At 70.0% G+C, this 55,946-nt stretch carries 57 protein-coding genes and 1 riboswitch (1 of these 58 running past the window's edge); of the genes, 27 read left to right on the top strand and 30 right to left on the bottom strand.

The features are described 5' to 3' along the window. Positions 1 to 4,308, top strand: the 3' end of a protein-coding gene (locus tag ACQR3U_RS17970) for a non-ribosomal peptide synthetase (protein WP_230811099.1). 17,766 nt of this gene lie to the left of the window's left edge; only the last 4,308 of its 22,074 coding nucleotides appear in the window; the start codon falls outside the window, past its left edge; its stop codon occupies positions 4,306 to 4,308. A gap of 33 nt (positions 4,309 to 4,341) precedes the next feature. Here ACQR3U_RS17970 and ACQR3U_RS17965 read toward each other — a convergent pair whose 3' ends face one another. Next, positions 4,342 to 4,911 (bottom strand): zeta toxin family protein, encoded by a 570-nt coding sequence (locus ACQR3U_RS17965; RefSeq protein WP_006552790.1) that lies wholly within the window; start codon positions 4,909 to 4,911, stop codon positions 4,342 to 4,344. Continuing rightward, the gene (locus tag ACQR3U_RS17960) at positions 4,908 to 5,294 is read right to left on the bottom strand and encodes a TA system antitoxin ParD family protein (protein WP_006552789.1); all 387 of its coding nucleotides are present in this window, start codon (positions 5,292 to 5,294) and stop codon (positions 4,908 to 4,910) included. The genes ACQR3U_RS17965 and ACQR3U_RS17960 overlap by 4 nt, the downstream gene beginning before the upstream one ends. A 206-nt stretch (positions 5,295 to 5,500) precedes the next feature. Here ACQR3U_RS17960 and ACQR3U_RS17955 point away from each other — a divergent pair, with 206 nt between their 5' ends. Together ACQR3U_RS17955 and ACQR3U_RS17950 are read left to right on the top strand one after the other, a co-directional pair. After that, on the top strand, positions 5,501 to 6,571 hold the full coding sequence (locus tag ACQR3U_RS17955) for a class I SAM-dependent methyltransferase (RefSeq protein ID WP_230811098.1): 1,071 nt from the start codon (positions 5,501 to 5,503) through the stop codon (positions 6,569 to 6,571). 69 nt (positions 6,572 to 6,640) lie between these two features. Continuing rightward, positions 6,641 to 7,006, top strand: a complete 366-nt coding sequence (locus ACQR3U_RS17950) for an HNH endonuclease (protein ID WP_230811097.1) — start codon at positions 6,641 to 6,643, stop codon at positions 7,004 to 7,006. Between the two features lie 16 nt (positions 7,007 to 7,022). Here the strand turns inward: ACQR3U_RS17950 and ACQR3U_RS17945 are convergent, their stop codons facing one another. The 5 genes from ACQR3U_RS17945 to ACQR3U_RS17925 all read right to left on the bottom strand — a co-directional run bounded on the left by ACQR3U_RS17945 (position 7,023) and on the right by ACQR3U_RS17925 (position 13,054). Continuing rightward, complete coding sequence (locus ACQR3U_RS17945; RefSeq protein ID WP_230811096.1) at positions 7,023 to 7,499, bottom strand: hypothetical protein; 477 nt, start codon at positions 7,497 to 7,499, stop codon at positions 7,023 to 7,025. Between the two features lie 1,142 nt (positions 7,500 to 8,641). Beyond that, positions 8,642 to 9,574 carry a TAXI family TRAP transporter solute-binding subunit gene (locus tag ACQR3U_RS17940; RefSeq protein ID WP_230811095.1) on the bottom strand — a complete coding sequence of 311 codons (933 nt, stop codon included), beginning with the start codon at positions 9,572 to 9,574 and terminating at the stop codon, positions 8,642 to 8,644. Further along, positions 9,571 to 10,998, bottom strand: coding sequence for a sensor histidine kinase (locus ACQR3U_RS17935; RefSeq protein ID WP_230811094.1), 1,428 nt, complete (start codon positions 10,996 to 10,998; stop codon positions 9,571 to 9,573). Before ACQR3U_RS17935 ends, ACQR3U_RS17940 begins: the two co-directional genes overlap by 4 nt. 1 nt (position 10,999) lies before the next feature. Further along, complete coding sequence (locus ACQR3U_RS17930) at positions 11,000 to 11,656, bottom strand: response regulator transcription factor (RefSeq protein ID WP_006552782.1); 657 nt, start codon at positions 11,654 to 11,656, stop codon at positions 11,000 to 11,002. 15 nt (positions 11,657 to 11,671) lie between these two features. Beyond that, positions 11,672 to 13,054, bottom strand: coding sequence for an MFS transporter (locus ACQR3U_RS17925; protein ID WP_230811093.1), 1,383 nt, complete (start codon positions 13,052 to 13,054; stop codon positions 11,672 to 11,674). A gap of 185 nt (positions 13,055 to 13,239) precedes the next feature. Here ACQR3U_RS17925 and ACQR3U_RS17920 point away from each other — a divergent pair, with 185 nt between their 5' ends. Together ACQR3U_RS17920 and soxR are read left to right on the top strand one after the other, a co-directional pair. Beyond that, positions 13,240 to 13,458, top strand: coding sequence for a hypothetical protein (locus ACQR3U_RS17920; RefSeq protein ID WP_230811092.1), 219 nt, complete (start codon positions 13,240 to 13,242; stop codon positions 13,456 to 13,458). Positions 13,459 to 13,554: 96 nt separating this feature from the next. Then, complete coding sequence (gene soxR, locus ACQR3U_RS17915; RefSeq protein WP_230811091.1) at positions 13,555 to 14,046, top strand: redox-sensitive transcriptional activator SoxR; 492 nt, start codon at positions 13,555 to 13,557, stop codon at positions 14,044 to 14,046. Positions 14,047 to 14,056: 10 nt separating this feature from the next. Here soxR and ACQR3U_RS17910 read toward each other — a convergent pair whose 3' ends face one another. Next, positions 14,057 to 14,941, bottom strand: coding sequence for an alpha/beta fold hydrolase (locus tag ACQR3U_RS17910; protein ID WP_230811090.1), 885 nt, complete (start codon positions 14,939 to 14,941; stop codon positions 14,057 to 14,059). A gap of 13 nt (positions 14,942 to 14,954) precedes the next feature. Then, positions 14,955 to 15,188 (bottom strand): hypothetical protein, encoded by a 234-nt coding sequence (locus ACQR3U_RS17905; protein WP_019289588.1) that lies wholly within the window; start codon positions 15,186 to 15,188, stop codon positions 14,955 to 14,957. A 138-nt stretch (positions 15,189 to 15,326) separates the two neighbouring features. Between ACQR3U_RS17905 and ACQR3U_RS17900 the strand changes: the two genes are divergently transcribed. Then, positions 15,327 to 16,232 (top strand): NAD(P)H-binding protein, encoded by a 906-nt coding sequence (locus ACQR3U_RS17900; RefSeq protein ID WP_230811089.1) that lies wholly within the window; start codon positions 15,327 to 15,329, stop codon positions 16,230 to 16,232. A gap of 137 nt (positions 16,233 to 16,369) precedes the next feature. Next, positions 16,370 to 17,113, top strand: coding sequence for a VIT1/CCC1 transporter family protein (locus ACQR3U_RS17895; protein ID WP_230811088.1), 744 nt, complete (start codon positions 16,370 to 16,372; stop codon positions 17,111 to 17,113). Positions 17,114 to 17,185: 72 nt separating this feature from the next. Here ACQR3U_RS17895 and ACQR3U_RS17890 read toward each other — a convergent pair whose 3' ends face one another. Beyond that, the gene (locus ACQR3U_RS17890; RefSeq protein WP_006552774.1) at positions 17,186 to 17,392 is read right to left on the bottom strand and encodes a hypothetical protein; all 207 of its coding nucleotides are present in this window, start codon (positions 17,390 to 17,392) and stop codon (positions 17,186 to 17,188) included. A 130-nt stretch (positions 17,393 to 17,522) separates the two neighbouring features. Between ACQR3U_RS17890 and ACQR3U_RS17885 the strand changes: the two genes are divergently transcribed. Further along, positions 17,523 to 18,719: a Fic family protein gene (locus ACQR3U_RS17885; protein ID WP_039585960.1), complete on the top strand. Its 1,197-nt coding sequence runs from the start codon at positions 17,523 to 17,525 to the stop codon at positions 18,717 to 18,719. 45 nt (positions 18,720 to 18,764) lie between these two features. Here the strand turns inward: ACQR3U_RS17885 and ACQR3U_RS17880 are convergent, their stop codons facing one another. Next, complete coding sequence (locus tag ACQR3U_RS17880) at positions 18,765 to 19,001, bottom strand: DUF2188 domain-containing protein (RefSeq protein ID WP_230811087.1); 237 nt, start codon at positions 18,999 to 19,001, stop codon at positions 18,765 to 18,767. 34 nt (positions 19,002 to 19,035) lie between these two features. On the opposite strand from ACQR3U_RS17880, the gene ACQR3U_RS17875 reads away from it, so the two are divergent. Then, positions 19,036 to 20,079 carry a tyrosine-type recombinase/integrase gene (locus ACQR3U_RS17875; RefSeq protein WP_230811086.1) on the top strand — a complete coding sequence of 348 codons (1,044 nt, stop codon included), beginning with the start codon at positions 19,036 to 19,038 and terminating at the stop codon, positions 20,077 to 20,079. A 79-nt stretch (positions 20,080 to 20,158) separates the two neighbouring features. Further along, the gene (locus ACQR3U_RS17870; RefSeq protein WP_230811085.1) at positions 20,159 to 21,598 is read left to right on the top strand and encodes an NAD(P)/FAD-dependent oxidoreductase; all 1,440 of its coding nucleotides are present in this window, start codon (positions 20,159 to 20,161) and stop codon (positions 21,596 to 21,598) included. Positions 21,599 to 21,653: 55 nt separating this feature from the next. On the opposite strand, the gene ACQR3U_RS17865 is transcribed toward ACQR3U_RS17870, so the two are convergent. From ACQR3U_RS17865 to ACQR3U_RS17850, 4 genes are all read right to left on the bottom strand, one after another. Then, positions 21,654 to 22,103: a PaaI family thioesterase gene (locus tag ACQR3U_RS17865; protein WP_006552769.1), complete on the bottom strand. Its 450-nt coding sequence runs from the start codon at positions 22,101 to 22,103 to the stop codon at positions 21,654 to 21,656. 118 nt (positions 22,104 to 22,221) lie between these two features. Continuing rightward, complete coding sequence (locus ACQR3U_RS17860; protein WP_230811084.1) at positions 22,222 to 22,707, bottom strand: hypothetical protein; 486 nt, start codon at positions 22,705 to 22,707, stop codon at positions 22,222 to 22,224. Continuing rightward, complete coding sequence (locus tag ACQR3U_RS17855) at positions 22,704 to 23,102, bottom strand: hypothetical protein (protein WP_230811083.1); 399 nt, start codon at positions 23,100 to 23,102, stop codon at positions 22,704 to 22,706. Before ACQR3U_RS17855 ends, ACQR3U_RS17860 begins: the two co-directional genes overlap by 4 nt. A gap of 161 nt (positions 23,103 to 23,263) precedes the next feature. Beyond that, complete coding sequence (locus ACQR3U_RS17850) at positions 23,264 to 23,980, bottom strand: hypothetical protein (RefSeq protein WP_006552766.1); 717 nt, start codon at positions 23,978 to 23,980, stop codon at positions 23,264 to 23,266. Positions 23,981 to 24,176: 196 nt separating this feature from the next. Here ACQR3U_RS17850 and ACQR3U_RS17845 point away from each other — a divergent pair, with 196 nt between their 5' ends. The 7 genes from ACQR3U_RS17845 (at position 24,177) to ACQR3U_RS17815 (ending at position 31,477) form a co-directional block, all read left to right on the top strand. Then, positions 24,177 to 25,595, top strand: a complete 1,419-nt coding sequence (locus tag ACQR3U_RS17845; protein WP_230811082.1) for a FecCD family ABC transporter permease — start codon at positions 24,177 to 24,179, stop codon at positions 25,593 to 25,595. Further along, a complete protein-coding gene (locus ACQR3U_RS17840; protein WP_230811081.1) occupies positions 25,592 to 26,728 on the top strand; it encodes a FecCD family ABC transporter permease in 1,137 nt (378 codons plus the stop codon). The genes ACQR3U_RS17845 and ACQR3U_RS17840 overlap by 4 nt, the downstream gene beginning before the upstream one ends. Then, a complete protein-coding gene (locus tag ACQR3U_RS17835; RefSeq protein ID WP_006552763.1) occupies positions 26,725 to 27,597 on the top strand; it encodes an ABC transporter ATP-binding protein in 873 nt (290 codons plus the stop codon). Before ACQR3U_RS17840 ends, ACQR3U_RS17835 begins: the two co-directional genes overlap by 4 nt. Positions 27,598 to 27,675: 78 nt before the next feature. Next, positions 27,676 to 28,086 (top strand): BlaI/MecI/CopY family transcriptional regulator, encoded by a 411-nt coding sequence (locus tag ACQR3U_RS17830; RefSeq protein WP_230811080.1) that lies wholly within the window; start codon positions 27,676 to 27,678, stop codon positions 28,084 to 28,086. 13 nt (positions 28,087 to 28,099) lie between these two features. Further along, a complete protein-coding gene (locus ACQR3U_RS17825; RefSeq protein WP_006552761.1) occupies positions 28,100 to 29,050 on the top strand; it encodes a M56 family metallopeptidase in 951 nt (316 codons plus the stop codon). A gap of 71 nt (positions 29,051 to 29,121) precedes the next feature. Then, positions 29,122 to 30,573, top strand: coding sequence for an NADP-dependent phosphogluconate dehydrogenase (gene gndA, locus ACQR3U_RS17820; protein ID WP_006552760.1), 1,452 nt, complete (start codon positions 29,122 to 29,124; stop codon positions 30,571 to 30,573). Between the two features lie 4 nt (positions 30,574 to 30,577). Then, positions 30,578 to 31,477 (top strand): DMT family transporter, encoded by a 900-nt coding sequence (locus tag ACQR3U_RS17815; protein WP_230811079.1) that lies wholly within the window; start codon positions 30,578 to 30,580, stop codon positions 31,475 to 31,477. On the opposite strand, the gene ACQR3U_RS17810 is transcribed toward ACQR3U_RS17815, so the two are convergent. After that, positions 31,431 to 32,072, bottom strand: a complete 642-nt coding sequence (locus ACQR3U_RS17810) for a class I SAM-dependent methyltransferase (protein ID WP_051121633.1) — start codon at positions 32,070 to 32,072, stop codon at positions 31,431 to 31,433. The genes ACQR3U_RS17815 and ACQR3U_RS17810 overlap by 47 nt on opposite strands. 304 nt (positions 32,073 to 32,376) lie before the next feature. On the opposite strand from ACQR3U_RS17810, the gene ACQR3U_RS17805 reads away from it, so the two are divergent. From ACQR3U_RS17805 to ACQR3U_RS17780, 6 genes are all read left to right on the top strand, one after another. Further along, positions 32,377 to 33,780, top strand: a complete 1,404-nt coding sequence (locus tag ACQR3U_RS17805; protein WP_230811078.1) for a hemolysin family protein — start codon at positions 32,377 to 32,379, stop codon at positions 33,778 to 33,780. Continuing rightward, positions 33,777 to 34,895: a hemolysin family protein gene (locus ACQR3U_RS17800; RefSeq protein ID WP_006552756.1), complete on the top strand. Its 1,119-nt coding sequence runs from the start codon at positions 33,777 to 33,779 to the stop codon at positions 34,893 to 34,895. The genes ACQR3U_RS17805 and ACQR3U_RS17800 overlap by 4 nt, the downstream gene beginning before the upstream one ends. Next, entirely contained in the window at positions 34,892 to 35,830 is a 939-nt protein-coding gene (locus tag ACQR3U_RS17795) for a hypothetical protein (RefSeq protein WP_006552755.1), read from the top strand. The genes ACQR3U_RS17800 and ACQR3U_RS17795 overlap by 4 nt, the downstream gene beginning before the upstream one ends. A 66-nt stretch (positions 35,831 to 35,896) precedes the next feature. Next, entirely contained in the window at positions 35,897 to 38,080 is a 2,184-nt protein-coding gene (locus ACQR3U_RS17790; RefSeq protein ID WP_006552754.1) for a malate synthase G, read from the top strand. Positions 38,081 to 38,276: 196 nt separating this feature from the next. Then, a complete protein-coding gene (locus tag ACQR3U_RS17785; RefSeq protein ID WP_230811077.1) occupies positions 38,277 to 39,956 on the top strand; it encodes a substrate-binding domain-containing protein in 1,680 nt (559 codons plus the stop codon). A 1-nt stretch (position 39,957) separates the two neighbouring features. Beyond that, a complete protein-coding gene (locus tag ACQR3U_RS17780) occupies positions 39,958 to 41,115 on the top strand; it encodes a metallophosphoesterase (RefSeq protein ID WP_230811076.1) in 1,158 nt (385 codons plus the stop codon). A gap of 136 nt (positions 41,116 to 41,251) precedes the next feature. On the opposite strand, the gene gcvP is transcribed toward ACQR3U_RS17780, so the two are convergent. The 11 genes from gcvP to ACQR3U_RS17725 form a co-directional block, all read right to left on the bottom strand. Beyond that, on the bottom strand, positions 41,252 to 44,104 hold the full coding sequence (gene gcvP, locus ACQR3U_RS17775; protein WP_033098311.1) for an aminomethyl-transferring glycine dehydrogenase: 2,853 nt from the start codon (positions 44,102 to 44,104) through the stop codon (positions 41,252 to 41,254). Between the two features lie 162 nt (positions 44,105 to 44,266). Beyond that, a riboswitch (glycine riboswitch) is annotated at positions 44,267 to 44,362 on the bottom strand. A 116-nt stretch (positions 44,363 to 44,478) separates the two neighbouring features. Beyond that, on the bottom strand, positions 44,479 to 45,105 hold the full coding sequence (locus tag ACQR3U_RS17770; protein WP_006552749.1) for a MerR family transcriptional regulator: 627 nt from the start codon (positions 45,103 to 45,105) through the stop codon (positions 44,479 to 44,481). Between the two features lie 239 nt (positions 45,106 to 45,344). Beyond that, positions 45,345 to 45,818, bottom strand: a complete 474-nt coding sequence (locus ACQR3U_RS17765) for a bifunctional nuclease family protein (protein WP_006552748.1) — start codon at positions 45,816 to 45,818, stop codon at positions 45,345 to 45,347. 148 nt (positions 45,819 to 45,966) lie between these two features. Continuing rightward, positions 45,967 to 46,704 (bottom strand): MerR family transcriptional regulator, encoded by a 738-nt coding sequence (locus ACQR3U_RS17760; protein WP_006552747.1) that lies wholly within the window; start codon positions 46,702 to 46,704, stop codon positions 45,967 to 45,969. Next, positions 46,704 to 47,165, bottom strand: coding sequence for a glycogen accumulation regulator GarA (gene garA / locus ACQR3U_RS17755; RefSeq protein WP_006552746.1), 462 nt, complete (start codon positions 47,163 to 47,165; stop codon positions 46,704 to 46,706). Before garA ends, ACQR3U_RS17760 begins: the two co-directional genes overlap by 1 nt. Positions 47,166 to 47,320: 155 nt before the next feature. Further along, on the bottom strand, positions 47,321 to 47,725 hold the full coding sequence (gcvH, locus tag ACQR3U_RS17750) for a glycine cleavage system protein GcvH (RefSeq protein ID WP_006552745.1): 405 nt from the start codon (positions 47,723 to 47,725) through the stop codon (positions 47,321 to 47,323). A gap of 42 nt (positions 47,726 to 47,767) precedes the next feature. After that, positions 47,768 to 48,529 carry a DUF881 domain-containing protein gene (locus ACQR3U_RS17745; RefSeq protein WP_006552744.1) on the bottom strand — a complete coding sequence of 254 codons (762 nt, stop codon included), beginning with the start codon at positions 48,527 to 48,529 and terminating at the stop codon, positions 47,768 to 47,770. Positions 48,530 to 48,531: 2 nt separating this feature from the next. After that, the gene (locus tag ACQR3U_RS17740) at positions 48,532 to 48,891 is read right to left on the bottom strand and encodes a small basic family protein (RefSeq protein WP_006552743.1); all 360 of its coding nucleotides are present in this window, start codon (positions 48,889 to 48,891) and stop codon (positions 48,532 to 48,534) included. Then, positions 48,888 to 49,751 (bottom strand): DUF881 domain-containing protein, encoded by an 864-nt coding sequence (locus ACQR3U_RS17735; RefSeq protein ID WP_024101102.1) that lies wholly within the window; start codon positions 49,749 to 49,751, stop codon positions 48,888 to 48,890. Before ACQR3U_RS17735 ends, ACQR3U_RS17740 begins: the two co-directional genes overlap by 4 nt. Before the next feature lie 4 nt (positions 49,752 to 49,755). Continuing rightward, a complete protein-coding gene (locus ACQR3U_RS17730) occupies positions 49,756 to 50,358 on the bottom strand; it encodes a CDP-alcohol phosphatidyltransferase family protein (protein ID WP_230811075.1) in 603 nt (200 codons plus the stop codon). Between the two features lie 110 nt (positions 50,359 to 50,468). Continuing rightward, positions 50,469 to 51,086, bottom strand: coding sequence for an NUDIX hydrolase (locus tag ACQR3U_RS17725; RefSeq protein WP_019289607.1), 618 nt, complete (start codon positions 51,084 to 51,086; stop codon positions 50,469 to 50,471). A gap of 197 nt (positions 51,087 to 51,283) precedes the next feature. Here ACQR3U_RS17725 and ACQR3U_RS17720 point away from each other — a divergent pair, with 197 nt between their 5' ends. Further along, positions 51,284 to 52,312: a phosphotransferase family protein gene (locus ACQR3U_RS17720; RefSeq protein ID WP_230811074.1), complete on the top strand. Its 1,029-nt coding sequence runs from the start codon at positions 51,284 to 51,286 to the stop codon at positions 52,310 to 52,312. A 40-nt stretch (positions 52,313 to 52,352) separates the two neighbouring features. Continuing rightward, positions 52,353 to 52,748: an MmcQ/YjbR family DNA-binding protein gene (locus tag ACQR3U_RS17715; RefSeq protein WP_024101105.1), complete on the top strand. Its 396-nt coding sequence runs from the start codon at positions 52,353 to 52,355 to the stop codon at positions 52,746 to 52,748. A gap of 21 nt (positions 52,749 to 52,769) precedes the next feature. Here the strand turns inward: ACQR3U_RS17715 and ACQR3U_RS17710 are convergent, their stop codons facing one another. Together ACQR3U_RS17710 and ACQR3U_RS17705 are read right to left on the bottom strand one after the other, a co-directional pair. Continuing rightward, the gene (locus tag ACQR3U_RS17710) at positions 52,770 to 53,186 is read right to left on the bottom strand and encodes a VOC family protein (RefSeq protein WP_006552737.1); all 417 of its coding nucleotides are present in this window, start codon (positions 53,184 to 53,186) and stop codon (positions 52,770 to 52,772) included. A 123-nt stretch (positions 53,187 to 53,309) separates the two neighbouring features. After that, positions 53,310 to 53,531: a hypothetical protein gene (locus ACQR3U_RS17705; RefSeq protein ID WP_019289610.1), complete on the bottom strand. Its 222-nt coding sequence runs from the start codon at positions 53,529 to 53,531 to the stop codon at positions 53,310 to 53,312. On the opposite strand from ACQR3U_RS17705, the gene ACQR3U_RS17700 reads away from it, so the two are divergent. Next, positions 53,476 to 53,682, top strand: a complete 207-nt coding sequence (locus ACQR3U_RS17700) for a hypothetical protein (protein ID WP_071935090.1) — start codon at positions 53,476 to 53,478, stop codon at positions 53,680 to 53,682. The two genes, ACQR3U_RS17705 and ACQR3U_RS17700, sit on opposite strands and share 56 nt — an antisense overlap. On the opposite strand, the gene ACQR3U_RS17695 is transcribed toward ACQR3U_RS17700, so the two are convergent. Then, positions 53,609 to 54,625: a helix-turn-helix transcriptional regulator gene (locus tag ACQR3U_RS17695; RefSeq protein ID WP_230811073.1), complete on the bottom strand. Its 1,017-nt coding sequence runs from the start codon at positions 54,623 to 54,625 to the stop codon at positions 53,609 to 53,611. The two genes, ACQR3U_RS17700 and ACQR3U_RS17695, sit on opposite strands and share 74 nt — an antisense overlap. Positions 54,626 to 54,751: 126 nt before the next feature. Between ACQR3U_RS17695 and ACQR3U_RS17690 the strand changes: the two genes are divergently transcribed. Continuing rightward, positions 54,752 to 55,147 carry a RidA family protein gene (locus ACQR3U_RS17690; protein ID WP_006552734.1) on the top strand — a complete coding sequence of 132 codons (396 nt, stop codon included), beginning with the start codon at positions 54,752 to 54,754 and terminating at the stop codon, positions 55,145 to 55,147. Positions 55,148 to 55,946 lie beyond the last annotated feature (799 nt).

The following is a 55,946-nucleotide window of genomic DNA, read 5'->3' as shown; positions in this document are numbered from 1 at the left end:
ACCCCCGTCGGTAAACTCGACCGCGCCGCCCTGCCCGCACCGAACCTGACCGCCGGCACCGGCGACCGTCCGGCACCCACCGACCCGCTCGAGTCGCTCGTCGCCGACGAACTCGCCGACGTGCTCGGCCTCGACCGACTCGGCGTCGACGACAACTTCTTCGACCTCGGCGGTAACTCACTGCTCGCCACCCGCGCCGTCGCCCGCCTCGGCGACCGGCTCGGCCGACCCGTGCCGGTGCGCGCCCTGTTCGAAGCCCCCACCGTCACCGCGCTCGCCGCACACCTCGACCACCGGCCCACCACCGAGGTCGAGGAACCCACCGCCGACACCACCTCCGGCCCGATCGCCGGACCGCGCCCCGAGCACATCCCGCTCTCCCCGGCGCAGCAACGACTGTGGTTCATCAACCAGTTCGATCCGACCTCCGCCGCCTACAACATCCCCCTGGCGATCCGGTTGTCCGGGCATCTGTCCCCGGCCGCGCTCGGCGCCGCCCTGCACGACGTGCTGGCCCGGCACGAGAGCCTGCGCACCATCTACCCGGCGTCGGCGGCCGGACCGCACCAGCGGATCCTCGCCGCCGCCGACGCCCCGCTGCCGCTGGACGTGGTGCCCGCCGGAGAGGACACCGTGCACACCGCCATCGCCGACTTCCTCGGCGCCGGATTCGACGTCACCGTCGACATCCCGGTGCGGGCACGGGTGTTCTCCTTCGGCCGCGACGACCATCTCGCCGTGCTGGTCGTACACCACATCGCCGCCGACGGCGGCTCCACCGGCCCGCTGGCCCGCGACCTGATGATCGCCTACGCCGCCCGCAGCCGCGGCGAGACCCCGGCGTTCGAACCGCTGCCGGTGCAGTACGCCGACTACACCCTGTGGCAACTCGACCGGCTCGGCGACCCGGACGACCCCGGCACCCTCGCCGCCGACCAGACCACCTACTGGCAGCAGCGCCTCGCGGGGCTGCCGGAGGTGCTGCCGCTGCCCACCGACCGGCCCCGGCCGCCGCAGCAGTCCTTCCGCGGCGACATCACCCGCTTCACCGTCGACGCCGATCTGCTCGCCCGGCTGCAGCAGCTCGCCGCCGTCCGGCACAGCACCGTGTTCATGACCGTGCACGCGGCGTTCGCGGTGCTGCTCGCCCGCCTGTCGGGCAGCGACGACATCGCCGTCGGCTCGCCGGTCGCCGGTCGCGGACACCGCGCCCTCGACGATCTGGTGGGCATGTTCGTCAACACCGTCGTGCTGCGCACCGCGGTGCCCGCGCAAGCGTCGTTCACCGAGCTGCTCACCGCCGTCACCGACAGCGACCTCGATGCCTTCGCGCACGCCGACCTGCCCTTCGACCGGGTCGTCGACGCGCTCGCCCCGACCCGCTCGACCGCACACTCACCGCTGTTCCAGGTCTCCATCGAATTCCACACCGCCGAACTGCCCGCGGTGGAACTGCCGCACCTGAGCGTGCAGGGCGTCGCCCTCGACCCGACGGTGTGCAACTTCGACCTCGAACTGCTCATCGGGGAGAACGCCGAAGGTGGCCTCGACGCCGCCTTCGTCTACGCCACCGACCTGTTCGACGCCGAGACGGTGCGTGGCTTCGCCGACCGGCTCACCCGGCTGCTGCACGCGATCGCCGCCGACCCGCACCGTCCCGTCGGCGATCTCGACCTGCTCACCACCGCAGAACACACCGCGCTGGTGCCCGCCATCGGACCGCAGGCCGAACCGGCGGTGCTGTGGCCGCACCTGCTCGACACCGCCGTTGCCACCGCCCCGGACGCGGTCGCGGTCGTCGACGACGACCGGCAGGTCACCTACCGCGAACTCGACGCCCGCGCGCACCGGCTCGCGCGGCGCCTGCTCGACCGCGGCGCCGGACCCGAACAGGTGATCGCCCTGGCGATCCCGCGCTCGCTCGAATCGGTCACCGCGGTGTGGGCGACGGTGCGCAGCGGCGCGGCATTCGTGCCGGTCGACCCCACCTATCCGGCCGACCGCATCGCCTTCATGCTCGACGACAGTGCCGCGCGCATCGGCATCACCGTCGCCGCGCACCGCGACGCGCTGCCCGACGAGGTGGACTGGCTCGTCCTCGACGACCTCGACCTCACCGCCGGGCCGCTCGCACCGATCGACGACGCGGACCGGCCGACGGTGCTGCGCCCGGATCATCCGGCCTACCTGATCTACACCTCCGGCTCCACCGGCCGCCCCAAGGGCGTGGCGGTCACCCACCGCGGCCTGGCCTCCCTCGCCCGGGAGGAACGCGACCGTCTGCAGGTCACCGCCGCGGCCCGGGTGTCGCATCTGGCGTCGCCGAGCTTCGACGCGTCGATCTTCGAGCAGATGATGGCGCTGTGCGCCGCGGCGACGCTGGTGATCGTGCCGCCGCACGTCTACGGCGGCGACGAGCTCGCCGCGGTGCTGCGCGCACAGCGGGTCAGCCACGCCTTCATCACCCCCACCGCGCTGGCCTCGCTCGACCCGCACACCGTCCCCGAACTGCACACCCTGCTCGTCGCCGGCGAAGCACTCCCACCGGAGCTGGTGGCACGCTGGGCGCCGTCGCGGCGGGTGATCGACGCCTACGGTCCCACCGAGGCGACGATCATGACCTCCCTCGGCGAGCCGCTCACCGTCGGCGAACCCGTCACCATCGGCACCCCCAGCCGCGGTTTCCACGCCCTGGTCCTCGACGGGCGGCTGCAACCCGTCCCGGTCGGGGTGGCCGGGGAACTATATGTCGCCGGGCCGGGTCTGGCCCGCGGCTACCACGACCGGCCCGCGCTGACCGCCGCCCGGTTCGTGCCCGATCCCACCGGCACGGGGGAGCGGATGTACCGCACGGGGGATCTGGTGCGGTGGACCACCGATCATCGCCTCGACTACGTCGGCCGCACCGACTTCCAGGTCAAGATCCGCGGCTTCCGCGTCGAACTCGGCGAGATCGATGCCACGCTGACCGCGCACCCGCAGGTGGTCTTCGCCCACACCCTCGGCCACACCGCCCCGTCCGGGCAGACCGTGCCGGTGTCCTACCTCCGCCTCGCCCCTGATACCGACATCACCGCCGCCGAGGTGAAAACGTTCGTCGCGCAGCATCTTCCGCCGCACATGATGCCGGCGGTGATCACCGTGCTCGACGACATCCCGCTCACCCCGGCCGGCAAACTCGACCGCGCCGCGCTGCCCGCCCCGGATTTCACCGCCCCGGTCGGGGACTACCGGGCGCCGCGCACCGACCTCGAAAAGCTCGTCACCGACCTGTTCGCCGAGCATCTCGGCCTCGACCGGGTCGGTGTCGACGACGACTTCTTCGACCTCGGCGGCACCTCGCTGCTGGCGACCCGGTTGCTACCGGCGCTCGGGGAACGACTCGGGCGGCGGGTGCCGATCGCGTCGATCTTCACCCATCCGACCCCGGCAGAACTCGCCGCACACCTGAGCAGCGGCGAGTCCGAGGAGAGCAACGGCATCGACGAGGCGTTCCGGGTGCTCGTGCCGCTGCGCCCCGGCACCGGCACCGCGCTGTTCTGCATCCATCCCGCCGCGGGGCTGGCCTGGCCGTACAGCGCCCTCGCGCACCGCCTCGACGACGACCGGCCGGTCTACGGTCTGCAGTTGCCGGCCCTGTCCGGTGGTCCGCGGCACGACACCATCACCGCGCTGGCCCGCCACTACGTGCGGGAGATCCGCCGGGTGCAGCCGCACGGCCCATATCACCTGCTGGGCTGGTCGCTCGGCGGGGTGGTCGCGCACGCCGTCGCCGTCGAACTGCGCCGCGACGGGGAGATCGTCGACACCCTCGCCCTGCTCGACAGCCACCTGATGGTCGGGGCGTCCCCGGCCGTCGGCACCCGCGACATGCTGCGCGATCTCGGGCTTCCCGTCGACGACGGTGAGCCGAGCTTCGAACACGCCGCCGCGGTGCTCGACGAGGCGTTCGGGGGCGGCACCGGCCTGACCGCCGCCCACCTCGAACGGCTGCACGCCGGGTCGACCGACACCGCCCGCGCCGCGCGGCGGCACGAACCGGACACCTTCGACGGGGACGCGTTGTTCTTCACCGCGGCCCGCTCGGAGACCCCGGTCCCGGCGGTGGCGGCCTGGCACAACGTGATCGCCGGCGAGATCCACCAGTACCGGCTCGACTGCGATCACCACGAGATGGTGAGTGCCCGGGCGGTGGAGACGATCGTCGCGGTGCTCTCGGCCCGGCTGACCGAGAGCGACGCGGCGCTGCGCCGGTGGGGACGAGTCGCGGTGCAGGTCGCCGGACGCAACGGGGACCGCCGGAACTGACCTCGACGCATCCGCTCACCGGGCCCGGATCTCTCAGCCGAGCCCGGTGAGCGCCGCCGGCGCCCATCCCGGCCAGCGCACCGCACCCACCGGCACCCCGCCGGCGAACCGCGCCACCACCACCGGGGTCCCGGACGCCGTGTCGTACACCGACGCCTGATCGGCGCGGCCGATCGCTTCGGTCACCAGCGGCCACAACCGCCGATAACGCGCCCGGATCTTGTCCTCGGGCACCGCATGCCCACCGGAGGCCACCCGGTGCTGTACACGCAGCACCGACATCGCCTCGGGCACCAGCATCACGTGCAGCACCACCGTGAACCCCACCTCGTGCGCGCGGTCGATCAACTCCAGCTTCGACGGATGCGAGAACACCGTCTCCGCAATGAACGACCGGCCCTGCCGCAGCAACCGGTCCCGCGCCGCCGCGGCGAGCTGCGCCGCCTCGTACGACATCTCCTCCGCCCGGTCGGGCCAGCGCTGCCGCGCGATCACATCCGCATTGACGAACACGCTGCGCGGCAGCAGGGGAGCGAGGGACAACTCGACGAACGTCGACTTGCCGGAACCGTTGGGACCGACGATCAGATCCAGACGCCTCATGCGTCGTCGAGCACCTGGCGACTACCGTCGGGACGCTGCTCGACCAGCCGGCCTTCGTCGTCGAGCACCACCGTGGTGACCCCACGCGCGGCGAGAATCTCGGCGTAGTCGGTGCGGGCCAGCCCGTCCGCCAGGCGCGCATCGATCTCCGCGTCGAACAGCCGTCCCTCGGCGGCGGTGAGCTCGCTCAGCTCCCGTGTCCCGGCCAGCGCCTCGTGCACCCGGTGCAGGGAGGCGGTCTCGTGGGCGGTCATCGCGCGGCCGATGCGGGCCCAGTACTCGAGTTGCTGGCGTCCGGTGCGGTTCTGGCGGCCGCCCTCGGCGATGGCGCTGTCGACGAGTTCGGCGTCGAAGCGGGTGACCTTGTCGGTGGATGACGTCATGACGGCCTCCTGATGTTGCAGTCTGCTACAAGCGTAGCTGTCTGCAACACGCCACGCACCCCCGAATCCTCCCGCCACCACCCGGTTCGTGACCTCCCGCTACGCACCGCCACCCGGATCGACACCCGATCGAACCCGAGCCGTCGCCGCGGAACCGGCCACGCGACCTACCGTGAGCGAGTACTCCCATCGCCAGGAGGTGCGTGATGACCACGGAGATGCACGAACCCGACCAAGCACGACTCGAGCAGACCCTCGGACGACTCGTCGTCGACATGGGTGCGGCCATGAACGGCGCACTGGTGCTCATCGGCGCCGAACTCGGACTGTGGCGCGCGCTCGACGAAGCCGGCCCGGTCAGCAGCGAACAACTCGCCGACCGCACCGGCATCCGCGAACGCTATCTGCGCGAATGGCTCTCCGCCGAGACCGCCAGCGGCTATCTCACCTACGATCCCGACGCCGGAACGTTCAGTCTGGCACCGGAACACGCCATGGCCCTCGCCCGCGAGGACAGCCCCGTCTACCTGGCCGGCGGCTTCCACCTGATCGGCTCCGTGTACAAGGACCGCGGCCGCATCGCCGAACGCGTCCGCAACGGCGAAGGTTTCGGCTGGCACGAACACGATCCCGAACTGTTCGTCGGCACCGAACAGTTCTTCCGCCCCGGCTACCGCGCCAACCTCGTCGACGTGTGGCTGCCCGCCCTCGACGGGATCGTCGACACACTGCGCGCCGGCGCCACCGTCGCGGACATCGGCTGCGGCCACGGTGTCTCCACGACCCTGCTCGCGCAGGCGTTCCCGCAGTCCACCATCCGCGGCTTCGACTACCACGACGCGTCCATCGCGCGGGCGACGGAACTGGCCGCGGAGGAGGGCGTCGACAACGCCACCTTCACCGTCGCCTCGGCGACCGACTTCCCCGGATCCGACTACGACCTGATCTGCTACTTCGACTGCCTGCACGACATGGGCGATCCCGTCGGCGCACTGCGGTACGCGCGCGGCGCGCTCGCCGACGACGGCGCGGTGATGCTCGTCGAACCGTTCGCCCGCGACAGCCTGCCCGAGAACCTCAACCCGGTCGGCCGGATGTACTACGCCGCATCGACGGTGCTGTGCACCCCGTCGTCCCTCGACCAGCCGGTCGCGCTCGGGCTCGGCGCGCAGGCCGGGGAGCGACGGCTCGCCGATGTCGCGGCCGAAGCCGGATTCGGCACCTTCCGCCGCGCCACCGAAACACCCTTCAACCTCGTCCTCGAAGCACGCCCCTGAAACAGTCTCCGGGAAACCGGATCGGACTCATCGGCGACTACGGCGGCGCCGATAGGCGACGATCGGAGGATGGACCGCGTCACCCGACTCTCGCTCGCCCTGGACCGTCAGGACGGGCGGTGCCTGTGGTGTGGACGGGAGTTCGGGCAGCTGATCACCCCGACCACCGATCATCTGGTGCCGCGCCTGAAGGGCGGGCCGAGCATCACCGCCAACGAGGTCGCCGCGTGCCGACGCTGCAACGCCGACCGCAGACACATCGCGCCGGTCGAATGGCTCGACCGGTGCCGGCAGCGCGAGGGCTGGTCACCCGACGAGGAGCTGCTGTCACGACTGCTCGAGGAGCTCGCCGACGAACTCGTCCGGGTCGGTGGTCATCGCCGTGCCCGGGATTATCTGTCCGCGCAGTTGCGGCGGTTGCGGCGAGCGTCATAATGCACGGGAGGCGAGATTAATACGTCACTGTGACGTTTCTGGGTTTATCGTCCGAGGCAGAGGAGGGGAGTCCGCACCCTCGACCCCGACGGCCACCGCGGACGCGACAGGCGAGCAGATCCCGCTCGCCGCCAGGAGCGTCCGCCGTCCACCCGAGTTCCTCGCACACCGCCGCAACGAGGGAGACCGAGATGCCGGACGGACCGGTACCGGCGACCACGATGGATGCGACCAGCACCAGCGCAGCTGATACAAACAGTGCGACGATCAGCCACAGCGCGCGCGGCAGCGTGCACATGCGCCGCCGGGCCGACTCGCGCCCGCCGCCGGCGGCGAGGGCCGCAAGTGCCGGGCAGACGAACATCAACGCACTGACCGGCAGACGCGCACCGGTGATGTCGAATTCACCGTCGGTGAGTGCACCCCAGAGATAGAACGGGACGGTGTTGATCGCGAAGACCACCCAGGAACGCAGGAGCCGTGGTTGCGTCACGGTCGACCTTCCCGGATCGCGTTGTCACTGCCGCGCCGATGATATCGACGCAGATAGGTGTCCACCGCGGGACCCGCTAGACCACGTGAAAACGTCACCGTGACGTTTTCACGACGGCCGGGCGGACAGGCAGGGGGCGAGGGTGGCGGGCCCGGAAGGTCGTATCGGGCGTCCGAGGCAGCGAACCGACACCAGGCGGCGGACCGGGCCGGGCACGGACCAGTCCGGGCACGGCGAATGCGCGGCAAGCTCGAGTGCCGGGAGCGCGTCGTGCGGCGCGGTTCGCACGTCGCACGTCGCACGAGACGGAGGGAACAACGCGCGCCGGACGGCACGGCACGGCGCACGACGCGATGCAGTGCGTGCGACGACGGCGCGAATCTGCGGATCAGGGACGTCACTCGGCAGCATCGGGATTATCAGCGCCGAACCCCAGGTCACCGCCCATATCCAAATTGCCGATAATTTACATTATGTTAACTATAGTGGAACCGGACCTCCTCCGGACAGGTGCGGCAGGGCGTCCGAGGCGTTCGGAGATCCCTGGTTCGCCCCGGATCGATGCGATGGGCCCCACCTGTCACTCGGCCTCTGGCTCGAGTCCGGCCCACCTCCGGACTGCGACCGGCCTGCCGGCGCCCGTGCTGGATCGAGCCGCCGATCCGCTCGACGCGCGTTCGGCTGCTCATGCATCGGGTGCCATGCCGCAGCGACGCGCACACTGCACCGACCCACGGTTCACCGATGCGGCGTTGCGGCAGCACCGTGTGGTCGTCGCGTGCGCGTTGCGCGCCGCAGATCGCGCGGACGATGCGCATGTTGGTGGCGCGGGATCATCCCGTCCCCCGGGGTGCCGCGACCACCGATCGCCCCTTCTCGCCTCTTCCACATCTGATGGATAATCACCGTTATCCATGAATCGTGTTGGCTGCCAACGAATTTCACGCACACAGAGGTGAACGGTTCCATTGTGCCCCGCGCATGTCCCCTGCACAGCCGATCCGGTCCCGATCTCCTCGAACTTCGAGGGCGAGCCCGATCTCCGCACCGCATCCCGCCGACACCAGCGCATGCCTTCCACCCCAATATGTGCCTGGGTCGGCACGATTCAGGGGCCCCTTCTCCCCTGTCCGCCCGTCTCGTCAGCCGTGATGGCGCCGGTACGCGGCCACCGCTCCCGGATGCAGCGGGACATCGGCGGTGACGATCAGCGATTGCCGGTCGAGGAACTGGCTGCCGGTGGCCTGAGCCGGCACGAGTTCGGAGGCGTGGTCGACGAGCAGATCGACCAGTGCGGCGGCGGCCTCGTCCGACACCGAGGCTCCGGCGAGCAGGAGGTTGCCCAAGCCGATGGTGGCGACGGCGTCCGGCTGCCCGTACGTGCCGGGCTGGATGAGCACCGGTTCGTAACGCGAACCGAATCGCGCCCGCAGCGGTTCGAGGAGCACGGACAGATCGATCAGCCGCAACGGCACGCCCAGGTTCGCAAACGACGGGGTAGGAACACCACCCGCCCACAACACCGCGTCGATCTCGCCGTCCACCAGCGCGCGACCGGCGTCGGCCATCGACAGGTGCACCCGGGTGACGGCTCCCGGCTCGGCGAGCCCGGCGACGGCGAGGATGCGTTCGCCAGTGAATTCAGCACCCGATCCGGGAGCGCCGAGGCTGATCCGTGCGCCCCGCAACTGGGCGATCTCACGGATCGGCGAGTCCGCACGCACGGCCAACTGCATGTAGTTCTCGTAGACCCGTCCGATCGCCGTGAACCGCGCGCCCTCGTCGTAAGCGCGCACCGCGACATCGGTGAGGGTCAACGCCAGCTCCGCATTCCCCGCCGTCAGCGCGGCGAGATTGGTGACCGACCCCGGCGTGCGTTCCGGCACGATCACGACGGGAAGACCCGCCCGGTCCGCGGCAGCCGCAGTGAGTTCCGCGAACTCCCAGAAGAACCCACCCTCCTCCCCTGCCGCCAGGATCAGTTCCTCACGCTCTCCGGTGCGCGTGCAGCCGGCGACGACTCCGCCCACCGCCAGCAGCGCGACGGACCGCAGGAGATCACGGCGGGTGATCATGATGCCTCCGCGCGGGAGTCGGCGGGCAGGGTCAGGGTGACGGCCAGTCCGTGCGGGTCGGCGGCGGCGAGGTCGAGGGTGCCGCCGCCGGTCTCGACGAGCGCGACCGCGATGGACAGCCCGAGGCCGGTGCCGGGCCCGTCGGCTCCGGACCCGCGGAAGAACCGGGAGGTGAGGGCGCCGAGCTCATCGGGTGCGACTCCGGCGCCGTCGTCCTCGACGCGGATCCGGATGGTCCCGTCGTGGTGTCGGGTGGTGATGCGGACCCCGGTGGCCGCGCGGGCGTACTTGCTCGCGTTGCTGAGCAGCACATCGAGCACCTGGGCGAGATGGTCGGCGGAGAAACAGGCGTGCAGGCGCGGCCCGGTCGGTTCGTCCACGGTGACGGTCATGCCGGCCTCGGCGAGGGCCTCGGACCAGGCGTCGACGCGGTCGGCGACGACGGCGCCGACATCGCACCCGTCGTGTCCTTCGGTGCCCGCTGTGTCGGTGGGTGATTCGGCGGTGGCGAGGGCGAGCAGGCCGTCGAGGATGCCGCCGAGCCGGTCGACTTCGACGGCCGTGCGCCGGTAGGTCTCCGCGCCGGCGGCGGCGACGTGCGGTTCGAGGGAGTCGAGTCGGATGTGCAGGGCGGCGAGCGGGTTCCGGAGTTGGTGCGCGGTGTCGGCGATGAGTTGTTTCTGGGCGCGGGTGGACGTGCGGACGGCTTCGGACATGGTGTCGAAGGCCTGCGTGAGTTCCCGGACCTCCGGGGGGCCGTGGTACCGGACCGAGACGGTGGTGTCGCCGGTGCGGGAGCGTGGATGCAGTGCCGGGACGCTGTCGGTGAGCGCCGCGACCCGCGCGGTGAGCGCGGTGAGCGGGCGGACCGTCCACCGTGACAGGACGGTCGCGAGGATGGTGACGAGCACGAGGGCCGCCGCTGCGCCGGTGACGATGAGCAGCCACGAGGTGCGGATGTCGTGGCGGGCGGCGTCGGTGGACACGTCGACGACGACGGCTCCTTCGACCTGGGCGCCGGTACCCACCGGCACGGCGAGCAGTACCCGGTGCGGGGACCACGGGGTCAGCGGACCGCCGATGCCCTGTTTCTGGTTGCGCAGACCGGCGGTGATCGCCTCCGGCACACCGGGGTCGGTCGGGGTCAGGCCCGCGCTCGCGCGGGGTGCGCCGCGCGCGTCGACGATGAGCACGCCCTCGTCGTAGAGCCGGTGGTAGCGGGTCACCTCCTCGTCGAGCAGGGCGGTGCTGTCGGGGGCGCGCGTCTGGACGGCGAGGGTGGCGAAGTGGTGGGCGTCGGCTTCCCGGTTCGCTCCCAGGACGGCGGTACGGCCGGCGCTGGTGGCGAGGGCGAGCGGGACGGCGAAGGCGACGACGGCGACGGTCGCGAAGACGAGCAGCACCGCCAGGACCCGCCGGTGCATGTCAGCCGCCCCACCGGTAGCCGTAGCCGCGGATGGTGGAGATGAGTCCGGGGCGGGCGAGTTTCGCGCGCAGCCCGGTCATGTGCACGTCGAGCGACCGGGAGATCGCCACATACGCGTCGCCCCACACGGCGTCCATGAGTTGTTGGCGGCTGACCGCGGCGCCGGGGCGGGCGACGAGGACGGCGAGCAGGTCGAATTCCTTCGGGGTGAGGGTGACCGGTTCGCCGCCCACCTCGACTTCGCGGGCATCGAGGTCGACGACGACGTCGCCGGCGCGGACGATGCGGGAGGACTCGGACAGCGCGCGGCGCCGTTGGGTGACGACGTCCACGCGGGCGAGCAGTTCGGCCAGGCGGGCCGGTTTGACGAGGTAGTCGTCGGCGCCGCCGCGCAGGCCGCGTACCACCGAGCGTTCGTCGCCGCGCGCGGTGAGGATCACGACGGGGACGTCGTTGACGGCCCGCAGTTGCCGGAGCACCTGCAGGCCGTCGGCGTCGGGCAGGCCGAGGTCGAGGATGACGACGTCGAGGTCGCGGTGTCCGAGGAGCAGGTCGGCGCCGCGCCGCATGCGGATCGGCCGGTGGCCGTGGGAGGTGAGGGCTTCGACGAGGGCGTCGCCGACGCCGTCGTCGTCCTCGACCACCGCGATCTGCACGTGGGTCCCTTTCGGTCAGTGTCGCGAGGTGGCCAGGTCGGCGTGCTCGTCGGGGGTGTCGGTGTGGGTGCTCGTGCGGTCGGTGCTCGTGCGGTCCAGGGGTGAGCCGTCGGAGGTCTCCCGCATGAAGAAGTACACGACGAGCGAGACGGCGATGCAGCCGGTCACGTAGTAGAAGAATAGCGATTCGTGGCCGGCGCGCTTGAGCGCGAGTGCGACGGTTTCGACGGTGCCGCCGAAGATCGCGAGGGTCAGCGCGTAGGGCAGGCCGACGCCGAGCGCGCGGACCTTGGTGGGGAACAGTTCGGTCTTCACGATGGCGTTGACCGAGGTGTAGCCGGTGACGACGGTCAGGCCGAGCATCATCAACCCGAACGCGATCAGCGGGTTCGTGGTGCTGCCGAGGATCGTCATCAGCGGGACGGTGAGCACGGTGCCGCCGACCCCGAAGAAGATGAGCAGTTTGCGGCGGCCGATGCGGTCCGAGAGGGCCCCGCCGATGGGTTGCAGGACGATGAACACCAGCAGGGCGGCGAAGTTGATCCAGGCGACGGTGTCCTTGGAGATGCCGGAGGTGTTGATCATGTATTTCTGCATGTAGGTGGTGTAGGTGTAGAACGCCACGCAGCCGCCGAGGGTCAGCGCGCACACCAGTAGGCATTCGCGGGGGTACTGCAGCAGCATCCGGATGCCGCCCTGCTCGGGCGTGCCCTCCGGCCGGTCGGTGGCGATCTTGGCCGCGACTTCCTCGGTGAACGCTTCGGATTCGTCCATGGTGCGGCGCAGCCACATCACGGCGACGGCGGCGACGGCGCCGATGACGAACGGGATGCGCCAGCCCCACGCCTGCATGGCCTCGGCGGAGAGGGTGAGCTGCAGGACGATCTGGACGCCGAGGGCGATGAGCTGTCCGGCGACGAGGGTGACGTACTGGAAGCTCGAGTAGAACCCGCGGCGTCCGGGTGAGGCGACCTCGGCGAGATAGGTGGCGCTGGTGGCGTATTCACCACCGACGGACAGTCCCTGCATCATGCGGGCGAGGACGAGAAGAAGGGGTGCGGCGAGTCCGATGGTCGCGTAGTCCGGGGTGACGGCGATGATGAGGGAGCCGACGGCCATGACGGTGACCGACAGGGTCAGCGCCGAGCGCCGTCCGCGCCGGTCGGCGTAGCGGCCCATGATCCAGCCGCCGATCGGTCGCATGAGGAATCCCACGGCGAAGATCGCTGCGGTGGACAGCAGTTGGGCGGTGGGGTCGCCTTCGGGGAAGAATTCCTTCGCGAAGTAGACGCTGAACGCGGCGTAGACGTACCAGTCGTACCACTCGATCAGGTTGCCGACCGAGCCTTTCAACACGTTGCCGATGACTCGGCGTTCGCCCGTCGAGGTGGTGCTCACCCGGGACTCCTTTCGCTGCGTGGATCTGTGCGCTCCCCACAGTGGTTCGGGTCACAGTGGTTGCGGAAGGGTCTGTGGCGGTTCCTAACACTCCCTTAGGAATGTGGTCGGGACGGGTGGGATCGGCGTGGCGCGCGGGGTGCCGATCCCCCGCTGTGCCGGTCGGAGGTTCTACGGTGGTCGACGTGACGATCCCCGCATCGAGTTATCTGTTCCAGGCCCGGACGTTCGTGAGCGGTTCCCGTAAGTGGCGGTTCGAGGCGGCGTTGGCGACCGCGCGGGTCTGCGAGCGGTTCGAGCGGCCGTACCCGAAGTCGGTGCGGACGTGGGCGCACACCGCGTACGACATGTTGCGGATGGATGCGCCGGAGGTCGCTGCCGAGTTCGGGCCGCCGCCGTTCTGACCCTGGTGCTCACGCGACCCGGGTGCCCGGTGCCTCCGGTGGCCGGTACTGTGCAGCACAACTCGATCACGATGTCTGCGCGGCGAGGAGGGGCCGATGAACCCTGCTGTATGGCTGACACCCGGCCAGTTGGCGGACCGTTCCGGGGTGGCGGTCTCGGCGCTGCACTACTACGAGTCGCGTGGTCTGATCACCAGTCGCCGCACCTCGGGCAATCAACGGCGTTATCGTCGCGACACGCTGCGCAAGGTCGCGTTCATCAAGGTCGCGCAGGGTGTGGGGGTGTCCCTGGACGAGATCAAGGAGGCGTTCGATTCGTTGCCGGACAGTCGTGTGCCGACGACGGAGGACTGGGCGCGGCTGTCGCGGGCGTGGCACGACCGGCTGACCCGCCGCATCGAGGATCTCACCGCGTTGCGCGACAGTTTCACCGATTGCATCGGCTGCGGTTGTCTGAGTTTGGCGTCGTGTCCGCTCGCGAATCCCGGTGACGTGCTCGGGCAGCAGGGTCCGGGTCCGCGTCGGCTACCGGTGCACGACGACGATCCGCCGGTGGAGGCGGCGCGGCGCGCGGAGTCGTCCGGCTGAGGTCATGCGGTCAGGTGCGCGCGGCTTCGATCTGCTGCACGAACCGGGCGGTGGCGTCGGCGACGTCGCGGGGATGGGAACGCGGCGACCAGTGCCCGGCGTCGAGCGGGTGGATGCGCAGGTCGGTGACCCAGCGGGAGGTGTCCTCGTAGCCCACGGGGCGTACCGCGCGGTCGCGCAGGTTCTGGATCAGCTGGACCGGGACGTCGGTGCGCCGCTCGCGGGGTCGGGTGAGACGCGCGCGGATGTTCGCCCGGTACAGGGGCAGTCCGTGCACCATGTCATCGGCGAGGGTGGGGGCGACCGGTGCGATCGCGGTGGGATCGATGCGGTCGAAGAACCCGACGAAGGCCGGCCAGTGGTGGGCGAGCCAGCCGCACAGCACCGGATTCGGCAGAGCGGGGATCTGGAAGGCGAGGGTGTAGGCGGAGGCGAGAGCCTGTTCGGCGGGGCCGAGTGGGCGTTTCTGTCGGAGACGACGGCGCATCCACAAGCCGAGATGGTCGAGGTTGGGGCCGGAGATCGAGGTGTAGGAGGCGATGCGATCGCCGGCGTCGGGTTCGCATACCGCTTCCCAGCACAGCACCGCGCCCCAGTCGTGGCCGAGCAGGTGGACCGGTTCGTTCGGGGCGAGGGCGTCGATGACGGCGTGCAGGTCGGCGGCGAGGTGCTCGAGCCGGTAGTGCGCCACCGCGCGGGGCACGGTGGAGGCGCCGGCGCCGCGGTTGTCGTAGCGCAGGATGCGGAAGTCGTCGGCGAGCAGGGGTGCGACGCGGTCCCACAGGGCGTGGGTGTCGGGCCAGCCGTGGACGAGGACGAGCGTCGGGCCGTGCGGGTTGCCTTCTTCGACGACGTGGAGTCGGATAGGCCCGTTGGGGACGGTGTGGGTGGTCATGGTTGTCCTGTGGTCATGGTTGTCCGGGCGTCTCGGGGGCCGGGGGGTGGTCGCCGGTGGGTCGGGTGAAGAGCGTGCGGCGGCGCAGGCTGCTGGCGATGGCGAAGAGGGATTCGGAGACGGAGGTGGGCCGGCCGTGGCGGCGCTGGACGAGATGTCCGAGGGCGGACAGCAGTCCGGCGCCGAGGGGGACGGCGAGGACGAACAGGATCCGATGTCGGAGTGGGCTGCCGCGCAGCATCGACATGGGAGGCCTCCTTCGATACCGGCCACTGTATTTGTGACCAACGGTAACATTATTTCCGGTGATGGGAACCACTCCTGATGTTTCGCGACGGTCCCGCGCGTGCATCCCTCCCGAAGGCGACAAGGGACGGGACAGCGCATGAGAGCTCTCGTGATCGGTGCCTCCGGCTACGTCGGCAGCCGGGTCGTCCCCGCCTTCCTCGCTATCGGCTGCACCGTGCGCGCCGCCGCTCGGAACCCGACGGCCTTGCGACGCTTCTGGTGGCACGACCAGGTCGAGACCGCGCAGGTGGACGTCACCGCCGCGCACACTCTCCCACCGGCGCTCGACGATGTCGACGTCGTGGTCTATCTCGTGCACGGGATGCGCTCGGCGCACTTCCGGGACCTCGACCTGGCAGCGGCCCGCACCGTCCGGCACGCGGTCGATGCCTCTCCGGTGACGCGTGTCGTCTACGTCTCCGGGTTCGTCCCCGAGTGTGCGCCGGACGCGCTGTCCGAGCATCTGCTCTCGCGCTGGGAGGTCGAGCAGGAACTGTCCCGCTCCCGCCGCACGGTGATCACGCTGCGAGCCGGGATGGTGCTCGGCTCCGGGTCGACGAGCTTCGAGGTGCTCGGCCAACTCGCGGGGCGCCTACCCGTCACCGTGGTACCCGACTGGATGGACTCGCGGGTCGAGCCGATCGCGGTCGTCGACCTGGTCGCCGCAGTGCTCGGGGCGGCCGTCGCGGACACTCCCACGGACTCGTTCGATGTGGGCTGCGGACAGTCGCTGCATTATCCCGAGTTGCTCCGCCTCTACGGGCAGGTCACCGGCATGCCGCGCGCCCAGGTCACCGTCGCCGGATTGCCGGGCGCGGTGATCGGCCGGTTCGGCTCGTGGTTGACGGAGGTGCCGTCGGGAACCGTGGCGGCGTTGATGGAGAGCCTGCGGCACGACATGACGGCCCGCGATCGTCGGTGGACCGGCCGCCTGGCCCCGCTGCTCATCGGCCGTTGGGGATCGTGCAGGCGCTGCAGCGCGCAGTGCTGCCCGCCGATGTGAGTGTGCCGTGCGCGCAGCGGGACCCGATGGGCGCGCTGCCCGGGGATCCGGAGTGGGCGGTCGCCGCGGCGGAGGCGCGCCGATACTCCGCCGTGGGGATCCCCCCGCGCCGCCGTCCGTCGGTGTAGCTTCACGACATGCCCCGTCCGGATCCGGCGTCACCGAACGATTCCCGCAGGCGGCACGAGGACCGCGAACCGCACACCGCCGGGTTGGCGAACAGACTCAACTGGTTGCGGGCGGGTGTTCTCGGCGCGAACGACGGCATCGTCTCGACCGCGGGACTGGTCGTCGGTGTGGCGGCCGCGACGGCGAACGAGGCGGCGATCCTCACCGCCGGTGCGGCCGGGCTGGCCGCGGGGGCGGTGTCGATGGCGCTGGGCGAGTACGTGTCGGTGAGTACGCAACGCGACACCGAGCGCGCGGCGCTGTACACGGAAGGTCGTGAGCTCGCCGCCATGCCGGAGGCCGAACTCGACGAACTCGCCGCCCTGCTCGAGGGCAAGGGATTGTCGGCGGTCACGGCGCGTGCCGCGGCGGAGGAGTTGACGGCGCAGGATCCGCTGGCCGCGCATGCCGAGGTGGAGTTGGGGATCGATCCGACCGAACTGGCGAATCCGTGGGTGGCGGCGTTGTCGTCGGCCGTGTCGTTCACCCTGGGGGCGCTGGTGCCGCTGCTGATGGTGGTGTCGGTGCCCGACACGGTGCGGATCCCGGTGACGTTCGTGGCGGTGTTGTGTGCGCTGGCGGCGACGGGATCGATCAGTGCGTGGCTCGGCCGGGCCCGGCGGGGTCGGGCGGTGGTGCGGGTGGTGTTCGGTGGTGCGCTCGCGATGGTGGTGACCTACGGGGTCGGCCAGTTGTTCGACACCGTCGTGTAACGGGGCGCAAGCGCGGCGTCCCCGCTCCGCGGGCCGTGCCGGTCCGCGAGGCGGGGTGTACCGAGCGGTGCGTCAGTCGACCGGGCCGAGCGCGGGAGCGGTCACGAAGCTCAGCGCGTCGTTGCCGGCGAGATGGTTGTCGATGATGCGCTCGATGGCCTGCCGCCATTCCTCCCGCACCGTCCCGGCGTCGTCGCCGGCATCGAGTCTCTGCAGGATGTTGTGCTGCGCAACGTGATAGGCCATGGGCGTGTCGATGTCGAAGGTCGGTAATGCCATGGCCCAGCACCCTACGTCCGAACCACCTGTGGCCCAAACCTCCGGTTCCGGCCGTGCACAACGGCCGGATCCGAACCCACCCCCGATCCATACCATCGGATAATCGACTATCCGATGGTATGTTCCGGGGATGGCATCGGTTGACGTCGCGTCCGGCTGGCCCGCGGTCACCTACGAACAGCACCCGTGGGTGAGCAGCGATGCCTACGGCTCGCGGCGGGAGAAACGCCTGACCACCGGCCCCTACCGCGCCGCGGTCCCCCCGCTCATCGCCCACCGGCCCCTCCCGCTCGACGGCGAACTGCAGGCCCTCACCGAGGAAGCCGCGACGGAACTGACCCGCTTCGATGTCGAGGTCGGGCATATCACCGCCCCGTTCGCCTCCATCCTGCTGCGCACCGAGAGCGCGTCGAGTTCGGAGATCGAGAACCTCTCCAGCGGGGCGCGGCAGATCGCGCTCGCCGAACTCGGCGAACACGCCTCCCGCAACGCTCGCCTGATCGTCGGCAACGTGCGGGCGATGCGCGCGGCGCTCGAGCTGTCCGATGCGATCGACGCCGCCGCGATCCTGCGGATGCACCACGCGCTGCTCGAGTACGACGATCCGACCATCGCGGGACGGTGGCGCACCCAGCAGGTGTGGATCGGCGGGGGCAGCCTGGGCCCGCACACCGCGCAGTTCGTGCCCCCGCACCACGCGCGGGTGCCCGAGCTGATCGACGATCTGGTGGCCTTCGCCCACCGGGTGGATCTGCCGGTGGTCGCGCAGATCGCGGTCGCGCACGCGCAGTTCGAGACCATCCACCCGTTCCCGGACGGCAACGGCCGGGTGGGTCGCGCGCTGATCCAGGCGATGTTGCGCGGCGGGCAGCTCACCCGCAGTGTCGCCGTGCCGGTCTCGGCGGGCCTGTTGCACAACACCGGGGAGTACTTCGATGCGCTCGGCGCCTACCGCGCCGGGGACATCGGGCCGATCGTGCACTCGATCGTCGACGCGTCGTTCGCGGCGGTCGCCAACGGCCGCACGCTCGTCGCCGATCTCGAGGCGGTACGCGAGCTGTGGCGGTCCCGGGTGACGGCGCGGCGGGATTCGGCAGTGCACCGGCTCTCGGACGTACTGCTGCGCCAGCCGGTGATCGACAACCGGTCGGCCGCCGCGGCCTTGTCGGTGACCGGCGCCAACGCGCAGATCGCCATCGATCGGCTGGTGGACGCGGGGATCCTCACGCAGATCACCGAGGGGCGCCGCAATCGCATCTGGCAGGCCAAGGATGTGGTGCGGGTGCTCGACGAGTTCGCCGCGCGCGCCAAACGCCGCCGCGACTGACCTCCTCGGTATCGATCGCCCCGGCGACGGTCGGTTCGGGGTCGATCAGCCCGCGATGTCGCGCGGGTCGTGACCGTAGGTGTTGCGTTCGCCGATCGTCCCGTCGAGGTTGTGGACGAGGTGTTCGACCTTGCGGCGGCGCGCCTCGTCGCGGCCGGCGGGCAGGGGGTGTTCCTCTCCACGAACGGTCGGTTGTCCATCGCGTACCCGGCGCCGGTCTCCGCGAATCCGAACGCGGTCTCTGCTGTCCCGTCGGTCCCTGCTGTCACACTGGACTCGCACATCTGTACGAGCGGATCTTCACGGGAGGGGCATCGTGGCGGGCAGCGCGACCGAGCCGGGATTGTCGGACTGGATCGGGTCGTATCTGGAGACCTTGCAGACCGCGAAACGGTCTCCGCACACCATCAAGGCCTACCGGCTCGACCTGCACGCGGTGCGCGCGCATCTCGCCGCGACTGCCGCCGTGCCGGAGGACGCGTTGACGCTCGGGGACGTGACGGTACGCGGGCTGCGGTCGGCGTTCGCGGCGTTCGCCGCCGAGCGGCAGCCGGCGTCGGTGCGCCGCGCCTGGTCGGTGTGGAACAACTTCTGCAACTTCCTCGTCTCCGAAGGGGTGTCGGAAGGCAACCCGATGGCCTCGATCGCGCAGCCCAAGAAACCACAGCACACCCCGAAGGCATTCTCCCCCAACGCGATCAACCAACTCGTCGACACCGTCACCGTGGAGGCGCAACGCCCTGCGGAGTCGGCGCGGGACTGGCCGCAACGCGATCTCGCGCTCATCGCAACCCTGCTGCTCACCGGGATCCGCTCCGACGAGTTGATCCGGCTCGATGTGGGCAGCATCCTCGGTGGCTACCGGGCACCGGTGCTGCGGGTGCTCGGCAAAGGCGCGATCGAACGGGAGATCCCCCTCGAAGACAGTTGGACGGCGATCGTCACCGCCTATCTCGAGGAACGCTACGCCCGCTTCCCTGCCGCGCGGCGCCGCACCCGCGACCGCGACGAGTTGCCCGTGTGGGAGCGGCACGACCCGGCCGACCCGCTGTTCGTCGGCGCGGACGGCAAACGCATCACCCGCGGCACCCTGCAGTACCGGGTGCGGCGCATCTACCGCCGCGCGGGTATCGAGTCCGAACGCAAACGCGGTGCGCTCGCCCACGCGCTGCGGCACACCTTCGCGACGAGCCTGGCCGACAGCGGCGCAACGATGGTCGAGTTGCAGCAGCTGCTCGGGCACCGGTCGTTGCAGACCGTGCAGGTGTACACCTCGGCGACCAACGATGCGGTGCGGCACGCCGCCCGGCACAACCCCGTCTACGGGCTGCTCGGGTCGCTCGGCGACGGGCCGGGCTAGCTCGTCGGTTGCGCTGTGGGCGGGCGCAGCAACTGCAAGACTGGGGACAAGATCCATCCGGCAACGTGAAGGAGTATCCATGAGCGTCGAGCAGACCGAACCCCGCCGTCATCGTGTAGTCGTGATCGGATCCGGTTTCGGTGGGCTGTTCGGGACCCAGGCCCTGGCTCGTGCCGATGTGGACGTCACGCTCGTGGCGCGCACCACCCATCACTTGTTCCAGCCGTTGCTGTACCAGGTGGCCACGGGCATCCTGTCGGTCGGCGACATCGCCCCCGCGACCCGCATGGTGCTGCGCAAACAGAAGAACGCGCAGGTGCTGCTCGGGGACGTCGAGAGGATCGACCTGGAGAACCGGACGGTGACCTCCCGGTTCCTCGAGCGCTACACCACCACGCCCTTCGACAGTCTCATCGTCGCCGCCGGCGCCGGCCAGTCCTACTTCGGCAACGACCAGTTCGCCGAGTTCGCGCCGGGCATGAAGACCATCGACGACGCCCTCGAGCTGCGCGGCCGGATCCTCGGGGCGTTCGAGCAGGCCGAACTGTCCCACGATCCCGACGAACGCGCCCGGTTGCTGACCTTCGTGGTGGTCGGTGCCGGCCCGACCGGGGTGGAGCTGGCCGGGCAGATCGCCGAGCTCTCACGCCGCACCCTCAAGGGCACCTTCCGCAACATCGATCCGACCGAGGCGCGGGTGGTGCTGCTCGACGGCGCCTCCGATGTGTTGCCGGTCTACGGCGGCAAACTCAGCCGCAAGGCCCGTAACACCCTCGAGCGGCTCGGGGTGGAGATCCAGCTCGGCGCGATGGTCACCGATGTCGGCGCCGACGGTCTCGTCGTCAAGGAGAAGGACGGTTCGCAGCGGCGCATCGAGTCGCAGTGCAAGGTGTGGTCGGCGGGCGTGTCGGCCAGTCCGCTCGGCAAGCAGCTCGCCGAGCAGTCCGGGGCGCAGGTCGACCGGGCGGGGCGGGTGGAGGTGCTGCCGGATCTGACATTGCCGGGGCATCCGAACGTGTTCGTCATCGGCGACATGATGTCGCTGAACAAGCTGCCCGGTCTGGCGCAGGTGGCGATGCAGGGCGGCAAGTACGCGGCCCGGCAGATCATCGCCTCCCTCGACGGCGCCGACCCGACCCATCGGGAACCGTTCAAGTATTTCGACAAGGGCAGCATGGCGACCATCTCGCGGTTCAGTGCGGTCGCGAAGGTCGGCAAACTCGAGATCAGCGGGTTCCTCGGCTGGGTGGCGTGGTTGTTCATCCACCTGCTGTATCTGGTGGGGTTCTCGTCGAAGCTGTCGACGCTGTTGTCGTGGGCGCAGGCGTTCTTCTCCACCGGCCGCAACGAGATGGCCGCGACCGAGCAGCAGGTGTTCGCGCGGATCGCGCTCGAGCGCATGCGCGCGGACGAACCCGACGGCGACTCGCAGAACGGCGAGAGCGCGACGAAGGACGGGGACCGCTCCGCACAGGCGCCGGCCGGGCAGGGCCGCGGCGGGACGCAGGCTGCGGGCTGACCGTCGGCGCTCCGGCCGGGCGCGGTGTCCCGGCCGGAGCCGCCCGGCTACAGGGTCAGTGCCCGATGCGGTCCGCGTTCGTGATGTTCGCCAGGCGCACCTGTCCCTGCGCGACGAGACGGTCCTGCTCGTCGACGATCTCCACCCGCCACACCTGCTGGGTGCGGCCGCGGTGGACCGGGGTGCCGGTCGCGGTGAGGACCCCTTCGCGGGTGGCGCGGAGGAAGTCGGTGTTGTTGTTGACCCCGACGACGTTGCCCTTGTCCCCCAACCAGTTGGCGCCCGCGACGCTGGCGACGGTCTCGATCACCGCGCAGTACACCCCGCCGTGCACGATGCCGTAGGGCTGGTGCTGCGTGGGGGTGATCGTCCACCGGGCTCGCGCGAGATCGGGGCCGAGTTCGACGAACTCGAGGCCGAGGGCAGTGTTGAAGCCGGTGTCGTTGACGGCGTTGATCGCCTGCACGTCGTGCTGGGCCGGGGCGGAGGTGGACTGGTCGCTCATACGGGCTTCCCTTGTTCGTGCGTGGTCTCGACCGGCCGCCGGGACAGGTGGCCGTCGAACGATGGTAGGACATGGCGGTTTTCGGCCGGCCCACCTCCGACCGTGGCAAGCGGGGTGGTCACTGCAGGGGCACCAGCAGCGCGTAGGCGACGATCGAGTAGCCGTCGGGGATCGGCCCGAACCGGTGCACGGTCCGCGGGCCCCCGTACTCGACGCCGTACCAACCCGCGTCCGGGGTCGGAATCCTCCTGGTTCGTTGGATCACCGGATGCCGTTCGGCGACCCGGGCGCGCCCGTGCGGGCGGGTGCGGTACAGCATCCACAGATAGCGGTCCCACACCAGATGCCCCGTGAGCACGACGTCGCCGAGGGTGTCGAGCTGCGGTGGCAGCACGGTGGTGAAGCCGTGACCGAGATGGGCGAGCAGCTCGACCCGATCGTCGACGGTGACCTGCTCGACCCGGGCGGGCACGTGCCGCGCGAGTTCGCGGATGCAGTCGCTCGCGCCCGGTGTGATCCAGGAGGTGGTCGGTTCACACACCTGGCCGGGAGCAGGCGGGTCGGGCCACGGTTCGAGGTCTTCGATCATCCACAGGGTGGTCATCTCTCGGTGCTTCCCAGGACACGGTCGAGAAGATGCTCGACGAGGTCGAGCGGCGTCCGTGAGGTCGAGTATCCCTGCAGCATGCCCTGCGCCAGTCCCCCCGCTGCCATGACGACGAGATCGGCGCCCGCTTCCGGATCACCGGCGTCCTCGCCGGTGCGTGTCCGCCGGAGTTGGTCGGCGACGATGGTCGCCAGGGCGCGCGGGGCCGCGAAGGTGTCCTCGGCGGTGATGCCCCCGCCGGTGATCGCGGACCATCCGAACGCGCCGAGCACCTGGGTCTCCTCGCGTCGTTGCTCGTCGAGGGGCAGCAGTTCCGTCAGGACCGCGCGGATCGCCTCACGGGGGGGTGGCGTCGGGGCCGAGTTCGCTCCGGCGTCGTGTGAAGCGGGCACCGGCGTCGTCCATGACCGAATTGCCGTGCACGCCGGGCGCGGGGTGCTCCGGACACACGACGGCGGGCCCCACATGGATGTGAGGCCCGCCGCGGGAAGGGACCGGGAGTCACTGCAGCCCTCAGGACTCCGCTGCGGTCCGGCAGTCGGAACGGATTCGATTATAGGGAAGGCTGCCCTAATCCGGCAAGGCCTCGGACGGGATAGCCGGCGGCGACGAAGGCGTCGAGCAATGCCTGACCGCGGCGCGCGGCGGTACGGCGGGAGGCACCACCGAGCACGGGTAGCTGGGCGGCGCCGGTGACGACGGTGCGCCCGACGATCGCCCAGAAGCGGTTCCGGTCGAGCGGGACGAGGGACCGCAGCGCGAGATGGACGGCATCGAGAGCGGTCGCGGCGCGGTGCGCGGTCCACACCGCCATCGCCTGCTCGCACGGCAGCACCACCACGTCGCGTTCCCCGACGGCGCGGTCCTCGGGCAGCACCCGCAGGGTGTCGTCGGCGAGACCGGCCCAGTCGATGCAGCCGTCGCTGTCCTGGTGCAGCCACAGATTGTCCAGACCCGGATCCCAGACGCGGCCCTCGAGGGCGTAGGGGGCGAGGACGCGGCCGACCACGGCGTGGATGAGGGCGCCGGCGACCTGCTCGACGGCGATGCGCGGGTCCTCGGTGTCGAGCAGGGCACGGTCGTAGAGCGCCTCGATGCGCTGCTGGCGTTCACCGCCGCCGAGGAACCACCAGCGGCGGCGGGGTTCTTCGTCGATACAGGCCACCGCATACACGCGCGGGGCTCCCGCAGCGAGTGCGCGCAGCCGAGCGCGCGTGTCCTCGAACGGGCGGACGGGTGCCGCCGTGGGCGGCAGCAGCAGCGTCGTCATCCGACACCTCCTGATCGACGGTGAATCTTGATTAGGTAAGCCTAACCATTGCATCCGGGGGTGGTGTGCGCAACCCCATCCCCTACTCCCGTCGGCACATAGGATTCCGTAACCTAACTCCGAAGGCCTTCGCGTTCCCCACGATCCGCGACGACCCGAACCGCACCACCGCCTTCCCGAGGAGCACCCCGCGCCCGTGACCGTCACCCCCCACGCCCCACCGGACGCCGACCCGACCGCCCCGCCCCGCCCGGGACGCCGGATCGCCGCCGTCCTGTGCGACCTCGCGCTCCTCGCCATCCCCCTGCTCATCGGCGCCCTCGTCGTCGACACCCTCGCCGACGCCAACGGCGGCGGCCAGACCGACCGCATCGTCTTCGGCGGCGCCGCCCTGGCCGCCGCCGCCGGACTGCTGTGGTGGAACCACGGCTACCGCGCCGGCCGCACCGGCCAAAGTCTGGGCCTGCAGTGGACCGGGCTCGTGCTGCGCGACCGCGCCACCACCGGACCGGCCGGCACCCGCAGTGCCCTGCTGCGCCGCGGCACCGAGATCGTCACCGAACGCCACGCCCGCCACGACGAGTTCACCCCGCGCCCCACCGACGGCAACGTCGCCGCCCTGCGCCGCCGGCGCCTGCTCGGCCTGGCCGCGCTGCTCGTACTGCTGGTGCTCGGCGCGCTCGCCAGCATCGCCGTCGGCGCCCGCCCGATGACCTTCGCGGAGGTCTTCCACGCCCTCGTCGTCAACGACGGCTCCGAAACCGACGTGATCGTGCATTCGCTGCGCATCCCCCGCACCCTGCTCGCGCTGCTGGTCGGCACCGCGCTCGGCGTCGCCGGCGCACTGATCCAGGGGCACACCCGCAACCCGCTCGCCGACGCCGGTCTGCTCGGCATCAACGCCGGCGCCGCCTTCCTGGTGGTGCTGTCGATCTACCTGTTCGGGCTCTCCACCCCGGCGCAGTATCTGTGGTTCGCCTTCGCCGGGTCCGCGCTCGCCAGCATCGTGGTGTTCGGATTCGCGTCCATCGGCAACGGCGGCTCGAGTCCGCTCAGTCTCGCGTTGGCGGGCGCGGCGGTGGCGTTCTTCCTGCAGGCGATGATCCAGACCATCGTGCTGCTCGACCAGACCAGCCTCGACGGCTACCGCTTCTGGGTGGTCGGCTCCGTCGCCGGCCGCGGCATGGACGTCTTCTGGCAGGTGTTGCCGTTCATCGTCGTCGGACTGCTCATCGCGCTCGCCTCCACCCCGGCCCTGAACCTGCTCAGCCTCGGCGAGGACGTCGCCCGCTCGCTCGGCACCAACGTCGTCACCACCCGGGTGATCGGCATCGCCGCAATCACCGTGCTCACCGGCGCCGCCACCGCCGCCTGCGGACCCATCGCCTTCGTCGGATTGATCGTCCCGCACATCGCCCGCGCGGTCACCGGCCCCGACTACCGCTGGCTCGTGCCCTATGCCGGGCTGCTCGGCGGGGCACTGCTCGTCCTCGCCGACGTCGTCGGCCGCATCGTGGTGCGCCCCGGCGAACTGCAGGTCGGCATCGTGCTCGCCCTCATCGGCGCCCCCTTCTTCATCGCCCTCGTCCGTCGCCGGAAGCTGGTGGCCTTGTGAACGACACCCCCACCCCGTCCCTCGACACGAACGAGCCGACGACGGACAAGCGCCGCTCACCCGCGCACGTCTCCACCCGCGTCCCGGGCCGGCCCGCCTTCCGGCTCGGCTCCGTCTCCGTCGTCTGGCGCGCCCGCATGGTCATCGTGTGCGCGCTGATCGTCGTCGCCACCGCGGTGCTGCTGTCGATCTCCCTCGGCCGCGGCGACTACCCGCTCAGCCCCCTACAGGTCGTCGAGGTGCTCCTCGGCGGCGGGGAACGCCTCGACCGGTTCATCGTCTTCGACCTGCGCCTCCCGCGCGGGATCGCCGCCGTGGTCGTCGGCGCCGCCCTCGCCGTCTCCGGCGCCATCACTCAATCGGTGTCCCGCAACGCCCTGGCCAGCCCCGACATCCTCGGCATCACCGCCGGCGCCTCCGCTGCCGCCGTGGCCCTGATCGTCGTCACCAGCGGCGGTTCCATCGTCGGACTGCTCGCCACCCTCGGATTGCCGATGTCGGCGCTGCTCGGCGCGCTGCTCACCGCCACGGTCATCTATCTGCTGGCCTGGCGACGCGGCGCCGACGGCTTCCGGCTCGTGCTCATCGGCATCGGCATCAACGCCATGCTCATCGCCCTGACCCAGTGGATGCTCGTCTCCGCCGACATCAACGACGTCAGCCGCGCCCAGGTGTGGCTGACCGGCTCGCTCAACGGTGTCTCCTGGAGTCAGGTGGTGCCCGCCGCGATCGCGCTGCTGCTCGTCGGCGGCTGGGCCGCGACCGCCTCCTTCACCGTCGGGGCGCTGCGCCTCGGCGACGACACCGCCCGCTCCCTCGGCGTGAAGCTGCAGACCCAGCAGGCGCTGCTGCTCGTCGCGGCGTGCGCGCTCGCCGCCGTCGCCACCGCCGCCGCCGGCCCCATCGGCTTCGTCGCCCTCGCCGCCCCGCAGATCGCCCTGCGCCTCGTCGGCTCGGCGGGCAGCCCGATCATCGCCTCCGCCCTGACCGGGGCGCTGTTCGTCGTCGCCGCCGACCTCATCGCCCGCACCATCCTGCCGGTGCCGCTGCCCGTCGGCCTGGTCACCTCCGCACTCGGCGGCCCCTTCCTGCTGTACCTGCTGGTGCGTTCCAACCGAAAGGTCTCCCGATGACCGACACCCATCTGCCTGCCGTCCCGGCCCCCGGCCCGATCGAGCATGCGGCGCCGCGACTGGTCGCCGAGCACATCAGCCTCGGCTACGGCGAACGGCTCATCGTCGACGACCTGGACCTGTCCATCCCCACCGGGGTCGTCACCACCGTCATCGGCCCTAACGGCTGCGGCAAATCCACCCTGCTGCGCGCGCTGAGCCGGCTGCTCAAGCCCCGCACCGGCACCGTGCTGCTCGACGGGCACGACATCACCACCATGCGCACCCGCGAGGTCGCCCGGGTGCTCGGCATGCTGCCGCAGGCCCCCGTCGCGCCCGAAGGGCTCACCGTCGCCGATCTGGTCTCCCGCGGCCGGCACCCGCACCAGTCGTGGTTCCGGCAGTGGTCCTCCGACGACGAGGACGAGGTCGCCATCGCCCTCGAACGTACCGGCATCGCCGACCTCGCCGACCGGCCCATCGACGAACTGTCCGGCGGGCAACGGCAACGCGCCTGGATCTCCATGGCGCTCGCACAGGGCACCGACATCCTGCTGCTCGACGAACCGACCACCTATCTCGACCTGGCGCACTCGGTGGAGGTCCTCGACCTCGTCGACCGGCTGCACAGCGAACTCGGTCGCACCGTGGTGATGGTGCTGCACGACCTGAACCTCGCCGTGCGCTACAGCGACCACCTCGTGGTGATGAAAGACGGCCGCGTCGTCGCCTCCGGGGTGCCCTCGGAGGTGATCTCCGTGGAACTGCTGCGCGAGGTATTCGACCTCGACGCCTCGGTCATCGACGATCCGGTGTCCGACCGGCCGCTGATCGTGCCCATCGGCACCCGCCACGTCTACGGCGCCGCCGGAGGTCCCCACCGGAGGTGACGATGGTCCCACCGCAGGTCAGAACCTACGACTGGGGGTAGTACGCACATTCGTCGGAGAAATCCGTAGAATCGACCCATGGCAGCACTCGGCGAACTCGAACGCGCAGTGATGGACCACCTGTGGTCCACCCCCGAACCACAGACCGTCCGGCAGGTCCACGAAGCCCTCTCGGCTCGACGCAACCTCGCGTACACCACCGTCATGACGGTCCTGCAGCGCCTCGCCAAGAAGAACCTCGTCATCCAGCAACGCGACGACCGCGCCCACCGCTACCTGCCGGTGCACGGCCGCGACGAACTCGTCGCCAGCCTCATGGTCGACGCCCTCGACCAGGCCGACGAGACCGCCGGCCGCGCCGCCGCCCTCGTCCACTTCGTCGGCTTCGTCGGCGCCGACGAAGCCGCAGCCCTGCGCGCGGCGCTGGCGAAACTCGAAGCGCAACACGGCGACGACAGCACCGGCCACGACACCGAGCGGGCCGGCTGACACACTCGATGTCATGAACGCGACCACGGCGCTGTTCTTCGGAACCACAGCGCTTCTCCTCGCCGGTCCGGTGCCGGGGCTGCTCGCCCGCGCCACCTGGCCGCACCGCAACCCCCGGGCCGCCCTCGTGCTGTGGCAGTCCGTGGCCCTGGCGGCGGTGCTCTCCGCGTTCTCCTGCGGCCTGGCCATCGCCGCCCGCCTCCTCGCACCCGGCGCCGACGGCCGACCCACCACCGGGCCCCTCGAAGAGATCGACGCCCTCGGTCTGCCCCTGTGGCTGACCTACGTCATCGTCTTCGCCCTGACCGTGTTCATCGGTGCCCGCCTGACCTTCTCCATGCTGCGCGTCGCGGTACGCACCCGCCGCCGCCGCTCCCGCCACCGCATGCTCGTCGACCTGCTCGACCGCCGCGAGAGCGGCGCCGCCGTCCGCCACCACCCGCACGTGCGGATCCTCGACACCGCCGACCCCATCGCCTACTGCCTGCCCGGGCTGCGGCACCGGGTGGTGCTCAGCGAAGGCACCCTCGACAACCTCGGCGACGACGAACTACGCGCGATCCTGCGCCACGAACACTCCCACCTGCGCGCCCGCCACGACCTCATCCTCGAGGCGTTCACCGCCGTCTACGAAGCGTTCCCCCGCGTCGTGCGCTCCGGCTCGGCGCTCGGCTCGGTCAAACTGCTCGTCGAGCTGCTCGCCGACGACTCCGCCGTCCGCAAGACCGGCCCCGCACCGCTGGCCCGCGCCCTCGTCGCCTGCGCCGGCGCCCACACGCCCACCGGTGCCCTCGCCGTCGGCGGACCGAGCACCGTGCTACGCGTGCAGCGCCTCACCGGACCGGGGCCCAACCTCGGCATTTCCGCCGCCGCCTACACCGCCGCCGCCGCCATCCTCGTCGTACCCACCATCGCCGTGGCGGTGCCCTGGCTCACCGAACTGTCCCTGCTGCTCGGCCTCTGAGCCGCGACACGCCGCACCGTTCGGCCCGCCCCGATTTCGATCGGCCCCCGTTTCGGGGGAAGCTGTAGACCATGACCGTCGAACGCACCGAAACACCGCAGGCCCAGATCGGCGTGACCGGACTGGCCGTGATGGGCTCGAACATCGCCCGCAACTTCGCCCGCCACGGCTACACCGTCGCCCTCCACAACCGCAGCATCGCCAAGACCGACGCGCTGCTCGCCGAGCACGGCAGCGACGGCACCTTCGTCCGCACCGAAACCATCGACGAATTCGTCGCCGCCCTCGAAAAGCCGCGCCGCGTCCTGATCATGGTCAAGGCAGGCGACGCCACCGACGCGGTCATCAACGAGCTCGCCGACGCGATGGAACCCGGCGACATCATCATCGACGGCGGCAACGCCCTCTACACCGACACCATCCGCCGCGAAGCCGCCCTGCGCGCCCGCGGCCTGCACTTCGTCGGCGCCGGCATCTCCGGCGGCGAGGAAGGCGCCCTCAACGGCCCGTCCATCATGCCCGGCGGCCCCGCCGAATCGTACGAGGCGCTCGGCCCGCTGCTCGAAACCATCGCGGCCCAGGTCGACGGCACCCCCTGCTGCACCCACATCGGCCCCGACGGCGCCGGCCACTTCGTGAAGATGGTGCACAACGGCATCGAATACGCCGACATGCAGCTCATCGGCGAGGCCTACCACCTGCTGCGCGACGCCCTCGGCTACGACGCCGGGCAGATCGCCGACGTCTTCGCCGACTGGAACACCGGCACCCTCGAGTCCTACCTCATCGAGATCACCGCCGAGGTGCTGCGCCAGACCGACGCCGCCACCGGCAAACCCCTCGTCGACGTCATCGTCGACGCCGCCGAACAGAAGGGTACCGGCCGCTGGACCGTCAAGGCCGCCCTCGACCTCGGCGTCCCCGTCACCGGCATCGCCGAAGCCGTCTTCGCCCGCGCCCTGTCCGGCTCCCGCGACCAGCGCGCCGCCGCCCGCGGCCTTGCCGCCGGCAACCTCGGCGCCGCCCCCACCGACGCCGCGCAGTTCACCGAGGACATCCGCGCCGCCCTGTACGCGTCGAAGATCGTCGCCTACGCGCAGGGCTTCGACCAGATCGCCGCCGGCAGCGCCGAATACGGCTGGAACGTCGACCGCGCCGCGCTCGCAACGATCTGGCGCGGCGGCTGCATCATCCGCGCCCAGTTCCTCAACCGCATCAAAGAGGCCTACGACGCCGACCCGGCCCTGCCCAGCCTGATCCTCGCACCGTACTTCCGCGACGCCATCGAGATCGGCATCGACAGCTGGCGGCGCGTCGTGGTCACCGCCACCCAACTCGGCATCCCCGTCCCGGCCTTCGCGTCGTCGCTGTCCTACTACGACGGGCTGCGCGCCGACCGGCTGCCCGCCGCCCTCACCCAGGGCCAGCGCGACTTCTTCGGTGCCCACACCTACGAGCGCACCGACAAGCCCGGCAAGTTCCACACCCTGTGGAGCGGGGACCGCTCCGAAGTGCAGGCCTGACCCGATGACGGGCACGGCAGTCGCCGTCCTGTGCGCACTCGCCGCCGCCGCGCTCATCGCGGTCGGCAGTGTCGCGCAACAGACCTCGGCCGCTGCCGTGCCCGACACCGACTCCTTCGTCGGCTCGCTGCTGCGCAGCCCCCGCTGGTGGGCGGGCATCCTCGGCGACGGCGGCAGCTACGTACTGCAGGTCATCGCGCTCGTCTTCGGATCGGTGCTGCTCGTCCAGCCCCTGCTCGTCGCGTCACTGCTGTTCGCGTTGCCGCTCGCCGCCGCCACCACCGGCCGCCGCGTCACCCGCACCACCTGGCTACTCGCCGGCGCACTGTGCGCGGCGCTGGCGATCTTCCTGCTCGTCGGCAACCCCAGCGAAGGCACCGGAGATGCCGCCGCCGCCCGCTGGGCGCTGCCGCTCGGAACGGTGCTCGCCGTCACCGCCGCCGCAGTCGTCGTCGCCCTGCTCTCCCCGCGACGGCGGGCACTGTCGTTCGGGATCGCCGCCGGCGTCCTCTACGGCGTGACCAGCGCGTTCACCAAACACGTCACCGACCTCGCCGAACACGGCATCCCGCAACTGCTCGGCTCATGGCAGACCCGGACACTCGTCGCCGCCGGCGCCACCGCGATCTACCTGCAGCAACGCGCCTTCCAGGCCGGATCGCTCACCGCATCGCTGCCCGCCCTGACCGTCGGCGAACCGATCGCCGCGATCGTGCTCGGCATGACTGTGCTCGGCGAACACCTGCGCACCGACGGCCCCGGACGGATCCTCGTCAGCGCCGCCGTCGTCGTGATGCTCGTGACCACCGTGGCGCTCTCCCGCGCCCAGGCCGCCGACACCCCCGCCGACGCCGCGGCTACGCCCGCCCCAGCACCGCCACCAGAAACTCCGCGTCATCGCTGAACGGCCGCAGATCCCAGGTCGACAACCGCACCTGCACCGCCAGACCCGCCTGCTGCGCATCGGCGAAGAACTCCTCGAACGGATACTCACGGCCCGCCCCGAAACCGATCACCCCCCGGCCCTGCGGCGCCAGATGCGCCGCGAAATTGCGCAGCACCGCCACCCGGGTCGACGGCGCCACGAAGGTCATCACATTCCCCGCGCACACGATCACATCGAAATCGGCGTCGACACCGCGGGCCGGCAGATCCAGCTCGGCCAGATCCCCCACCAGCCACCTCGGCCCCGGATGATCCTCCTCCGCCGCCGCGATCAGCACCGGATCGACATCCACCCCGACCACACTGTGCCCGGCCCGATGCAGATAACCGCCGAGCCGGCCCGGCCCGCACCCTGCGTCGAGAATCCGCGCCCCACGCGGCACCATCGCATCGATCAACCGGGCCTCCCCGACAGTGTCCTGCCCCCGGGCGACCATCGCACGGAACCGTTCGACGTACCACGACGAATGCGCCGGATTCTCCGCCACGATCTCCTCCCACCGGCTCGGCACCCGCTCGCCGCCACCGTGTTCCGGACCCTCGCCGCCGCTCATCCACGCTCCTTCGTTCCACCGGGACACCTGCTCGATCCCCACCGTAGGCGCCGCGCCGTCACCGGCACCGCAACACACGGCAACCACCCTCAGTAGAATCGGTACCCGTCGAAACCACTTCCGGCAAGCAGACACCGTCCGCGACCGGACCCGACGAGAGGACACCGGTGCCCGCGGCACCCACAGCCACCCCACCGCCCGACACCTCCTCCCCCTGCACGGAGTGCGACTCCGGGCCGGAAGGATCCTCTATCGGGCCGGGGCACCACCCCGGCCACCGCCCCGCCCGGCAGGACCGCCTCTGATGTCCGTCCTGCTCGATATCGTCGCACTCCTCGGCTTCGTGGCGCTCACCGCAGGCACCGCCCTGTTCGTCGCCGCCGAGTTCTCCCTGACCGCCCTCGAACGCAGCGCCGTCGACGCGCACGCCCACAACGGCGACCGGCGCGCCCGGCAGGTCCAGCACGCGCACCGCACCCTGTCGTTCCAGCTGTCCGGCGCCCAGCTCGGCATCACCATCACCACACTGATCACCGGCTATCTCGCCGAACCGATCCTCGCGCAGTTCTTCACCCCGCTGTTCGACGCGATCGGATTGAGCACCTCCGTCGCCTCGACCGCCTCGCTGGTCCTCGCGCTGCTCATCGCCACGTCCTTCTCCATGGTCTTCGGCGAACTGGTCCCCAAGAACATCGCCATCGCCCGGCCCATGGGCACCGCCCGCGCCACCGCCGGTCTCCAACTGGCGTTCTCCCTGCTGTTCCGCTGGGCGATCCTCGGACTCAACGGCGCCGCCAACCACATCGTGCGGCGCTTCGGCATCGAACCGGCCGAGGAACTGCGCTCGGCGCGTTCCCCGCAGGAGCTCGGTTCGCTGGTGCGCGCCTCGGCCCGCAGCGGCACCCTCGACGAGCACACCGCCCGCCTGGTCTACCGATCCCTGCAGTTCGGGGACCGCACCGCCGAGGACCTCATGACCCCGCGCAGCACCGTCGAGAGCCTCGACCGCAACGCCACCGTCCTCGACCTCATCGAACTGTCCGCCCGCACCGGCTACTCCCGCTTCCCGATCGTCGACGGCGACCTCGACGCCCCGCTCGGCGTCGTGCATGTCAAGCACGCGTTCACCGTGCCCGGCCCGGCGCGCGGCACCACCGCCGTCGGCGCCCTCGCCCGCCTCGTGCCCACCGTGCCGACCAGCCTCGACGGCGACACCGTCATGGAACGGGTGCGCTCGGACGGCATGCAGGTCGCGCTCGTCGTCGACGAATACGGCGGCACCGCCGGACTGATCACCATGGAGGACCTCGTCGAGGAGATCGTCGGCGACGTCCGCGACGAACACGACGAGACCGAACTCGACGCCCACCGCGACGGAGAGGGCTGGTCGTGCACGGGTCTGCTGCGCACCGACGAGCTCGCCCAGCTCACCGGCTACCGCGCCCCCGACGGCGACTACGAGACCCTCGCCGGGCTGATCCTCACCGAACTCGGCCGCATCCCCGAGGTCGACGACGAGATCCAGCTGCCGCTGCGCCGCGGCGAACGCGACCTCACCTGGTACGCGCGCATCCTCGAGATGGACGGGCACCGCATCGACCGGGTGCTGCTCGTGCCCGGCGCCGCCCCCGACCCCGAGAACCCCGACGGCGACAACGGTGACAGGGACGACGCCCCGGCCGCCGACGAGGGGGGTGCGCAGCGATGAGCGACTGGTTCGGAATCGTCCTCGCCGTTCTGCTGCTCGCCGGCAACGCCTTCTTCGTCGGCGCCGAGTTCTCCCTCATCACCGTCCGCCGCGACCGGCTCGAGACGCTGCTCGCCCAGGGCAAGACCCGGGCCCGCACCGTCATCCACGCCGGCGAACACCTCTCGCTCATGCTCGCCGGTTCCCAGCTCGGCATCACGATCTGCTCGATCCTGCTCGGCCGCGTCGCCGAACCGGCCATCGCGCACCTGATCGAGGTGCCGCTGCATGCGGCCGGGGTGCCCGACGCGCTGCTGCACCCCATCGCGTTCACCATCGGGCTCACGATCGTGGTGGTACTGCACATCCTGCTCGGCGAGATGGTGCCGAAGAACATCGCCATCGCCGGCCCGGAACGCGCCGCGATGCTGCTCGTCCCGATCCACCTGCTGTTCATGCGACCCGCCCGGCCGGTCATCGCCTTCTACAACCTGTGCGCCAACGCCACCCTGCGCGCGGCGCGCATCGACCCGAAGGACGAACTCGACACCTCCGTCTCCGCCGTGGAGCTCACGGAGATGATCGGCGAATCCCGCTCCGAGGGGCTGCTCGACGAGGAGGAACACAAGCGCCTCACCCGCGCCCTGGCCACCGGCAACCGCACCGTCGCCGACGTGATGATCCCGCTCGCTCGGGTACGCACCGTCCCGCACACCGGCGCGGGCCCGACCCTCGGCGACGTCGAGCACGCGGTCACCACCACCGGCTTCTCCCGGTATCCCACCCGCCGTCCGGACGGCACGATCACCGGCTATGTGCACATCAAGGACGTGCTCGATCTGGTGCGGGAACAGTCCACCGGTCCCGAGACCGTCATCCCTGCCGCGGTGATCCGGGAGCTGCCGACCATCGGGATCGGCGACGGTCTCGACGAGGCGCTCGCCGCGCTGCGCCGCAGCAACGCGCATCTGGCCGGGGTGACCGACACCACCGGAGCACTGCGGGGCATCGTCGCGCTCGAGGACCTCGTGGAAGAGTTCGTCGGAACGGTCCGCGACGCCACCCACCGGGTCGCGGATCCGCTGGGCAACCGCCCCCGCACCACCGCACCCCGATCGACCGAACGAGAACCATGACCCGCTCCCTGTCCGTGACCGACCGCCCGGCGATCCTCACCGAGAACGAGTGGACCGCGCGGCGCGACGCCCATCACGCCGCCGTGGACGAGCTGCTCGCCGGGCATCTCGAACGACGCGCCGCCGGCCGCACCCATCCCGTGCACGACTTCCTGTTCACCTACTACAGCCTGCGGCCGAGTCAGCTGCGGCGCTGGCATCCCGGCTACGGCACCGTGCTGCTCGGCGCGGCCGCGGTGCGCGGCTACCGCGACCATCCCGGCTACGAACGGGCCACCGTCGACGGGCAGCCGGGGGTGCGGGTGAGCCGGGAGGTGCTCGACCGACGCGCCGACACCGTCGACTTCGTCGCGGGGCTGCTCACCGCGACCTCCTCCCGGCCGCCGCAGCTCGGCTGCTTCGGATTGCACGAATGGGCGATGGTGTACCGGGCGGGAGCCGACGGGGTGCGGCACTCGTCGGTGCCGTTGCGGCTCGGCCATACCGGAACCGACACAGTGGTGGAATCAATGCAGCTCCGATGTACCCATTACGATGCGTTCCGGTTCTTCACCCCCGACGCCGTCCCACGCAACGCCACCGAACTGACCCGCGACCAGCAGGTACGCACCGAGCAACCCGGCTGTCTGCACGCCGGCATGGATCTGTACAAGTGGGCGTACAAGCTGCTGCCCCTGACGGATTCGGAGCTGACGGTGCGGTGCCTGCGACACGCGTCCGCAGCCCGTGAATTGGACATGCGGGCGAGCCCGTATGATCTCGAGGACTACGGCTACTCGCCCATCAGGATCGAGACTGCCGCAGGACGCGCACAGTACGTCCGCGAGCAGTCGGCGCTCACCCGTCGCGCCGCAGCTCTGAGAGAAGAGCTGGTGAATCGATGTACCGTCCTGCAGACGCACAGAACCACTGCGTCCGTTACTACCGGCGGGTAACATAATCGACGATTCCGTGTGGCCGGGACGTTTCCGGCCGCACAGCAACCGGAAAGAGTGAGGGTGATGACAGAACGCGTGCAGGTCGGCGGACTCCAGATCGCGCAGGTTCTCTACGACTTCATCAACAACGAGGCCATCCCCGGCAGCGGGGTCGACGCGGACACCTTCTGGGCGGGTACCGACAAGATCGTCCACGACCTCGCCCCCAAGAACCGGGCACTGCTCGCCAAGCGTGACGACCTCCAGGCCAAGATCGACGGCTGGCACCGCGACCGCGCCGGACAGCCCCACGACCCCGTCGCCTACAAGGCCTTCCTCGAAGAGATCGGCTACCTCGTCCCCACCCCCGAACCGTTCACCATCGGCACCGAGAACGTCGACACCGAGATCGCCGAGACCGCCGGTCCGCAGCTCGTCGTGCCCGTCCTCAACGCCCGCTTCGCGCTCAACGCTTCCAACGCGCGGTGGGGATCGCTCTACGACGCGCTCTACGGCACCGACGTCATCCCCGAAGAGGGCGGCGCCGAGAAGGGCACCGGCTACAACAAGGTCCGCGGCGACAAGGTCATCGCCTGGGCCCGCGACTTCCTCGACAAGGCCGCACCCCTCGCGCAAGGCTCGCACGCCGACTCCACCGGCTACAGCATCGACGGCACCGAACTGAAAGTCACCCTCGAGGGCGGCACCGTCACCGGACTCGCCCAGCCCGACAAGCTCGTCGGCTACCTCGGCGACAAGGCCACCCCCTCCTCGGTGCTGCTGCGCAACCACGGTCTGCACATCGAGATCCAGATCGACCCCGAATCCCCCATCGGCAGCACCGACGCCGCCGGCGTCAAGGACGTCGTCCTCGAATCCGCCGTCACCACCATCATGGACTTCGAGGACTCCGTCGCCGCCGTCGACGCCGACGACAAGGTCGTCGGCTACCGCAACTGGCTCGGCCTCAACCGCGGCGACCTGTCCGAGTCCTTCGACAAGGGCGGCAAGACCCTCACCCGTAAGCTGAACCCGAACCGCGTCTACACCGCCCTCGACGGCAGCGACCTCGAACTGCACGGCCGCTCCCTGCTGTTCGTCCGCAACGTCGGGCACCTCATGACCAACCCCGCCATCCTCGACCGCGACGGCAACGAGGTCCCCGAAGGCATCCTCGACGCGCTCATCACCAGCCTGTGCGCCATCCACGGTCTGCACATCGACGAGGACCACGGCCCGCTCGCCAACAGCCGCACCGGCTCGATCTACATCGTCAAGCCCAAGCAGCACGGCCCCGAGGAATCCGCCTTCACCACCGAACTGTTCGGCCGCGTCGAAGAGGTCCTCTCCCTGCCCACCAACACCCTCAAGGTCGGCATCATGGACGAGGAGCGACGCACCACCGTCAATCTCGCCGCCTGCATCAAGGCCGCCTCCGACCGCGTGGTGTTCATCAACACCGGCTTCCTCGACCGCACCGGCGACGAGATCCACACCTCCATGGAGGCCGGACCCGTCGTCCGCAAGGCCGCCATGAAGCAGCAGCGCTGGATCGCCGCCTACGAGGACTGGAACGTCGACACCGGCCTCGCCTGCGGCCTGCAGGGCAAGGCCCAGATCGGCAAGGGCATGTGGGCCATGACCGACCTCATGCGCGACATGGTCGAGCAGAAGATCGGCCAGCCCAAGGCCGGCGCCAACACCGCCTGGGTGCCCTCACCCACCGGAGCCACCCTGCACGCCACCCACTACCACGAGGTCGACGTCTTCGCGGTCCAGAACGAGCTCCAGGGCAAGAGCCGCGCCACCGTGGACGACATCCTCACCATTCCCCTCGCCGAGAACCCCAACTGGTCCGCCGAGGAGAAGCGCGAAGAACTCGACAACAACTGCCAGTCCATCCTCGGCTACGTCGTGCGCTGGATCGACCAGGGCGTCGGCTGCTCCAAGGTCCCCGACATCCACGACGTCGCGCTCATGGAGGACCGCGCCACCCTGCGCATCTCCAGCCAGCTCCTCGCCAACTGGATCCGCCACGACGTCGTCACCGCCGACGACGTCGTCGCCTCCCTCGAGCGCATGGCCCCCGTCGTCGACCGGCAGAACGAAGGCGACCCCGGCTACCGGCCGCTCGCCCCGAACTTCGACGACAGCATCGCCTTCCAGGCCGCCAAGGAACTCATCCTCGAAGGCACCACGCAGCCCAGCGGCTACACCGAGCCGATCCTGCACCGCCGTCGCCGCGAGTACAAGGCCAAGTACGCCTGACCCGCACACCGACACCACAGGGCCCCGATCCACACGGATCGGGGCCCTGCCCGTCCCCGCACCGCGCGGCGGAGCCGGATCACATCCCGCCCCTCACTAGACTCGACCATCGGATCGACGAACGAAACGAGGCGGACACGACGTGAGCGGGCGACATCGCGGTAGCGGACGACGAGGAATCAGCACCAGCGTCATCGTGGTCACCCTAGGCGTAGTACTCTCCCTGCTCGCGGTCCTCGGCTGGTTCCGCCTCCGCGACAACATCGACAACCAGGCCACCGCCGCCGCCGAAACCTGCGTCGAAGGCGACACCGTCCTGCACATCGCCGCCGACCCCCTCATCGCCCCCGCCCTCACCGAACTCGCCGAACAATGGACCGACGGCGGCGTCCGCGTCATCCGCGACCACTGCGTCACCGCCGAGATCACCGCCGTCGACAGCCTCGCCGCCGCCGACACCCTCGGCACCGACGCCTGGGATCCGACGCTCGGCCCCGAACCCGCCCTGTGGGTACCCCTCGACACCCGTATGAGCGCCCGCGCCGCCGACGCCATCGACGGCACCCCCCGATCCCTCGCCACCTCCCCGGTCGTGCTCGCCGTCCCCACCGACCTCGGCCGCGCCCTCACCACCGCCACCGTCCGCTGGCAGGACCTGCCCCGACTCCAGAACGACCCCGCCGCCATGCGCGAGAGCGGACTCGACATCTGGGGCACCCTCGGCCTCGCCCTGCCCACCGGCACCCAGACCCACGCCACCACCCTCGCCCTCGAAGCCGTCACCGCCGCCACCACCGGCATCGGCGCCGGACCGGTCACCCTCGAACAGGCCGCCACCCCCGCCGCCATCACCGCCGTGAGCACCCTCGCCCTCGGCGCCGACACCCTCGGCGCTGTCGGTACCACCGCCGACACCCTCGCGGCGCTCGGCACCCACCCCGACACCGCGGCCCCGATCCACGCCGTGCCGGTCATCGAACAGCAACTGCACCGCGCCCTCACAGATGGACAGGTCCGCGGCCTCACCGGCCACCTGCCGATCGGCGTCGCGCCCGTCGTCGACTTCCCCACGGCCGTCGTCGACGCCCCCTGGGTCGACGAGACGCTCGCCCGCGCCGCCGCGGAGTTCACCGACTACGCGCGGCGCCCCGAGCAGGCCGGAATCCTCACCGCCCACGGTTTCCGCACCGCCGACGCCGTCCCCGAACCCGCCGGGGAACTTCCGCTGCCCCGCGTCGACACCGTCCTCGCCCCCGCCGACCCCACCGTCGACGACGTCCTCGTCGCACTGCGTCTCGCCCCGGTGTCCCCGCGCAAGGTCACGATGGTCGTCGACACCTCCACCTCCATGGGCACCCCCGCCGGCGACGGCACCCGCCTCACCGCGACCGCAGGCGCCGTACGCGAGGCCATGCGTCGCGCGTCCATCAACTCGGTGATGGGCATGTACGTCTTCGCCGACACCCCCGAGGGACACCGCGTCGCCGTCATCCGCGACGGGCTCACCGCAGCCAAGCGCGCGGCGATGTCCTCGATCCTCGACGACATCGATCTCGTCGACCGCGAACCCGTCTACGCCACTCTCACCGCCGCCTACCGCGACGCCGTCGACAACTACGACCCGGGCCGACCGAACTCCGTGCTCGTCGTCGTCGACAGCGACGACCCCGACGAAGCAGCCGCCCGCGACCTGCGCGCCGCGATCGATGAACTCTCGTCCCCCGACACCCCCGTGCGGATCGACGTCGTCGTCCTCGGCGACCGAGCCGACCTCGTCCTCGAACAGGCCGCGGAAGCCACCGACGGCAGCCTCACCGTCGTCGACACCACCGACCCCGCCGATCTCACCGACCTCCTCCGAAAGCTGACGTCCTGACGTGCTCCGACTTCTCGTCGTGGGGGTCTTCCTTGCCCTCCTCACCTACCTGCTGCATCGACGACTCGTCCGGGCACCCGGCCTGCCGCGACCTGCCGCACTCGCCGCCGATCTCGTCCTCGTCGTCCTGTTCGTGCTCACGCTCGGCGCCTCCGAGGTGGGCACGGTGCTCGATCCTGCCTGGGCCCGCCCCATCGGGTTCCTCGGCTGGAGTTGGTTGGCGGTGGTGCTGTACCTGATGCTCGGGCTCCTGCTCATCGGAGTCGCGTTGTTCGTCGCCCGCCTCGCCCGACGCGGGCAACCCCGGCCGATCACCGAGGACGGCACCGTCGAGACCCCGCGACGGGGGCTGCGTATCGCGACCGCCGTGCTCGTCGTGGCCGCGGTCGCCGCCGTCGGATACGGCACGATCGAGGCCGACCGGCCGCAGATCGTCACTGTGCCCGTCGCCCTGCAGGACCTGCCTGCCGGCTTCGACGGTGCCCGCATCGCGCTCGTCACCGACCTGCACGTCGGACCCTCCCGCGGAGCCGACTTCGTGCAAGGTGTCGTCGACCTCGTCGCCGAGGAGCAACCCGACCTGATCGTGCTCGGCGGCGACCTCGCCGACGGCACCGTCGAACTCGTCGGCTCCGATCTCGAACCGCTCCGGCAACTGCAGGCCCCGCTCGGGGTGTACGGCGTCAGCGGCAACCACGAGTACTACTCCGACGACGCCGAATCGTGGCTGAACCACTGGGAGACGCTCGGTGTACGCACCCTGCGGAACGACCATGTCGTCCTCGAGCGGGACGGCGACGTCGTCGCGCTCGCCGGCGTCCACGACTACACCGCCCCCGAACCGCACCACCCCGACATGCCCGCCGCCCTCGCCGGCATCGCGGACGGTACCCCGGTGATCCTCGCCGCCCACCAGCCGCGGCACGTCGACGAGGCACGCGAGCTCGGAGTCGACCTGCAACTGTCCGGGCACACCCACGGCGGACAGATGTGGCCGCTGCGGCCGTTCGTCTCCCTGGCCAACCCGACCGTCACCGGACTCGACCGCTTCGGCGACACGCAGATCTACACGTCCCAGGGCACCGGCGCGTGGGGACCGCCAGTGCGGGTCGGCACTCCACCGGAGATCTCCGTCCTCGAGCTGACCGCCGCGAACTGACGGTCTTGTCTTAATGGCTCGGTGAGTTTCGTTGTAGGCAGGGAGACAGTTCTGGATTTTTATGATTTCCGTATCGTTCGGATTTATCCTATCGATGACGATGGCCGACGGACGTGTCCGTCGGCCATCCCCGGCATCAGCCGCTGTACGCCTCCAGGGGCGGGCACGCGCACACCAGGTTCCGGTCGCCGTGTGCGCCGTCGATACGCCGCACCGCCGGCCAAACCTTGGCTCGGCTCTTCCCCATCGGGAACACCGCGATCTCCCGCGAATACGGGTGGTTCCACTCGCCCACCAGGCATTCCGCGGTGTGCGGAGCGCCGCGCAGCGGATTGTCGTCCACCGGCCACTCCCCTGCCCCGACCCGGTCGATCTCACCGCGGATCGAGATCATCGCGTCGATGAACGCGTCGAGTTCGGCGATGTCCTCGCTCTCGGTGGGCTCGACCATGAGGGTGCCGGCCACCGGGAAGCTCATCGTCGGCGCGTGGAAGCCGTAGTCGGCCAGACGCTTCGCGACGTCGTCGACCGTCACCCCCGTCGCCTTCGTCAGCGGACGCAGATCGAGGATGCACTCGTGGGCGACCATGCCGGTCTCCCCCGTGTACAGCACCGGGAAGTACTCGTCGAGACGACGCGCGATGTAGTTGGCCGACGCGATCGCCGTCAGCGACGCGCGACGCAGCCCCTCGGCACCCATCATCTTGATGTACGCCCAGGTGATCGGCAGGATCGACGCCGATCCGTAGGGCGCCGCCGAGACCGGTCCCGCCCCCCCGAGTCCCGGCTCCGCCGGATGGCCCGGCAGGTACGGTGCCAGATGCGAACGGACGCCGATCGGGCCGACACCCGGACCGCCGCCACCGTGCGGGATGCAGAACGTCTTGTGCAGGTTCAGGTGGCTCACATCGCCCCCGAACTTGCCCGGCCGCGCCAGACCCACGAGAGCGTTGAGGTTGGCACCGTCGATGTACACCTGACCGCCGGCGTCGTGCACGGCACCGCAGATGTCGGCGATGTCGTGCTCGTACACACCGTGCGTGGACGGATAGGTGATCATGATCGCGGCCAGGCGCGCACCGTGGTCGGCGATCTTGGCGCGCAGGTCGTCGAGATCGACATCCCCGTTCGGGCGGCACGCGACGACCTCGACACGCATGCCCGCCATCACGGCGGATGCGGCATTGGTGCCGTGCGCGCTCGACGGGATCAGGCAGATGTCCCGATCGGTGTCGCCGCGATCGAGGTGGTAGTGACGGATCGCGAGCAGACCCGCGTACTCGCCCTGGCTGCCGGCGTTGGGCTGCAGGCTCACGGCGTCGTACCCCGTCACCGCGGCGAGCCAGCCTTCGAGGTCGGCGATGAGGCGGCGGATCCCCGCCGTCTGATCCGCCGGAGCGAAGGGGTGAAGACCCGCGAACTCGGGCCAGGTGATGGCTTCCATCTCGGCGGCGGCGTTGAGCTTCATCGTGCACGAGCCCAGCGGGATCATCGTCCGGTCGAGGGCGAGGTCCTTGTCGGACAGGCGCCGCAGGTAACGCATCATCGCGGTCTCGGTGCGGTAGCGGGTGAACGCCGCATGCTGCAGGAACTCGCTGGTGCGGGCAAGGGCCTGCGGCAGCGCCGTTCCCTCGGCGGCGTCCCCGGCGGTGACGCCGAAGGCGCGCAGGACCGCGTCGACGTGCGCCGCGGTGGTGGCCTCGTCGCACGAGATCGACACGTGATCGTCGTCGACCCGGTGCAGGTTGATGCCGGCCTCGAGGGCGGCGGCGAGCACGGCGTCGACACGCCCCGGGACGCGCACGAGGACGGTGTCGAAGAACTCATCGTGGACAACCTCGACGCCACCGGCGCGCAGACCGTCGGCGAGGCGGCGGGCGTGCCCGGCGACGCGGCGGGCGATGCCGGTGAGGCCTTCGGCGCCGTGGTACGAGGCGTACATGGCCGCGAGCACGGCGAGGAGCACCTGGGCGGTGCAGATGTTGCTGGTGGCCTTCTCACGGCGGATGTGCTGCTCACGGGTCTGCAACGCGAGGCGGTAGGCCGGGTTGCCGTCCGCGTCCACCGAGACACCGACGAGGCGTCCGGGCAGGGTGCGGGTGTGGGCGCTACCGACGGCGAGGTAGCCGGCGTGCGGCCCGCCGAAGCCCATCGGCACACCGAACCGCTGGGTGGTGCCGAAGCACGCGTCGGCACCCTGCTCCCCGGGCGGGGTGATCAAGGTCATGGCCAGCAGGTCGGCGCCGATGGCGACGAGCGCGCCGCGGCCGTGGGCCGCCGCGATGATCGGAGCGGCGTCGATGATGCGGCCCGAAGCGCCGGGCACCTGGAGGATCACGCCGAAGAACTCGCCCTCGGGAAGTCCGTCGGCAGCGAGGTCGACGGTGACGATCTCGATACCGAGCGGTTCGGCGCGGGTCGCCAGCACCGCGGCGGTCTGCGCGAACAGGTCGACGTCGACGACCAGGCGCGGGCTCTTGGACTTGCGGTTCGCGCGGCGCAGCAGGGTCATGGCCTCGGCAGCGGCGGTGGCCTCGTCGAGCATCGACGAGTTCGCGATCTCCATGCCGGTCAGGTCGGCGACCATGGTCTGGAAGTTCAGCAGCGCCTCGAGGCGTCCCTGGCTGATCTCCGGCTGGTAGGGGGTGTAGGCCGTGTACCAGGCGGGGTTCTCGATGATGTTGCGCAGCAGCACGGGCGGCGTGAGCGTGTCGTAGTAGCCGTGGCCGATCATCGACGTCGCCACGGTGTTCTGCGACGCGAGTGCCTTCAGTTCGGCGAGTACGTCGTGCTCGGAGCGGGGCGCGTCGAGGACGTCGAGGCCGGTCGGCACGTTGTCTGCACGGTCGTCGAGGATGGCGGCCGGCACCGCGGCGGTGGCGAGGGCGTCGAGGGAATCGACTCCCACGACGTCGAGGATCCGGTTCAGGCCGGCGGTGTCGGGGCCGATGTGGCGATCGGCGAAGTTCGAGGTGACGGCATCTGTCATCGCAGCTCCCGGGCTGGTCGGCGAGGTCCACATGCGCGCGGTCGCGCGAGGTGGTTCCTCCCCCTCTGTCGTGAGCTCGCGGAGCGAGCGCCTGAGAGATTCGGCCGGCCAGAGCCTTTCCCCGTGGGCGGGCGGGTGCTCCCGCCACTTTCCAGAGACGTCGGAGCTCACGCGGTCCCGGTTGCCTGAGAGATTGACGGGGAGGTGCTGCTCCTTCGGCGCCCGGCTCGGTGTCCGGGTCTCTCCCGCGTGATGGCGACGCGTCTTCGAGTCTAGTTCACGTCGCGGGGTCGAAATACCGCAGGTGCGGAAAGTGCCGCCGGCGGTGGAGTGGAGCGGTCATGTGGTCGGCCGATGCGACATCAGTGGTGTGGTCAGCCGATGCGGCGGTTGATGCGTTCGCGGCGACGCGACGCCAGTTCGTCCTCGGGGCGTTCCTCGACGCCGCCGCCGTCGGCGCGTTCGGCGGGGAAATCGGCGATGCTGCCGGTGAGCTCGCGCATCGCGCCGCTCACCGCGATCCCGAAGACGCCCTGCCCGCCCTGCAGCAGGTCGACGACCTCTTCGGGCGACGTACATTCGTAGACGGTGGTGCCGTCGGAGAAAAGAGTGATCTTCGCGAGGTCGCCCACCCCACGGCTGCGGAGATGGTCGACGGCGACGCGGATGTTCTGCAGCGAGACGCCGGTGTCGAGCAGGCGCTTGACGATCTTGAGGACGAGGATGTCCTTGAACGAGTACAGCCGTTGGCTACCGGAACCGGCAGCCCCGCGGATGGACGGTACGACCAGATTCGTGCGGGCCCAGTAGTCGAGCTGGCGGTAGCTGATTCCTGCGATCTGGCAGGCGATGGGCACGCGGTAGCCGACGAGCTCGTCGGGCGCCGAGTTGTCCGGAAACAGGCCCGGTTGGATCTCGTCGGTCTCGTTCGTCCGCGGCGCCGGATTCGAGCGATCGCCGGAATCGACGCCGAGTGGCTGTCCCTTCGTCCGATCTCGCACTACTGACTCCCTCTCGCGCGCCCAGTTCTGCCTCGCAACGATCGATTGGTGGATCCCCCGACCACATCCGATCATCGAGCCCTCCCAGGCTCACCGAGTCATCCCTGGCGGATCAACTCAGCGTACGCTCCGGTGTTGGGCGTCGGGCTGCGACACGCCGACCGGAAGGCAACGTTCGACATTACTACCGTCACGGCCGACGCGCGCGCCAACGCTCGTCGCCGTGCGACGGACGGCGCTCAGCCGTCCGTCGCCTTGAAATCGTCGGGCGAGACGGAGTCGAGGAACTCCTTGAACTTCTCGACCTCGTCCTCCCGTTCGTCGGGCATGACCAGTCCCGCCTCGGTGAGCACCGGTTCCTCGACGTGGACCGGCGCGCCGATGCGCAAGGCCACCGCGACCCCGTCGGAGGGCCGGCAGGAAACACGCATCCCTCCGTCGAAGACCAGATCCGCGTAGAACGTCCCTTCGCGCAGGTCGACGATGCGCACCTCGCGGAGGTTGCGACCGAACGCCTCGAGGAGGTTCTTGATCAGGTCGTGGGTCAGCGGCCGTGCCGGTTCGACCCCCTGCTGTTCGAGGGCGATGGCGGTCGCTTCGTTCTGCCCGATCCAGATCGGCAGATACCGATCGCCGTCGACCTCCCGCAGCAGGAGGACAGGCTGGTTCTGCGGCTGTTCGATACGAATCCCTACTATCCGCATCTCGCTCATCGCGATGCCTCCGTCCTGCTGCTCGTCGGTGGTGGGACCACCCGACAGGTACTGCCTGGAATTCTAGTGTCCTCCAGCGCATCCGTCAGGTGCCGTAGGTCACCACCTGACGGAGGGCCGTGGTCGCACTCGACGACGAATTCGTCGCCTAACGGTCGAGGGCTCCTTGCACCGCCGCTTTCACCAGGCAGGTGTGCAATGTCAACGACAGTGCGGCCAGTTCGCGCACCATCTCCTCGGCGCGCTGCCGTGCCCCGGCGTCGCGGCCCTTCGCGATCGGGCCGGCGATCTGAGCGACGAGCGCGGCCTCGCGGTCGGCGGCGAGCTTGAACGCCCGCAGGTGCCGAACCTCGAGGCCGAACTCCGCCATCGCCTTCGCCGTGCGGGCGAGCAGCACCGCGTCCTCGTCGAAGAAACCGGCCGGGCCCGGCTTGAGCAGGCCCGCCCCCACCAGCTCGGTGAGGAAGGCCGCGTCGATCCCGGCACGGGTGCACAGATCCTCGCGGCTCACCCGGATCTCGCGATCGGTGCGCAGATCCTCCGGCGAGACCTCGCCGCGGGCCACCGCCAGCGGACGCGGCCGGGTGATCCGGGTCTCGACCGATCCCACCGTGGCGGCGCCGCGGTCGATCGCCTCGAGCTGCTCCTTGATCACCTTGAGCGGAAGGTACTGATCGCGCTGCGCGGTGAGCACGTACCGCAGACGCTCGCAATCGGCGATCGAGAAGCGGCGGTAGCCCGAGGGTGTGCGTTCCGGGCTGATCAGTCCCTCGGCCTCGAGGAACCGGATCTTCGAGATCGTCACGTCCGGAAATTCCGGACGCAGGCGGTCGAGCACCGACCCGATCGACATTCCGGCCGGCGCCGGCTGGCGGGCCGCGGTCATCAGCTACCTGCGCCCTGGTTACCTCGCGGACCGGTCAGGAACACCAGCCGGAACTTGCCGATCTGCACCTCGTCGCCGTTCGCGAGAACGGCGGAGTCGACCGGCTCGCGGTTGACGTAGGTGCCGTTGAGGCTTCCCACGTCGACGACCTGGAATTCGCCCTCGTCCTGGCGGAACTCGGCGTGCCGACGGCTGACGGTCACGTCGTCGAGGAAGATGTCGCTGTCGGGATGCCGACCCGCCGAGGTGGTGGGCTGGTCGAGCAGGAAGCGCGATCCTGCATTGGGCCCCCGCTTGACGACCAGCAGCGCCGATCCGGCGGGCAGGCCCTCGACACCCGAGACGGGCGCTTCGGTGGTGGCCGAACCCGCGCCCTCCACTTCGTTCAGGAAGTCGGCGCGAAATACCGAAGTGGTCTCTGCAGGAGTCTCCTCGTAACCCGCGTTGCCGTTCTCGCTCACCGTTTCTCCTTATCCGTTCGACCACCCGGGTGATCCCGGACGGCCGCTGATTCGTTCGCCCCGTTCAGGTCCGACACGGCACACGCCATATCCGACCGTACCCCGCTCGGGGGTACTGACGCAGACAGTCGCGGTCACGTTACCTGTCGGGTCCGTCAGCCTTCCGTGATCCCGCGGTAACCTTCCGCGTCGAGCGTCTCCGCGAGCGCCTCGTCGAGGTCGTTCTCGCTGCCCATCTCCACGTCGACGAGCCAGCCGTCCTCGTACGGGCTGCTGTTGACCAGTTCGGGATTCGCGTCGAGTTCCATGTTGACGGCGGTCACCTTCGCGGTCAGCGGCGCGAACACGTCCGACACGCTCTTGGTGGACTCGACCTCTCCGAAGGACTCGCCGGCGGCGATCTCGGCGCCCGCCTCGGGCAGCTGCACGAAGACCACGTCGCCGAGTTGGGACTGTGCGTAGTCGGTGATCCCGATGCGCACGGTCGTCGCGCCCGTCCTGCGCACCCACTCGTGCTCGGGGGTGTACCGCAGATCCTCGGGTGTCGCGAAATCGGTCAAGACTGGTCCTTTCGGAGACGACGTTCGACCGGAACGTCGGATTCAGTTACCGGGCTGAGAGTATTGGCGTGGCTCGATCTCCCGCAAGGCGGACACCTCCACCTGCGGAGACTGTTCTACGGACAATGATCCGCCCGCACGGGCGACCGTGTCGACCACTCCGCCGGGAATGTTCAGCGCGGCGGCGAGAGTCGGTCCGTCACCGATGGCGGTGACGGTGTACGGAGCATCGAGTCGGCGGTCGTCGACGACGATGTCGCCGCCCGGTCCGGTGACCCACGAATCGACCCCGATGCGCACGGTCTCACCGTTCGCCCCGGCGATCTGCATCGTGTCGGCACCCGCCGCGCGCAGCTCCTGGATCATGTCGAGCAGCACCTCCGATCCGACACCCTCGCGCGGATCGTCGACGGTGAGAACCACTCCGGGCCCGGTGGCGGGTTCGGTGCCGAGTTGCGCCGACAGCGTGTACAGGCGCGTGCGGGCTTCCTCGAGTGCCGCTTCCGAGCCTTCCTGTTCGAGACTCGAGAGGGTGCGCTCGAGTTCGGTGATCTCCTGGCGGAGAGCGGCTTCGCGGCGATTGAGGTTGTCGAGCAGCACGAGCAGGTCCGCAGGGCGCGCCGAGTCGAGGTCGTCGCCGGTATCGGTCGTACGCACCTGGGTGGCGATGCCGGCGCCGAGCAGGACGACGAGAATCGCCGCGAGGACGAGAAAGACGCGTTGCGATCGGGTGGCGCGCGCAGTGCCGGTTTCGGGCGTTGCGCCGGTGTCGGGTGCGGGGCGGGGTTGTTGCGGTTCGGTCACGGTCAGGCCCCGAACAGGCGACGACGTAGGGCTGCAGCGTTTCCGAAGATACGGATGCCGAGGACGACGATGACCGCGGTCGACAACTGGGTGCCCACGCCGAGCTGGTCGCCGAGCCACACGATCAGGGCGGCGACGAGGACGTTGAAGACGAACGACACCACGAACACCTTCGCGTCGAAGATGTCGTCGAGATAGGCGCGTAGACCGCCGAAGACCGTGTCGAGCGCGGCGACCACCGCGATGGGCAGGTAGGGCTGCACGACATCGGGTACCTGTGGGCTGAACACGATTCCGGCGCCGATCCCGATCGCCAGTGCGAGCACCGCGTAGAGCGCGTGACCGTGTTCGAGTCGCTTCACCTGTACCCCGTTTCTCCACTGCTGCCGAGTTTCCGGACCGTGGCGGCCGGAAACTCGAGATCATCCTCCTCTGCGAGGGTGAATCCCACCCCGTAGAGCTGCTGTATCCCCGCGATGCGCAGGTAGGCGTCGCTGACGACGAAGGTCGTCTGCAGTCGGGAGGGAGATCCCACCGCCGAGACCGTGTACGGGGAGAATACGGGCCGGTTGTCGACGAGCATCGCTCCCCCGGCCTGCCGGATGGTCACCCCGGGACCCACCCGCACGCCCCCGACCTCTACGGCCTCCGCACCGGCCGCCCACAGCGCGTTGACGACCGACTGCAGGTCGCGGTCGAGGACGAGCGCGGTGGGTCGGTCCTCGATTCGCGCCGCATCCGACAGGTTCGGTCGCGCGGTGGGTTCGGTGAGGGTGACCGTGATCCCCGGACCGCGCACCGGTGTTGCCGCGGCTGCGGCCTCGGCGTCGCGGAGTCGGTCGAGGATGGTCGCGCCGTCGCCTCCGTCGGAGAACAGGGCGGTGCGTCGTTCGTCGACCGCGGCACCGAGTTCGTCCCGCTGTGCAGTGAGCGCGGTGATGCGTTCATCCCCTGCCCGGAGGGAGTCGAGGATCTCGGCGCGGGTGCTGTCGGTGCCGGCCTGCACGTCGGCGTTGTGCGCGTACGCGATGCCGATCACGAGGCCGGCGAGGAGAACTCCGGCGCCGAGCCACGCGCGCGACGCGCTCGGAGAGGTGCTCGAGCGCCCCGCAGCCCGGTCCGCGGCGGACGCAGCGTAGCCGGGGTCGAGATGATCCTCGAGGAGCGACTTCAGGAGCGAGGGCACCGGATTGCGCCGGATGCGTTCCCACGCGCGGCTCATCGGATCACCGCCCGGCCGGCACGGTCCGTGCCGTCACGACGGCCTGCCCGAGGTACAGCAGGCCGGTCCACACGTACAGTACGGTCCCCCAGATCAGGGCGGCCCAGCCGAGCGGTCCGGTGATCGGCTCCGAGGCGGGCACGGCGACGGCCCCGAGCATCAGCGGCAGCGCGCACATGAGCAGGAAGGTGGCGCCCTTGCCGAGGTAGAGCACGTCCGGCGGGGACAGTTCCCGGCGCCGGTAGACGGCCAGGGTCGGCGCCAGGACGAGTTCGCGGCCGACGAGGATCACCGCGATCCACCAAGGCACGATGTCGCGCGCCACGAGGGCGACGAGGGTGGCCACGATGTAGAGGCGGTCGACGGCGGGATCGAGAAGGGCTCCGAGGCGGGAGGTCTGGTCGAGCAGCCTGGCGAGTTTGCCGTCGGCCCAGTCGGTGATGCTACTCGCGGCCAGCAGGATCAGCGCCCAGACGTCGGCGTGGGCGACGAGGATGAGATAGAGGAAGACGGGCACACCCAGCAGCCGGACGAAGCTGAGGACGTTCGGCGCGGTGAGGATGCGGTCCGATCCGCGCGCGTCGGCGGTTCCGGTCGCATCGGTCATGGTGGGGCCGCTCCGTGTTCTCGTGAGGTCGTTCTCGTGATGCCCGCCGGAGTTCCGTTCGGGCGCGGAGTCCAGCCTTCCACAGCCGCGCGAGCGGAGATTCCGGGGTGTCAGCGCCAGGCGAAGACCGGCTGCTCGAGACCGTCGATGCGGGTGGCCCGCCGGCGCAGCACGACTTCGCGGAATTGGTAGACCACCGCGGCGGTCGGTGCGTGCACGAGGTGACCGCGGAAGGGCCACTGGATCACCGGCTTGTCGGATTCGGGGATGGTGACGAAGCGCGGGTCGACGTCGAGTTCGTCGGTGGTGACGGCGAAGAGCACGTCGACCTCGTCGGGGCTGGGCTTCAGATCGCTCACCGCTGTGTCCGACCACACGACGAACGGTGACATGACGTAACCGGAGCGGGTGATGTAGTCGTCGAGCCGGCCGAGGACGGACTCGGGGCCGAGGTCGATTCCGAGTTCCTCGTGCAGCTCGCGCAGGGCGGCCTCCTCGGGCTGCTCCCCCTCGTCCAGACGTCCGCCCGGCAACGCGAACTGGCCGGGATGTGCCCGCAGACGGGTCGGTCGCCGTGTGAGGGGCATGACGGGGTTACCGTTCCCGTCGTCGAGCACCGCCACGACGACGGCTGCGTGCCGGCGGCCGTCGAGCGGCAGTCGGCGCGAATCGAACGCGTCCAGCGCGTCGCGGACGTTGTCTCTGTCGAGAGGATGAGCAGCGGGCATGGGTCGACAGTAGTTCGTCACAACTGCCCCGGCGGCTAGGCGCATGCCCTGGCCGGTGTCGGTGACACCGGCCTCGAAGGGGGGAGTTCTGAATATTTATGGTTTCCGTGCAGTCCGGATTATCTGCGTGGGGTGGGAGTTCTCCGAACACGGATCCCCACCCGCGGTCATAGTGGGAGCCGACGGAAAGGAGCTCGATGAACGACGTGCCCGCCGGCCTCGACCTCGATGCGCTCGATGCCTATGTGCAGACCTCCGCCCCCGACCTGTTCTCCGGTCCCCTCCGCGCGCGCCTGATCAGCGGCGGACGCTCGAATCTCACCTACGAGGTGACCGACGGCGATCGGCGGCTGGTGTTGCGCCGTCCCCCACTCGGACACGTCCTCGCGACCGCACACGACATGGCTCGCGAGTACCGCGTCATCTCCGCGCTCGCCGGCACCGCGGTACCGGTCCCCCGCTCGCATCTGCTGTGCGAGGACGATTCGGTGCTCGGCGCGCCCTTCTATCTCATGGATCTGGTCGTGGGGACGCCCTATCGCACCGCGGAGCAACTCGAACCGCTCGGCGCCGAGCGCACGCGCGTGATCTCCGAGCGGATGGTCGACACCCTGGCCGCCCTGCACGCGGTGGACCCGGCGACCGTGGGACTCGAGGACTTCGGCCGCCCCCAGGGCTTCCTCGAGCGGCAGGTGCGGCGCTGGACCACCCAGCTCGAGAACTCGCACAGCCGGGACCTCGACGGCGCCGACGAGCTGCACCGGCTGCTCGTCGACAATCTGCCGGGCGACGGCGAGGTGGGCATCGTGCACGGCGACTACCGGCTCGACAACGTTCTCGTCGACGACGACGACAAGGTGGTCGCGGTGCTGGACTGGGAGATGGCCACGCTCGGCGATCCCCTCACCGATGTGGCGTTGCTGCTGGTGTACCAGCGGCTGGCGCGGGAGAACACGGAGTTCCCCGTGTCGACGGTGTCCCGCGCTCCGGGCTTCCTCGGCGACGACGAACTGCTTGCCCGGTACGAGGCCGCCGGTGGACGCGACCTGTCGGACATGGCGTTCCACCTCGCCCTGGCCTACTACAAGCTCGCGGTGATCCTCGAGGGCATCTACTTCCGGTTCCGTCAGGGCAAGACGGTCGGCGACGGGTTCGAGGAACTCGGCCGCGGCGTCGAGCCGCTGTTGCACGCCGGTATCCATGCGCTGACGAGTCGGAAGCGTTGATCTCGCGACCGTTGTCGTAGTCGCTCGGTACGCTCCGCTCATGCCGCATCCGGTGATGTTCGACGAGGCGGATCCCCTGCTAGCTCGTGTGCGCTCGCTCGCGCTGGCCCTGCCCGGCGCCTCCGAGAAGATCTCGCACGGCCGTCCGTTCTTCTCCACCAGGACGGCCTTCGCGGTCTACGGAGGCGGCGAGAAGGGCACCCGCGCACCGTTTCCCCGCTCCCTCATCGTCAAGCCCGACGAGGAGGAGCGCCGCGCGCTGCTCGAGGAACCCCACACCTATGTGCCGATGTATTTCGGGCCGTCCGGGTGGGTCGGGTACGACCTCGCCCGTCCGGAGGTGGACTGGGACGAGGTCGCCGAACTGCTCGACATGTCCTATCGGCAGACCGCGCCACCGAAACTGGTGCGCGAGCTCGACGCCCGCCTCGGCTGACGGGCGCCGAGCGGCGCGGGTTCAGCCCTGCTGGTCGCCGATGCTGACCATCCACGACACGCCGAAGCGATCGGTGCACATGCCGAACAGATCGCCCCAGGGGGCACGCTCGAGCGGCATGTCGACGCGACCGCTCTCGCTCAGCGCGTCCCACCAACCCCGGAGCACGCTCTCGTCGTCCCCGCTGAGCGACAGCGAGAAGTTCGTGCCGGGCGTGTAGTCCATGCCGTTCGGGGTGTCCGAGGCCATGAGCACGAAGCCGCGGTCGGTGGTGAGCATCGAGTGCATCACCTTGTCGTCCTCGCTCGGATCCTGCGAGGCGTTCATGTCCGCGAATCTGCTCACCGTCAGTTCGCCGCCGAACACCGACCTGTAGAACTCCATGGCCTCGCGCGCGGAATCGCGGAATGCGAGATAGGGATTGAATCGTGTGGTCATCGTGGTCCTTTCGCGGGTGCCGCAGGGCACGGATGGTGCCGCACGAAGAATGACCGTCTGCCGACGCATTTCTCATCGTGGACGGTGCGCACCCCGCTCCGGGAGCGTTCGGCGCGATCCGTGTCAGGAGACCGCCACTGTGGCGCGGGCGTACTCGGGTCGGTCGACCAGATCGGCCAGCACGCGCCCGACCGCACGTCGCGGGACCGCCCACGACGAGACGTCGCCGTCGGACACCGTTGCCTCGGCGTCGTCGCCCTTCGGGCAATCTCCGATCGCGTACCCGACGATGCTCCGGACGGAGCGAATGGCAGCATGTCTGCGCACCACGGCTGCGCCGATCACGACGATCGCTGAGCGGGTGGGGTGGGGCGATCCGAACTTCGCTGCCCGTCAGTTTCGCCGTAGCGTGGGCGTCACTCCTAGTGGCTGTCGGGCGTTGAGCCGCGCGAAGGCTCCGCAGGTGACCGGGCAAAGCTCTCGTATCTGGCATTGAGGGTTGCCGCCCGGTCGCGGAGGGCCGCACGCAGCGACTCGGGTGCGAGGACTTCGGCGGCGGTGTCGAGCTGCCAGATCGCCCAGACAGCGTGCCGCAGGTCCTCGAAGGTCACGTCGAGACGCACCCAGCCGTCTTCCTCCGGTTCCTCGGCGCGGACAGCTCGCGCGGTGTTCAGCAACTCCTCACGTCGCGTGGGTTCGACCCTGACCAGCACAGGGATGTGGTTCTTCGACAAGAACTGGGCGCTGCGCTCGGCCCAGATGCGGTCGAGGTCAATCTGCGCGGGACGCTCGGCCAGTTCCGGAAGCTCCTCGGCGGTCACCATGCGCGAGAGCCGGTACGTCCGATCCTCTCCCGACTTGGTGGCCAGCAGGTAGGTGCGGCCGCGAACGGTGACCAGACCGATCGGATCGACGGCGTGCCAGCGGGGTGCCTTGTCCGGTGCGGTGTACTGGAAGCGAAGCTTGTGCCCGGTGAGCACGGCATGGCGGACTACGCTTATCACGCCACTCGCCACGTCCTCGGTGACCAGCCGTCGTGAGAGCAGGTCGGTGTCGGGCTCGACCAGGAACCGCCGGGCCGCATCGTCCAGGCTGGTGCGGTGGCCTTCGGGCAGCGCATCGACCACCTTGCGCATCGCGGAAGCGAGCGCGGTGCCGAGGCCGAAGACCTTCTCGCCGCGGCCCGACCCGGCGGTCAGCAGCGCGAGGGCTTCGTCATGGTTCAGTCCGGTCAGCTCCGTGCGGAAGCCGGGAAGCAGGGAAAACCCGCCGTGTCGCCCGCGATCGGCGTAGACCGGGACGCCGGCAGTGGACAGCGCCTCGATGTCGCGCAGCACCGTGCGGGCGGAGACCTCCAGCTCGCCGGCGAGCTCGTCCGCGGTCATCCGACCCCGCTGGCGCAGCAGCAGCACCAGTGAGACCAACCGATCGGCTCGCATAGTTTCATTCCTATCAAAAATCATGACACAAGATGTCGCGTTTTGTTGGGAGGCTGAGTTTGCGGGCGTTGAGGACGGCGACCACCCGGCCGCCGGGCGCTCGCAGTCGAAACGATTGGAGTGGCAATGGAACGAACAGCGGTCAACCCGGTGACATGGTCGCAGGAGATGGGATTCAACCAGGGCGAGGTCGTCGCAGGGCACACCCGGACCCTCTACATCTCGGGGCAGACCGCGATGAGCAAGGACGGCCGGCCCGAGCACGACGGGGACATCGCGGCCCAGCTCGCGCTGGCCGTGGACAACCTCGAAGCCGTGCTCGCCGAGGCCGGCATGTCCCTAACAGACCTCGTCAGGCTCAACGTGTACACCACCGACGTGGACGCGCTGTTCCCGCACTACGGCGTGCTCGCCGGGCGGCTCGGCGCCGCGGGCGTCGCGCCCACAACCACGATGCTCGGGGTGACGCGGCTGGCGATCCCCGGTCAGATGATCGAACTCGAAGGAACCGCTGTCGCGTAACGCGGCCTTGCCACTCCTGCTGCTCGTGCCGGTCTCGCCGGCGCGAGCAGCAGGAAGATGGGGAGCATACGATGCTCACGATCATGACGATCGGGGTCTATGGCTGCGATATCGGCGCCTTCTTGGAGGGGCTGCGGGAAGCGAACGTCCGCCTGTTGCTGGAGTGCGCCGGCGCCGGGGTGTCCAGGGACCCGAGTACGCCTGGACCAACTCGCTCAGGCTCCAGGCCGCCCTCGCCCAGGTGAAAATCGACTACCGGCAGGCCAACGCCCTTCTCAGCAGATCGTCTCGCGGTGCCGCGAAGTCCAAGGCACCGCGAGCCCGGCAGGGGCGCAGGCTGTGACCGCCGATCGACCGCTTCGCTGCGGCTCTGGTCCCCTTATCCACAGGAAGCCGCCGAGCCAACGTCGCGCACCGCACCGCACCGACGCGGCTGCTCGGCCGGCCGGGGGACCAGGCAAAAACGCCCCCGGGACATGACGAAGCCCAGGCGAGAAACTTACTCTCACCTGGGCATTTACGTCGGGCTGACAGGATTTGAACCTGCGACCACTTGACCCCCAGAACGATTATCGTCGTATCGTCCTATGCGAGCCTCTATTGAATTGTTCGCGTAAGCAGCGGATTTAGGGGCATGATCGTCCGCCCCATGCCTATGTGTATCGGCGAGTCTTGGCCCACCCTTGGCCCACCCGAGACCCGTATGGCCTGAGTTGGCTCACGTATTCGGCATGAACGACGGCTCACGTCTGTGACCTGCTGGTTCTCGCCGTGATCGAGCTGATTTCACGCACTAACA

The organism is Rhodococcus sp. IEGM1339, assembly GCF_050321925.1.
GTDB lineage: Bacteria > Actinomycetota > Actinomycetes > Mycobacteriales > Mycobacteriaceae > Rhodococcus > Rhodococcus pyridinivorans.
The sequence above is the reverse complement of the archived record's forward strand: the minus strand, read 5'-3'. Positions and strand labels throughout refer to the sequence as shown.

Bases quoted from the DNA above. Each gene is read 5' to 3' on its own strand.
- ACQR3U_RS17940 (WP_230811095.1), bottom strand. From the start codon at position 9,574: ATGATCACCCGCCGTGATCTCCTGCGGTCCGTCGCGCTGCTGGCGGTG.
- ACQR3U_RS17795 (WP_006552755.1), top strand. From the start codon at position 34,892: ATGACCCGCTCCCTGTCCGTGACCGACCGCCCGGCGATCCTCACCGAG.
- ACQR3U_RS17900 (WP_230811089.1), top strand. From the start codon at position 15,327: ATGAGAGCTCTCGTGATCGGTGCCTCCGGCTACGTCGGCAGCCGGGTC.
- ACQR3U_RS17965 (WP_006552790.1), bottom strand. From the start codon at position 4,911: ATGAGGCGTCTGGATCTGATCGTCGGTCCCAACGGTTCCGGCAAGTCG.
- ACQR3U_RS17865 (WP_006552769.1), bottom strand. From the start codon at position 22,103: ATGAGCGACCAGTCCACCTCCGCCCCGGCCCAGCACGACGTGCAGGCG.
- ACQR3U_RS17690 (WP_006552734.1), top strand. From the start codon at position 54,752: ATGGAACGAACAGCGGTCAACCCGGTGACATGGTCGCAGGAGATGGGA.
- ACQR3U_RS17895 (WP_230811088.1), top strand. From the start codon at position 16,370: ATGCCCCGTCCGGATCCGGCGTCACCGAACGATTCCCGCAGGCGGCAC.
- ACQR3U_RS17910 (WP_230811090.1), bottom strand. From the start codon at position 14,941: ATGACCACCCACACCGTCCCCAACGGGCCTATCCGACTCCACGTCGTC.
- ACQR3U_RS17700 (WP_071935090.1), top strand. From the start codon at position 53,476: ATGCTCCGGACGGAGCGAATGGCAGCATGTCTGCGCACCACGGCTGCG.
- ACQR3U_RS17725 (WP_019289607.1), bottom strand. From the start codon at position 51,086: ATGCCCGCTGCTCATCCTCTCGACAGAGACAACGTCCGCGACGCGCTG.
- ACQR3U_RS17955 (WP_230811098.1), top strand. From the start codon at position 5,501: ATGACCACGGAGATGCACGAACCCGACCAAGCACGACTCGAGCAGACC.
- ACQR3U_RS17935 (WP_230811094.1), bottom strand. From the start codon at position 10,998: ATGCACCGGCGGGTCCTGGCGGTGCTGCTCGTCTTCGCGACCGTCGCC.
- ACQR3U_RS17790 (WP_006552754.1), top strand. From the start codon at position 35,897: ATGACAGAACGCGTGCAGGTCGGCGGACTCCAGATCGCGCAGGTTCTC.
- ACQR3U_RS17715 (WP_024101105.1), top strand. From the start codon at position 52,353: ATGCCGCATCCGGTGATGTTCGACGAGGCGGATCCCCTGCTAGCTCGT.
- ACQR3U_RS17810 (WP_051121633.1), bottom strand. From the start codon at position 32,072: ATGAGCGGCGGCGAGGGTCCGGAACACGGTGGCGGCGAGCGGGTGCCG.
- ACQR3U_RS17720 (WP_230811074.1), top strand. From the start codon at position 51,284: ATGAACGACGTGCCCGCCGGCCTCGACCTCGATGCGCTCGATGCCTAT.
- ACQR3U_RS17835 (WP_006552763.1), top strand. From the start codon at position 26,725: ATGACCGACACCCATCTGCCTGCCGTCCCGGCCCCCGGCCCGATCGAG.
- ACQR3U_RS17825 (WP_006552761.1), top strand. From the start codon at position 28,100: ATGAACGCGACCACGGCGCTGTTCTTCGGAACCACAGCGCTTCTCCTC.
- ACQR3U_RS17830 (WP_230811080.1), top strand. From the start codon at position 27,676: ATGGCAGCACTCGGCGAACTCGAACGCGCAGTGATGGACCACCTGTGG.
- ACQR3U_RS17905 (WP_019289588.1), bottom strand. From the start codon at position 15,188: ATGTCGATGCTGCGCGGCAGCCCACTCCGACATCGGATCCTGTTCGTC.
- ACQR3U_RS17800 (WP_006552756.1), top strand. From the start codon at position 33,777: ATGAGCGACTGGTTCGGAATCGTCCTCGCCGTTCTGCTGCTCGCCGGC.
- ACQR3U_RS17760 (WP_006552747.1), bottom strand. From the start codon at position 46,704: ATGACCGCGGCCCGCCAGCCGGCGCCGGCCGGAATGTCGATCGGGTCG.
- ACQR3U_RS17710 (WP_006552737.1), bottom strand. From the start codon at position 53,186: ATGACCACACGATTCAATCCCTATCTCGCATTCCGCGATTCCGCGCGC.
- gndA (WP_006552760.1), top strand. From the start codon at position 29,122: ATGACCGTCGAACGCACCGAAACACCGCAGGCCCAGATCGGCGTGACC.
- ACQR3U_RS17850 (WP_006552766.1), bottom strand. From the start codon at position 23,980: ATGACGACGCTGCTGCTGCCGCCCACGGCGGCACCCGTCCGCCCGTTC.
- ACQR3U_RS17730 (WP_230811075.1), bottom strand. From the start codon at position 50,358: ATGACCGATGCGACCGGAACCGCCGACGCGCGCGGATCGGACCGCATC.
- soxR (WP_230811091.1), top strand. From the start codon at position 13,555: ATGAACCCTGCTGTATGGCTGACACCCGGCCAGTTGGCGGACCGTTCC.
- ACQR3U_RS17860 (WP_230811084.1), bottom strand. From the start codon at position 22,707: ATGACCACCCTGTGGATGATCGAAGACCTCGAACCGTGGCCCGACCCG.
- ACQR3U_RS17885 (WP_039585960.1), top strand. From the start codon at position 17,523: ATGGCATCGGTTGACGTCGCGTCCGGCTGGCCCGCGGTCACCTACGAA.
- ACQR3U_RS17890 (WP_006552774.1), bottom strand. From the start codon at position 17,392: ATGGCATTACCGACCTTCGACATCGACACGCCCATGGCCTATCACGTT.
- ACQR3U_RS17805 (WP_230811078.1), top strand. From the start codon at position 32,377: ATGTCCGTCCTGCTCGATATCGTCGCACTCCTCGGCTTCGTGGCGCTC.
- ACQR3U_RS17950 (WP_230811097.1), top strand. From the start codon at position 6,641: ATGGACCGCGTCACCCGACTCTCGCTCGCCCTGGACCGTCAGGACGGG.
- ACQR3U_RS17735 (WP_024101102.1), bottom strand. From the start codon at position 49,751: ATGAGCCGCGCGTGGGAACGCATCCGGCGCAATCCGGTGCCCTCGCTC.
- ACQR3U_RS17960 (WP_006552789.1), bottom strand. From the start codon at position 5,294: ATGACGTCATCCACCGACAAGGTCACCCGCTTCGACGCCGAACTCGTC.
- ACQR3U_RS17765 (WP_006552748.1), bottom strand. From the start codon at position 45,818: ATGAGCGAGATGCGGATAGTAGGGATTCGTATCGAACAGCCGCAGAAC.
- ACQR3U_RS17870 (WP_230811085.1), top strand. From the start codon at position 20,159: ATGAGCGTCGAGCAGACCGAACCCCGCCGTCATCGTGTAGTCGTGATC.
- ACQR3U_RS17695 (WP_230811073.1), bottom strand. From the start codon at position 54,625: ATGCGAGCCGATCGGTTGGTCTCACTGGTGCTGCTGCTGCGCCAGCGG.
- gcvP (WP_033098311.1), bottom strand. From the start codon at position 44,104: ATGACAGATGCCGTCACCTCGAACTTCGCCGATCGCCACATCGGCCCC.
- ACQR3U_RS17815 (WP_230811079.1), top strand. From the start codon at position 30,578: ATGACGGGCACGGCAGTCGCCGTCCTGTGCGCACTCGCCGCCGCCGCG.